General features: G+C 47.4%; 63 protein-coding genes, 2 tRNA genes and 1 pseudogene (2 of these 66 running past the window's edge). 33 read left to right on the top strand and 33 right to left on the bottom strand.

Annotated features, from left to right (window positions below; translation table 11 throughout):
* The 5 genes from NWE96_00930 to NWE96_00910 all read left to right on the top strand — a co-directional run.
* Nucleotides 1-187, top strand: partial view of a hypothetical protein gene (locus tag NWE96_00930; GenBank protein MCW3982540.1) — the final stretch only. It extends 617 nt beyond the left edge of the window; the window shows 187 of its 804 coding nt (coding positions 618-804); the start codon falls outside the window, past its left edge; its stop codon occupies nt 185-187.
* Nucleotides 184-1,266 carry an ATP-grasp domain-containing protein gene (locus NWE96_00925; GenBank protein MCW3982539.1) on the top strand — a complete coding sequence of 361 codons (1,083 nt, stop codon included), beginning with the start codon at nt 184-186 and terminating at the stop codon, nt 1,264-1,266. The genes NWE96_00930 and NWE96_00925 overlap by 4 nt, the downstream gene beginning before the upstream one ends.
* Nucleotides 1,251-1,820: an HAD hydrolase-like protein gene (locus NWE96_00920; GenBank protein ID MCW3982538.1), complete on the top strand. Its 570-nt coding sequence runs from the start codon at nt 1,251-1,253 to the stop codon at nt 1,818-1,820. The genes NWE96_00925 and NWE96_00920 overlap by 16 nt, the downstream gene beginning before the upstream one ends.
* Nucleotides 1,821-1,943: 123 nt before the next feature.
* Entirely contained in the window at nt 1,944-4,709 is a 2,766-nt protein-coding gene (locus NWE96_00915; protein ID MCW3982537.1) for a DNA-directed DNA polymerase I, read from the top strand.
* 502 nt (nt 4,710-5,211) lie between these two features.
* Entirely contained in the window at nt 5,212-5,901 is a 690-nt protein-coding gene (locus NWE96_00910) for a hypothetical protein (GenBank protein MCW3982536.1), read from the top strand.
* Between the two features lie 390 nt (nt 5,902-6,291).
* On the opposite strand, the gene NWE96_00905 is transcribed toward NWE96_00910, so the two are convergent.
* The 4 genes from NWE96_00905 to NWE96_00890 form a co-directional block, all read right to left on the bottom strand.
* Nucleotides 6,292-7,188, bottom strand: coding sequence for a hypothetical protein (locus NWE96_00905; GenBank protein MCW3982535.1), 897 nt, complete (start codon nt 7,186-7,188; stop codon nt 6,292-6,294).
* Nucleotides 7,189-7,235: 47 nt separating this feature from the next.
* Nucleotides 7,236-8,504, bottom strand: coding sequence for a peptide chain release factor aRF-1 (gene prf1 / locus NWE96_00900; protein ID MCW3982534.1), 1,269 nt, complete (start codon nt 8,502-8,504; stop codon nt 7,236-7,238).
* 76 nt (nt 8,505-8,580) lie between these two features.
* The gene (gene fhcD, locus NWE96_00895; protein MCW3982533.1) at nt 8,581-9,534 is read right to left on the bottom strand and encodes a formylmethanofuran--tetrahydromethanopterin N-formyltransferase; all 954 of its coding nucleotides are present in this window, start codon (nt 9,532-9,534) and stop codon (nt 8,581-8,583) included.
* A 187-nt stretch (nt 9,535-9,721) separates the two neighbouring features.
* On the bottom strand, nt 9,722-10,150 hold the full coding sequence (locus tag NWE96_00890; protein ID MCW3982532.1) for a 4Fe-4S binding protein: 429 nt from the start codon (nt 10,148-10,150) through the stop codon (nt 9,722-9,724).
* Between the two features lie 119 nt (nt 10,151-10,269).
* Between NWE96_00890 and NWE96_00885 the strand changes: the two genes are divergently transcribed.
* Nucleotides 10,270-10,794, top strand: coding sequence for a DUF2096 family protein (locus NWE96_00885; protein MCW3982531.1), 525 nt, complete (start codon nt 10,270-10,272; stop codon nt 10,792-10,794).
* On the opposite strand, the gene NWE96_00880 is transcribed toward NWE96_00885, so the two are convergent.
* A complete protein-coding gene (locus NWE96_00880; GenBank protein MCW3982530.1) occupies nt 10,791-10,949 on the bottom strand; it encodes a hypothetical protein in 159 nt (52 codons plus the stop codon). The two genes, NWE96_00885 and NWE96_00880, sit on opposite strands and share 4 nt — an antisense overlap.
* A 94-nt stretch (nt 10,950-11,043) precedes the next feature.
* Here NWE96_00880 and NWE96_00875 point away from each other — a divergent pair, with 94 nt between their 5' ends.
* Nucleotides 11,044-12,267, top strand: coding sequence for a molybdopterin-binding protein (locus NWE96_00875; protein ID MCW3982529.1), 1,224 nt, complete (start codon nt 11,044-11,046; stop codon nt 12,265-12,267).
* On the opposite strand, the gene NWE96_00870 is transcribed toward NWE96_00875, so the two are convergent.
* The 6 genes from NWE96_00870 to NWE96_00845 all read right to left on the bottom strand — a co-directional run bounded on the left by NWE96_00870 (nt 12,264) and on the right by NWE96_00845 (nt 17,768).
* Nucleotides 12,264-12,611 (bottom strand): hypothetical protein, encoded by a 348-nt coding sequence (locus NWE96_00870; protein ID MCW3982528.1) that lies wholly within the window; start codon nt 12,609-12,611, stop codon nt 12,264-12,266. The two genes, NWE96_00875 and NWE96_00870, sit on opposite strands and share 4 nt — an antisense overlap.
* Before the next feature lie 141 nt (nt 12,612-12,752).
* A complete protein-coding gene (gene purQ / locus NWE96_00865; protein ID MCW3982527.1) occupies nt 12,753-13,571 on the bottom strand; it encodes a phosphoribosylformylglycinamidine synthase subunit PurQ in 819 nt (272 codons plus the stop codon).
* Nucleotides 13,568-15,952 (bottom strand): phosphoribosylformylglycinamidine synthase subunit PurL, encoded by a 2,385-nt coding sequence (gene purL, locus NWE96_00860; GenBank protein ID MCW3982526.1) that lies wholly within the window; start codon nt 15,950-15,952, stop codon nt 13,568-13,570. The genes purQ and purL overlap by 4 nt, the downstream gene beginning before the upstream one ends.
* Nucleotides 15,949-16,200, bottom strand: coding sequence for a phosphoribosylformylglycinamidine synthase subunit PurS (purS, locus tag NWE96_00855; GenBank protein ID MCW3982525.1), 252 nt, complete (start codon nt 16,198-16,200; stop codon nt 15,949-15,951). Before purS ends, purL begins: the two co-directional genes overlap by 4 nt.
* A 58-nt stretch (nt 16,201-16,258) precedes the next feature.
* Complete coding sequence (gene purM, locus NWE96_00850; GenBank protein MCW3982524.1) at nt 16,259-17,341, bottom strand: phosphoribosylformylglycinamidine cyclo-ligase; 1,083 nt, start codon at nt 17,339-17,341, stop codon at nt 16,259-16,261.
* A 55-nt stretch (nt 17,342-17,396) separates the two neighbouring features.
* The gene (locus NWE96_00845) at nt 17,397-17,768 is read right to left on the bottom strand and encodes a response regulator (GenBank protein MCW3982523.1); all 372 of its coding nucleotides are present in this window, start codon (nt 17,766-17,768) and stop codon (nt 17,397-17,399) included.
* 148 nt (nt 17,769-17,916) lie between these two features.
* Here NWE96_00845 and NWE96_00840 point away from each other — a divergent pair.
* Both NWE96_00840 and NWE96_00835 read left to right on the top strand, forming a co-directional pair.
* Nucleotides 17,917-17,992: transfer RNA gene (locus NWE96_00840), tRNA-Gly, on the top strand.
* Between the two features lie 217 nt (nt 17,993-18,209).
* Nucleotides 18,210-21,284: a PAS domain S-box protein gene (locus NWE96_00835; protein ID MCW3982522.1), complete on the top strand. Its 3,075-nt coding sequence runs from the start codon at nt 18,210-18,212 to the stop codon at nt 21,282-21,284.
* Here the strand turns inward: NWE96_00835 and NWE96_00830 are convergent.
* Complete coding sequence (locus NWE96_00830) at nt 21,281-22,291, bottom strand: zinc dependent phospholipase C family protein (protein MCW3982521.1); 1,011 nt, start codon at nt 22,289-22,291, stop codon at nt 21,281-21,283. The genes NWE96_00835 and NWE96_00830 overlap by 4 nt on opposite strands.
* 121 nt (nt 22,292-22,412) lie before the next feature.
* Between NWE96_00830 and NWE96_00825 the strand changes: the two genes are divergently transcribed.
* The 3 genes from NWE96_00825 to NWE96_00815 all read left to right on the top strand — a co-directional run bounded on the left by NWE96_00825 (nt 22,413) and on the right by NWE96_00815 (nt 24,236).
* Nucleotides 22,413-22,739: a hypothetical protein gene (locus NWE96_00825; protein ID MCW3982520.1), complete on the top strand. Its 327-nt coding sequence runs from the start codon at nt 22,413-22,415 to the stop codon at nt 22,737-22,739.
* Between the two features lie 77 nt (nt 22,740-22,816).
* Nucleotides 22,817-23,176 (top strand): hypothetical protein, encoded by a 360-nt coding sequence (locus NWE96_00820; GenBank protein ID MCW3982519.1) that lies wholly within the window; start codon nt 22,817-22,819, stop codon nt 23,174-23,176.
* A gap of 196 nt (nt 23,177-23,372) precedes the next feature.
* The gene (locus NWE96_00815) at nt 23,373-24,236 is read left to right on the top strand and encodes a hypothetical protein (GenBank protein ID MCW3982518.1); all 864 of its coding nucleotides are present in this window, start codon (nt 23,373-23,375) and stop codon (nt 24,234-24,236) included.
* Between the two features lie 2 nt (nt 24,237-24,238).
* On the opposite strand, the gene NWE96_00810 is transcribed toward NWE96_00815, so the two are convergent.
* The 4 genes from NWE96_00810 to NWE96_00795 form a co-directional block, all read right to left on the bottom strand.
* Nucleotides 24,239-24,664, bottom strand: coding sequence for a CoA-binding protein (locus tag NWE96_00810; GenBank protein ID MCW3982517.1), 426 nt, complete (start codon nt 24,662-24,664; stop codon nt 24,239-24,241).
* Nucleotides 24,665-24,785: 121 nt separating this feature from the next.
* Nucleotides 24,786-26,096 (bottom strand): winged helix-turn-helix domain-containing protein, encoded by a 1,311-nt coding sequence (locus tag NWE96_00805; GenBank protein ID MCW3982516.1) that lies wholly within the window; start codon nt 26,094-26,096, stop codon nt 24,786-24,788.
* Between the two features lie 141 nt (nt 26,097-26,237).
* Complete coding sequence (locus tag NWE96_00800; protein ID MCW3982515.1) at nt 26,238-27,584, bottom strand: endonuclease Q family protein; 1,347 nt, start codon at nt 27,582-27,584, stop codon at nt 26,238-26,240.
* 22 nt (nt 27,585-27,606) lie between these two features.
* Entirely contained in the window at nt 27,607-28,173 is a 567-nt protein-coding gene (locus NWE96_00795) for an NAD(P)H-dependent oxidoreductase (GenBank protein MCW3982514.1), read from the bottom strand.
* A 109-nt stretch (nt 28,174-28,282) separates the two neighbouring features.
* Between NWE96_00795 and hypA the strand changes: the two genes are divergently transcribed.
* From hypA to NWE96_00780, 3 genes are read left to right on the top strand one after another with little or no spacing between them, the layout of a single operon-like run.
* Nucleotides 28,283-28,687 carry a hydrogenase nickel incorporation protein HypA gene (gene hypA / locus NWE96_00790; protein MCW3982513.1) on the top strand — a complete coding sequence of 135 codons (405 nt, stop codon included), beginning with the start codon at nt 28,283-28,285 and terminating at the stop codon, nt 28,685-28,687.
* Nucleotides 28,684-29,424, top strand: coding sequence for an Mrp/NBP35 family ATP-binding protein (locus NWE96_00785; protein MCW3982512.1), 741 nt, complete (start codon nt 28,684-28,686; stop codon nt 29,422-29,424). The genes hypA and NWE96_00785 overlap by 4 nt, the downstream gene beginning before the upstream one ends.
* Entirely contained in the window at nt 29,421-30,161 is a 741-nt protein-coding gene (locus NWE96_00780; protein ID MCW3982511.1) for an HAD family hydrolase, read from the top strand. The genes NWE96_00785 and NWE96_00780 overlap by 4 nt, the downstream gene beginning before the upstream one ends.
* 93 nt (nt 30,162-30,254) lie before the next feature.
* Here the strand turns inward: NWE96_00780 and NWE96_00775 are convergent, their stop codons facing one another.
* Nucleotides 30,255-30,983 carry a thymidylate synthase gene (locus NWE96_00775; GenBank protein MCW3982510.1) on the bottom strand — a complete coding sequence of 243 codons (729 nt, stop codon included), beginning with the start codon at nt 30,981-30,983 and terminating at the stop codon, nt 30,255-30,257.
* Nucleotides 30,984-31,130: 147 nt separating this feature from the next.
* Between NWE96_00775 and NWE96_00770 the strand changes: the two genes are divergently transcribed.
* Nucleotides 31,131-31,412, top strand: coding sequence for a hypothetical protein (locus NWE96_00770; protein MCW3982509.1), 282 nt, complete (start codon nt 31,131-31,133; stop codon nt 31,410-31,412).
* A gap of 172 nt (nt 31,413-31,584) precedes the next feature.
* Here the strand turns inward: NWE96_00770 and thsB are convergent, their stop codons facing one another.
* From thsB to NWE96_00750, 4 genes are all read right to left on the bottom strand, one after another.
* Complete coding sequence (gene thsB, locus NWE96_00765) at nt 31,585-33,261, bottom strand: thermosome subunit beta (GenBank protein ID MCW3982508.1); 1,677 nt, start codon at nt 33,259-33,261, stop codon at nt 31,585-31,587.
* Between the two features lie 189 nt (nt 33,262-33,450).
* The gene (locus NWE96_00760) at nt 33,451-33,951 is read right to left on the bottom strand and encodes a DUF1616 domain-containing protein (GenBank protein MCW3982507.1); all 501 of its coding nucleotides are present in this window, start codon (nt 33,949-33,951) and stop codon (nt 33,451-33,453) included.
* Nucleotides 33,917-34,651, bottom strand: coding sequence for a glycosyltransferase family 2 protein (locus NWE96_00755; GenBank protein ID MCW3982506.1), 735 nt, complete (start codon nt 34,649-34,651; stop codon nt 33,917-33,919). The genes NWE96_00760 and NWE96_00755 overlap by 35 nt, the downstream gene beginning before the upstream one ends.
* A gap of 45 nt (nt 34,652-34,696) precedes the next feature.
* Nucleotides 34,697-35,851: a glycosyltransferase family 4 protein gene (locus NWE96_00750; protein ID MCW3982505.1), complete on the bottom strand. Its 1,155-nt coding sequence runs from the start codon at nt 35,849-35,851 to the stop codon at nt 34,697-34,699.
* Nucleotides 35,852-35,935: 84 nt separating this feature from the next.
* On the opposite strand from NWE96_00750, the gene NWE96_00745 reads away from it, so the two are divergent.
* Nucleotides 35,936-36,583 (top strand): hypothetical protein, encoded by a 648-nt coding sequence (locus NWE96_00745; GenBank protein ID MCW3982504.1) that lies wholly within the window; start codon nt 35,936-35,938, stop codon nt 36,581-36,583.
* An 8-nt stretch (nt 36,584-36,591) separates the two neighbouring features.
* On the opposite strand, the gene NWE96_00740 is transcribed toward NWE96_00745, so the two are convergent.
* Entirely contained in the window at nt 36,592-37,062 is a 471-nt protein-coding gene (locus tag NWE96_00740) for an alpha-ribazole phosphatase CobZ (GenBank protein ID MCW3982503.1), read from the bottom strand.
* 248 nt (nt 37,063-37,310) lie between these two features.
* Here NWE96_00740 and NWE96_00735 point away from each other — a divergent pair, with 248 nt between their 5' ends.
* From NWE96_00735 to NWE96_00700, 8 genes are all read left to right on the top strand, one after another.
* The gene (locus tag NWE96_00735; GenBank protein MCW3982502.1) at nt 37,311-37,979 is read left to right on the top strand and encodes a diphthine--ammonia ligase; all 669 of its coding nucleotides are present in this window, start codon (nt 37,311-37,313) and stop codon (nt 37,977-37,979) included.
* 12 nt (nt 37,980-37,991) lie between these two features.
* On the top strand, nt 37,992-39,080 hold the full coding sequence (locus NWE96_00730; GenBank protein MCW3982501.1) for a TIGR00303 family protein: 1,089 nt from the start codon (nt 37,992-37,994) through the stop codon (nt 39,078-39,080).
* A 7-nt stretch (nt 39,081-39,087) separates the two neighbouring features.
* A complete protein-coding gene (cobS, locus tag NWE96_00725; GenBank protein MCW3982500.1) occupies nt 39,088-39,870 on the top strand; it encodes an adenosylcobinamide-GDP ribazoletransferase in 783 nt (260 codons plus the stop codon).
* Nucleotides 39,861-40,475 (top strand): NTP transferase domain-containing protein, encoded by a 615-nt coding sequence (locus tag NWE96_00720; protein ID MCW3982499.1) that lies wholly within the window; start codon nt 39,861-39,863, stop codon nt 40,473-40,475. Before cobS ends, NWE96_00720 begins: the two co-directional genes overlap by 10 nt.
* A 136-nt stretch (nt 40,476-40,611) precedes the next feature.
* Nucleotides 40,612-40,689: transfer RNA gene (locus tag NWE96_00715), tRNA-Val, on the top strand.
* Nucleotides 40,690-40,813: 124 nt separating this feature from the next.
* On the top strand, nt 40,814-41,173 hold the full coding sequence (locus tag NWE96_00710) for a hypothetical protein (protein ID MCW3982498.1): 360 nt from the start codon (nt 40,814-40,816) through the stop codon (nt 41,171-41,173).
* 125 nt (nt 41,174-41,298) lie between these two features.
* Nucleotides 41,299-41,742 (top strand): hypothetical protein, encoded by a 444-nt coding sequence (locus tag NWE96_00705; GenBank protein MCW3982497.1) that lies wholly within the window; start codon nt 41,299-41,301, stop codon nt 41,740-41,742.
* Between the two features lie 115 nt (nt 41,743-41,857).
* Nucleotides 41,858-42,025 (top strand): hypothetical protein, encoded by a 168-nt coding sequence (locus NWE96_00700; protein MCW3982496.1) that lies wholly within the window; start codon nt 41,858-41,860, stop codon nt 42,023-42,025.
* A 291-nt stretch (nt 42,026-42,316) separates the two neighbouring features.
* Here NWE96_00700 and NWE96_00695 read toward each other — a convergent pair whose 3' ends face one another.
* The 6 genes from NWE96_00695 to NWE96_00670 form a co-directional block, all read right to left on the bottom strand.
* Nucleotides 42,317-43,090, bottom strand: coding sequence for a DUF2110 family protein (locus NWE96_00695; GenBank protein ID MCW3982495.1), 774 nt, complete (start codon nt 43,088-43,090; stop codon nt 42,317-42,319).
* Nucleotides 43,087-43,617: an HDIG domain-containing protein gene (locus NWE96_00690; GenBank protein ID MCW3982494.1), complete on the bottom strand. Its 531-nt coding sequence runs from the start codon at nt 43,615-43,617 to the stop codon at nt 43,087-43,089. The genes NWE96_00695 and NWE96_00690 overlap by 4 nt, the downstream gene beginning before the upstream one ends.
* Before the next feature lies 1 nt (nt 43,618).
* Nucleotides 43,619-44,131: a transcription factor gene (locus NWE96_00685; GenBank protein ID MCW3982493.1), complete on the bottom strand. Its 513-nt coding sequence runs from the start codon at nt 44,129-44,131 to the stop codon at nt 43,619-43,621.
* A 63-nt stretch (nt 44,132-44,194) separates the two neighbouring features.
* Nucleotides 44,195-44,782: a tRNA (cytidine(56)-2'-O)-methyltransferase gene (locus NWE96_00680; protein ID MCW3982492.1), complete on the bottom strand. Its 588-nt coding sequence runs from the start codon at nt 44,780-44,782 to the stop codon at nt 44,195-44,197.
* Nucleotides 44,751-45,992: a GTPase HflX gene (gene hflX / locus NWE96_00675; protein ID MCW3982491.1), complete on the bottom strand. Its 1,242-nt coding sequence runs from the start codon at nt 45,990-45,992 to the stop codon at nt 44,751-44,753. The genes NWE96_00680 and hflX overlap by 32 nt, the downstream gene beginning before the upstream one ends.
* A gap of 11 nt (nt 45,993-46,003) precedes the next feature.
* On the bottom strand, nt 46,004-46,534 hold the full coding sequence (locus tag NWE96_00670; GenBank protein MCW3982490.1) for a multiprotein bridging factor aMBF1: 531 nt from the start codon (nt 46,532-46,534) through the stop codon (nt 46,004-46,006).
* Between the two features lie 507 nt (nt 46,535-47,041).
* Here NWE96_00670 and NWE96_00665 point away from each other — a divergent pair.
* From NWE96_00665 to NWE96_00650, 4 genes are all read left to right on the top strand, one after another.
* Entirely contained in the window at nt 47,042-47,908 is an 867-nt protein-coding gene (locus NWE96_00665; protein MCW3982489.1) for a cytochrome c biogenesis protein, read from the top strand.
* Between the two features lie 133 nt (nt 47,909-48,041).
* Nucleotides 48,042-48,509: a pseudouridine synthase gene (locus tag NWE96_00660; protein ID MCW3982488.1), complete on the top strand. Its 468-nt coding sequence runs from the start codon at nt 48,042-48,044 to the stop codon at nt 48,507-48,509.
* A 43-nt stretch (nt 48,510-48,552) separates the two neighbouring features.
* Complete coding sequence (locus tag NWE96_00655) at nt 48,553-48,918, top strand: nascent polypeptide-associated complex protein (protein MCW3982487.1); 366 nt, start codon at nt 48,553-48,555, stop codon at nt 48,916-48,918.
* Nucleotides 48,919-49,040: 122 nt separating this feature from the next.
* The gene (locus NWE96_00650; protein MCW3982486.1) at nt 49,041-49,874 is read left to right on the top strand and encodes a hypothetical protein; all 834 of its coding nucleotides are present in this window, start codon (nt 49,041-49,043) and stop codon (nt 49,872-49,874) included.
* Between the two features lie 266 nt (nt 49,875-50,140).
* Here the strand turns inward: NWE96_00650 and NWE96_00645 are convergent, their stop codons facing one another.
* From NWE96_00645 to NWE96_00635, 3 genes and pseudogenes are all read right to left on the bottom strand, one after another.
* Nucleotides 50,141-50,419, bottom strand: coding sequence for a DUF190 domain-containing protein (locus tag NWE96_00645; protein ID MCW3982485.1), 279 nt, complete (start codon nt 50,417-50,419; stop codon nt 50,141-50,143).
* A gap of 57 nt (nt 50,420-50,476) precedes the next feature.
* A pseudogene (locus NWE96_00640) lies at nt 50,477-50,575 on the bottom strand (CrcB family protein).
* A 69-nt stretch (nt 50,576-50,644) separates the two neighbouring features.
* Nucleotides 50,645-50,932, bottom strand: a complete 288-nt coding sequence (locus NWE96_00635) for a hypothetical protein (protein ID MCW3982484.1) — start codon at nt 50,930-50,932, stop codon at nt 50,645-50,647.
* A 285-nt stretch (nt 50,933-51,217) separates the two neighbouring features.
* On the opposite strand from NWE96_00635, the gene NWE96_00630 reads away from it, so the two are divergent.
* Nucleotides 51,218-51,466: a hypothetical protein gene (locus NWE96_00630; protein ID MCW3982483.1), complete on the top strand. Its 249-nt coding sequence runs from the start codon at nt 51,218-51,220 to the stop codon at nt 51,464-51,466.
* Nucleotides 51,467-51,791: 325 nt separating this feature from the next.
* Here NWE96_00630 and NWE96_00625 read toward each other — a convergent pair whose 3' ends face one another.
* Both NWE96_00625 and NWE96_00620 read right to left on the bottom strand, forming a co-directional pair.
* Nucleotides 51,792-52,415 carry an NTP transferase domain-containing protein gene (locus NWE96_00625; GenBank protein ID MCW3982482.1) on the bottom strand — a complete coding sequence of 208 codons (624 nt, stop codon included), beginning with the start codon at nt 52,413-52,415 and terminating at the stop codon, nt 51,792-51,794.
* Nucleotides 52,412-53,242 carry an adenosylcobinamide-GDP ribazoletransferase gene (locus NWE96_00620; protein MCW3982481.1) on the bottom strand — a complete coding sequence of 277 codons (831 nt, stop codon included), beginning with the start codon at nt 53,240-53,242 and terminating at the stop codon, nt 52,412-52,414. Before NWE96_00620 ends, NWE96_00625 begins: the two co-directional genes overlap by 4 nt.
* A 68-nt stretch (nt 53,243-53,310) precedes the next feature.
* Between NWE96_00620 and NWE96_00615 the strand changes: the two genes are divergently transcribed.
* The 3 genes in view from NWE96_00615 to NWE96_00605 are tightly spaced (each overlapping or abutting the next) and all read left to right on the top strand, a layout consistent with a single transcriptional unit that may run on beyond the window.
* Nucleotides 53,311-54,237: a GDP-mannose 4,6-dehydratase gene (locus NWE96_00615; protein MCW3982480.1), complete on the top strand. Its 927-nt coding sequence runs from the start codon at nt 53,311-53,313 to the stop codon at nt 54,235-54,237.
* Complete coding sequence (locus NWE96_00610) at nt 54,234-55,136, top strand: UbiA family prenyltransferase (GenBank protein ID MCW3982479.1); 903 nt, start codon at nt 54,234-54,236, stop codon at nt 55,134-55,136. The genes NWE96_00615 and NWE96_00610 overlap by 4 nt, the downstream gene beginning before the upstream one ends.
* A protein-coding gene (locus NWE96_00605; protein ID MCW3982478.1) for a radical SAM protein crosses the window boundary here: on the top strand, nt 55,136-55,839 show its 5' end (the start). 841 nt of this gene lie beyond the right edge of the window; only the first 704 of its 1,545 coding nucleotides appear in the window; it begins with the start codon at nt 55,136-55,138; its stop codon lies off the right edge, out of view. The genes NWE96_00610 and NWE96_00605 overlap by 1 nt, the downstream gene beginning before the upstream one ends.

Below are 55,839 nucleotides of genomic sequence, written 5' to 3'. Positions count from 1 at the left end.
AACTGTAGACCAGCTTTATGCGGCAGGTGCAGAAATCCTCACGCTGCTTTGGCATGACAACGCCGTCATGATGCGGGGCGGCAGAGTTTACCCCCAACTCATCAAGCAACTCGTTGACAGAGGGGATATAACGTTTTTAACTGGAAAAGAAGCCTTTAATCAGGTACAAGAGGCAACACAGCCATGACTAACATTTTGGTGACTGGGGCAGGCGGTTCAGGTGGCATCAGCTTCATCCGTGCCTTGCGGTTGGCGGAGCAGCAGAAAAAGCTGAAACCCTTCGTGGCATGCACCGACCACAACCCGCATTTCCTAAACTTCCCCGACGCTGACACCCGCTACCACTCGCCCCGACACGACGACCCCACCTTCATACCGCTCCTACAAAAAATCATCCAAACCCACAACATCGAATTCCTCCACCCCCACCCAAGCAGCGAAGCCCAAATCGTCGCCGAAAACCTCGCACAATTCAAAAACGTCAAAACCTACCTGCCCAAACCCGTCGCCATCATGCCTGACAAACTCTTCATCCACAACGCCCTGCACAAAAAACGGGTTCGGGTGCCCAAAACCGTAGAAGTCAAAACCTTCGCCGATGTCGAGAGGGCTTTTGCGGAGATTGGGTGTCCGCTGTGGATTAGGGCGCGGCGGGGCGCAGGCGGCAGGTTGGGCTTGAAGGTAGAGAACGTTGAACAGGCGCGGCACTGGGTGCAGCTTAACACGCTACAGGGGAGATGTAAGGTTTCGGATTTTGTCGCGCAAGAATTCCTGTCTGGAAGAGATTTGGCGTTTGATTCGCTCTGGTACAAGGGAAAACTCGTGACGTCTTACTGTAGGGAGCGATTGGAGTATTTCCTTAAGCACATCTCGCTCTCAGGCATCACAGGCACCCCAACAATCGCCCGCACCGTGATAGACGAGAAAATTGACCGCGTCGGCGTGGACTCAGTCAAAGCCCTTGACCCAGAGCCGCACGGCTTCTACTCGACTGACATAAAAGAAGACGCCAAAGGCAACTGCGTCGTCACCGAGGTAGACGGCAAATGGCACACCACCGCCCCCCTCTGGGGTTACGCCTTCGCAAAAGCTTTCAACAAACCCGAACTCAACTTAGCTTACCAGTACCTTAAACTGACTTTGGAAGGCGAAACTGACGGAGCCTTACCCACCCACAACCTTTTCCCAGAAAACTACCTGCTGGTGCGGCAGCTAGATGCAGGCGTTATGCTTGAACATGAGGCGCAGACATGGCGAGTAGCGTAAAAATCGTTGCGGTTGCGTTGGACTTCGACGGCGTCATAGCTAACCTCGAAGTAGACTGGAACGAAGTGATACGGAAAATCTCAAAAACCGCAGGCCAAGACATCAAAAGCCTCCTAACATTCTACGAAGCCAACTTTGGAGTGCCAATCTACCAGAAAGTCAGCGCCGAAATCGAAAACATCGAGTTAGAAGCCCTCAAAAACACGCAACTGGTGCCGTTTATCGGTGAATTTCTAAAAAGTCTCCAAGAAAAACAGATGCCCGTTTACGTTGTTTCGATGCAGACAGCCAAAGTAATCCAAGTCTACCTCAACCAACAGGGGCTCAGTAGCTACATCAAAGAAGTTGTTACCCGCGACAGGTTTCCCAGCAAACGCGCACAGGTCGATTACGTCACAAAAACCGCAGGCGGTAGAGTACTGTTTGTAGATGACTTAAAGCGGAACCTGATAAGTTGCCAAGGCTTGAACGTCGAGTGCTTCCATTTTCAGCGCACCAAGAAACCCAAAGACGCCCAAAAATCTTGGGACAAAATTCTTGAACTCATAAAATAAGCTGTTCAACGTTAAAAAGGGCGTTCAGGCAGGTTCGGTTGGCAACAAAGATTTGGGAGACGGCGCTGCGGTAAAGATTTTAGTTTGGTTACATCATAGTGGGAGCGAAGGTTCAGAGAGAGGATGCCGCAACAAAGCTTAGACAGTTTCTGGGGAACCCCTAAACCAGCCAAAACTCCACCCCAAAAGGCGGCGACGCCACAAACCCGAGCGCCTCCCACACCCCAAACCCCAGTTGCGGCAGAAGCGGCTGAACCCAAAAAGCGGGAACGCACACCCCGAGTTTTACCGCCGATTGCGCCGTTGAATCTTCCTCCTTCGTATTTTGTTTCAGCCTCGTATGATGGGCGACAGAAGAAGGCGGTTGTGAAGCTCTATGAGCCAGTGTCGGGGCAACTCTATTTCTGGTACGATAATACTGGGCATTTACCGTATTGCATTACTAATTTGTCGCCACAGGAACTGGAAAAGTTCGGGCGCATCACAACCCATGAGGGCTTTGACAGTTTCCAAGCAGAAGAAAGATGGGACCCCTTAAATGACAAACCAATTCAAGTAACCAAAATCGTAGCCAAAGACCCCTTAGCAATCGGCGGCAGAGCCACAGGCACCATTCGAGACATCATCCCCGAAGACCACGCAAAAGTCCTCGGAACCCGAATCAACGACAGTGACACCAAAATTTGGGAATCCAAAATCAAATACTATCAATCCTACATCTTCGACCGCGGACTCTTGCCAGGCATGATTTACGAGGTAAAAAACGGCAACCTGCAACCCGTGGTAGATAACACGGCAGCTGAGAACCTTGCCAAAATCCGAGAAATCTTTAAGGACTGCACTAAAGAGGAGCAGGAGTACGCTGAGATGTGGGCTGAACTGCTGGAGTACCCTGCGCCTCAGTTTCGAAGGGCAGCCATAGACATCGAAGTCTACTCGCCGCTGGCTAACCGTGTGCCCGACGCGCGTGAAGGGGCCTGCCCCGTTATGGCTTGCTCAGTCTACAGCAGCGACGGCGACAGAAAAGTACTCGTCCTAAAACGCGACGGCATGATCGAAGGTGACCCTAAACTAACAGCAGGCATCGAGGTTGTGTTCTGCGAAACCGAAGAAGAACTCCTCCACAAAATCTTCGATGTCCTAAACGATTTCCCCTTTATCTTGACGTTTAACGGCGACGACTTCGACCTCCGATACCTCGCGCACCGCGCCGCCAACCTTGGCTTCACCAAAAAAGACATCCCCATAGAAATCGGCAAACGCGTCTGCCTATTGCGTTATGGCATCCACATTGACCTCTACAAGTTCTTCTTCAACCGCTCTGTGCAGATTTACGCTTACGGCGGCAAATACAAAGACGTCAGCCTCGACGACGTCGGCTGCGCCTTGATTGGCACGCAAAAGATTCATCTGGAAAAGGATTTCGGTGACCTTGACCAGAGCGAACTCATCGCTTACTGCTTCCGAGACTCAGAAATCACCTACAAGCTAACCAGCCACGACAACGATTCAGCCATGAAGCTCATGCTAGTGTTGGCACGTATAGCCAGTATGCCCATGGAAGACGTCAGCCGACAAGGCGTCAGCCGCTGGATACGCAACTTTATGCAGCGGGAACACCGCAAAAAGCACCTGCTTATCCCCAACGCCGAAGACATCCTAACCAAAAAAGGCAAAACCAGCACAACCGCCGTCATCAAGGGCAAAAAATACAAAGGCGCAATCGTCGTCGAACCCACCCCCGGCGTCCACTTCAACGTCGCGGTCATGGACTTTCCAAGCCTATACCCCAGCATCATCAAAGTCTGGAATTTAGGCTACCAATCCATCTGCTGCAACCACCCCGGCTGCAAAGGACACACCATCCCCGACACACAGCACTGGGTTTGCACTGAAAAACGCGCCCTCGAAAGCCTCCTTATCGGTTCGCTTCGGGATTTGCGTGTGCGATGGTACAAGAGCCGCGCCAAAGACAAAACCCTCCCGCCTGAGCTACGTAGCTGGTATGGCATCGCACAGGGCGCACTCAAAGTCATTTTAAACGCGAGTTACGGCGTGTTCGGCGCGGACAGCTTTGACCTCTACTGCCCACCTGTCGCGGAAGCCACTGCAGCCATCGGACGCTACAGCATCACCCAAATCCTTAGCCACGCCAAATCCGTCGGCGTACAGGTACTCTACGGCGACACTGACAGCGTTTTCCTCAAAAACCCCAGCAAAGAACAGATCGAAGACGTAATCCACTACACCGAACACGAACTAGGCATGGGTATAGACATGGAAAAAACCTACCGCTACGCCGTTTTCAGCAGTCGCAAAAAGAACTATCTCGGAGTGCTCGAAGACGGCACAGTGGACGTGAAGGGGTTAACGGGCAAAAAGAAACATATCCCCCTATTCATCAAAGACGCGTTCAACCAGATGAAGGCACGGCTTGCCCAAGTTAAAAACCCTGAAGACTTCGAGAAAGCCAAAAAAGACATCGCCAACATCGTACGCGACCGCTACAACACGCTCAAACGCCGAGAATGGAAAGACAACAGCGAACTCGCCTTCCACGTCGTCTTAGGCGACGAATTGGCAAGCTACACCAAAACCACACCTCAACACGTCAAGGCGGCGAGGATTTTGCAGAAAAGCGGCAAGGAACTCCGAGCAGGTGACCTCATCAGCTTCGTTAAAGTGATCAAACCCACGTCGTCTCGCAGTGCTTCAGGTGAAGATAACTCTGGCGTTAAACCCGTAGAGTTAGCCAGCCGCAACGAGATTGATGTGGACAAGTATGTAGCTTATCTGCAGGCGACCTTTGACCAAGTGCTGGATGCGTTGGGTTTGAACTTTGAGGAAATCATTGGGTTAACGAGGCTTGCCAGTTTCTTAGGCGATTAAAGACGCCACCGATTTGTTATATATTGATGTTACCTTTAAATCGTAGAACTTTTTCACAGGTGATTTGAGATTTAATCGCAAATGTTATGAGGGAAAACCAACACCTTAGAGGTGAGACTGAATGAATTATGGAAGTATAATGGCTTCATTGCTAAATCATTCGAATGTCAGCATATGGATTGAATTTCAATGGTTATTATCGTAACGGAAAAATGTCCCACACCATTCCCAAGTCACCCGAAAATCAAGCGAAGATTGATAAATATCTACTATAATTGTGAAGCGACCAACCAAGAAATCGCCAACAGGCTCAATTTGGAAAAAGAAGTCGATAAGATTGTTAGCAAACAGAGAAATTCTCAGTAATCGACAATACCAAATTCAAACGGTGAAAGAAATCAACGCTATACGAACGTTTCCAATCCACACAGAAAAACAGTAACTATTCACCAATTACTTAAACCAATGTTAAGTAGATTGAGGAAAAGAAGGAATATACTCTTTGAATGAAATAGAAAGTTGGAGCAAATCTCGCGAAAAATATGATTGGACTGTAGACCTCAGTAACTATCCATTAAGAGACGCTTACAAGGACTTCTTTAACCAATTGATAACCAACAAGAACACATCTGAATTCGAAGAAAAGTTCAGATCATCACTCAACACAAACACATTTGCCGTAACTGGTGAAGTCTGCTACTGGAAGAATTATGGAAGCCACACTTCAAGAGATAAACTTACCAACAGTCTACTTAAGCTGTTAGAAGATAAGAATAATTGGAATGAATTCAAAAGTAGACTAATTCAATTGTCATCAAATCCAACCTACAAAAACATTGAACACTTTAGAATAGCATGTGGTCAACCAAACGGTTTTGCGACCCCTGTAACCTTTCTATCATTCTACAATCCGACCTTATTCCCGATGGTTGATAAAATAATTGGTAAATGGTGGAACAGAAATAAATCAAACTACTGGAAAACAAGTGCATCAAGCTTTTTACAGAGAAGTGATGGTTGGCTTGGACTGAACGAACAAAATTGGAATACATATCTGGAATGGACAAACTTCTGTAGAAAATACTCAAGCTTACTTAGTTTAAAGTCTGGTATGCAATGGAGAGCAAGAGATGTCGAGATAGCAGTATGGGAAGCAGAAAAAAGAGATTTCAAACTCGACAGACTAACCTAATAAGATACAAGCAATAGTGTATTATAAAAAAGCACAAGAAAAAAGCGTGTAGTTCACGAGATTTTCTTGTGCAGGATTTCTTCGACTCATCTAAGGAATTGCTTAACAACTTTTACGGCTTGTTCCCTTGTATGCATAAATCCAGTAAAGTAAGCCTTGAAAGTTTCAAGTCTCATATGCTCCAAATTCTCATCCAAGACCTTTTCGATGCTTCAGGGAGACTGTAGTAAAATGTCTAACTCTTTTTCTACTTTTGTCTCGTTTTATCTTTTACACATTTGATACCTCAAAGGTCTGAAAAGAATGTGTTCCTTAAGAGTTTTGGAGATGATTTGCTAGATACTTATTGTGGTTTGCGTGAATTCAAGTAAATGCCCCAAACAATAACGATTATAGCCAGAAATCTACATGAATCCACTCGATTTTAATAGCATCTCCATATCCAAGCTTGAGACTATTTCCATAATTAACATTGATAGGGTCATTAAAACTGAAAGAAACTTGGAAGACTGCACTATTATAATTATAACCCGAGAAATCATATTTGCCACCCCACGGTAACGCAACACCGCTTGACGTATTGTTAACAACATTACTGTCTAATTGTTGACCATTGTATACTAAATAGAACTTTTCCAATTGAATTTTTGGATTAGGGCTATCGGAACTTAAATGAACTTTAAAGTAAACTTTCCTTGTTGTATCAGAATTAGAATTTAGGAATTCGTAGTAAGGGTATCCATAAGTAATTTGAACATCATATGGGTATGGTGTTGGATTTGGTGACACCGAGTTTTTAAAGAAAATATTAGGTTCCAAAGGTACCCAAACCCACGAATTGCCGTTTGGTACTGCATATGTAGCTGTGCTATTTAGGGTTACTCGATAGTTGGGGTCAATTCGTCCTTCTATACACAAACTATAATTGTATAGCTCACCCCTTTTGATTTGGTCAGAAAATGAATTAATAACCTTAAAGGGGTTGCCCATAATATCTGTAAATTGAAAATCTTTAGTACTGAGTTGGTCAACCCCATCAGCGTAGAACCATATTGTTAGTTTAATCACAGTATTACCTATGTTGCTATTATCAACAGAAGTCGGGTCACCGTATGAAATGTACTTAAAAGAAGTTTGATTGATGTAAATATCAATTTTTTTGCTTTCAGGCGGTTCAGTAATCACAGAATTAGAATTCATGTTTGTCTGCGATAGGTATATTGTTGTTCCACCAATGACTGAAATTATTATAAAAATTATTACAATAGCTGCAATTGTCTTCTTCATTGTTTAGCGTCAACTACTTTTTATCTAATAAAGTATCCTCTGGTAGATTAGTTTTGTAGCTTAAAACGGAGGAACGCTGCGATGCCGCCGAAGGCGTTTTTGAGCATCTGTCCTTCTTCGGTTTCCCCTGAGATTACTTCGATTTCTGTGTTGGTTAGTTGCGCGAGGTCAGCGAAGTCATCTACGATGTCCTTTTTATCTACAATCACCATCGAGGGCGCTTTGCAGCCGCCGCATGGTTTTCCAACTAAGCCCTGCTCGAATGCTGCAAGGTCTTTGCCTTTTACCGTGTGTTCTTCTTGGTAGTTGCATGCGCTGCATTTTACGGTGACACGTTTCATGTCGATTTCTTCTGACATAAGCACAGTTCGCACCGCGCCAGAGTTCATTAATCTTCGAACTTCGGCTTCACCGTAAGTGATTAATCCACTGTCGTGGCCGACTTCGTAGAGGAACTTTTGCATGAGCTCTTTTTCTTCGATGTAGCGGACTTTTTTCATGATTTCAGGCGCTTTGTCGACCACTTCTTTAACGCCTTGCTCCTCCACATAAGCGGTGTCCACGACGTCGAGAATTTTGCTCTGCAGTTGGTAGTTTAGGTAGTTACCTTTTTGGAAATCATACTTAGTTGGGCCTGGACCGCCGAGGATGATGCCTTTGAGGTTTTCCATGGGTAAGAAAACTTCGTTAGCGTGGTTACCGACACGTGTGTAGTACTCGTTTAGCTGCATGTCTCGTAAACGTTCATATCGTCTGGCTGATTGCCCACCTGCACGGGTTTTTCCGGTTACACCACTGTACATTTGCATGACAATTTGGAGGTGTTTTCCCTGCAACGTGGCTATGGTAGCATTGTTTGCGTCAACAAGTAAAATGCCATATGCCTCTTTCTCCCGCAGCATCTCCTGCAGATGCTCGGTGTGGAATCGGCTGTCGCAGCGGTAGAGGAAAATCCTAATCGGTTCAGGCGGAACGATCACGTAGCTTTCCATGCGTTCCGTTCCGGGGCCACCGCCTTCCTGTGGCAATGCACCTGTGAAGATGACTATGCCTTTTTCGCCTGGGTTCTTGAAGAGTTTGAGTTTCTGTTGGGCTTTGACGATGGCGTCCAGTACGTTTTTGCGGGTGACGTTGGATTTGATGTTGCTGGCTGTGCCGTACTCGTTACGTAGCAGGTTGAGTGCGTCGCTGATTTGTTTGTCTGGTGGCACGTAGATGGTGATGAGTTCGGTGTGGCTACCTTCTTTTTTAGCTAACTCGTTGATTGTTTTTCTTAGTCTGAATAGTTCCAGAGAGCTTCTTTTTGGGGTACTCAAACAACTTCACTAAACCAATTATCTGATACTTTTGTTATGTGGGGGAAAATAAAAGTTCCGACTAAAAAACATCGGGTCAAGCTTTAGCTGCTTTCGGCGCCGCGGCAGGTGCTGGTTCTGGGATTCCGATGGCCTCTTTTAGGTAAGCCTTGAACGGACCAAGCTTGCCACCGTAGTTCCCTGCAGAAATCTTCATCACACCTGGACAAGCAATAGCCGCTTGTACACCAACTGCCATGGCCTTCTTAACGGCATCCAACGTTAAACCGTTGATGACTATTTCTAGGACGCTTTCGCAACCCTCTGGAACCACAGTGTCGGGAACTATGGAGCGCAGAGTTGGGCAATAGGTGTGGTTGGTTGAGGCTTTAAGCTTGTATTTTAGTGAACCTGCTTTGCTTCCAGAGCGGCATAATCCGCCAGGGAACGGCATGATTACGTCGGGAACTTGAGCGCGGATGGCGTCGGCTGCTGCTTCTGAAGCTGCAAGGCATTCCGCGGCTGTTTTAGCGAAGATCATAAAGTTGCCACCTGCAACTGCCTCCATGGCTCCAAAACCGTCTTCAACTATAAAGTTGCCTTCCATTACGGGGATTTTCCAGCATTTGCGTCCCCCAACCATGGTTTTCTTTTGGAAGCCATCGCCAAAATAACGCAGACTGCTACCGATAAGCAACACACGTTTGCCTGTGAGTCCGTTGAAAGCCGCGGTGGTTGGGCAGGTCATGGTGCATTGTCCGATGCGTCCCATGAGTTGATGTTTAAGTTCAAAGCGGTCTTTGTTATAAATCTGAATAAGTATACCTGGTCTTTTGTCAGGTGTCTCGCTTGCGGGAACCATGCGTTCTATGGCTGCTTCCGCTGATGCAGCGATGACGCTGGTTGCAAATCCAGTGGTAACAGACGCTGCGATCTGCGCCCATTTCTCGTTAGCAGCTGTTATGAGGACTCTGCCAGCCCAAAGCGGAAACATTTCTGCAAAGGTATCGTGTACCTTCACGACGCCGTTGGCTGTTTTGACAAGATACATCTTTTCGCTTTCGTCGAAACCTTGGATTTCAAACGGCTTATTATTCGCTGACATTGACAAGACCTTGCATCTTCTTGGGGTCTTGTATAATTTAAGAGTTTTCATGCTTTTATTGATTTCAACTTGGCTGATTAGGCTAAACAAACGTCCAGTTGATTAAATGTAAAAGCGCGGTTAAGCTGCAAATCTATGGCTTACAGGATGCTTTGGGTTTGATAACTAAACTGGATTTATCAGTGGTTGCCAACTCGTAGACGCATGAAGTGCTAACCGCTTTCTTTGGACAAGTTTCGGCGCATTGATAACAAAACACACATTTAGACAGGTTGATCTGTGGGCGACGTTTCCCCTCAACAGCAACCATTTCAAGAGCTTTGGCAGGACAATCCCTTGCGCATAACCCGCAGCCGATGCAAGCGTTAAAATCAAAGCAGGGTTCGCCACGGTATTTTTCAGGCAGCTTGGGCTTCTCTTGGGGGTACCTCTCTGTGGCAGGCTTAGAAAAGGTTTGTTTTATGGCTCTTTTGAATACGGCAGGTACATGAAGCTTCTTGACCAACACAGTCACCCAAACATCGACAACAATGAACAGCGGAAGAATTTTTATGTTACTCACACTGAATCCATTTTTATCGGTGTTTATTTCGCTTTAGAGAACCTAATCCCCCTTTAAAAGCGGTTTCACAATTAATCCTTAAATTCGCAGACCGCCTAAACTATACAGAGGAACCTACAATGGGTAGTAACTTGGCGTCATGGAAACTGCTTGAAGACATGATGCTGGAGCTGAAAAAATCAGGCATAGACATCCCCACAAAAGTGGTTGAAGACCTGCGAACAGCCAAATCCCTAATAGAGTTAGCCTGCACCGAGGGCAGCCACGGAGACTCATTGCACAAAGCCGAAGAATACCTCGCCAACGTCGAAGCCTACATAGTTAACGAAGGGGAAAAAGTGTTTGGCACAGAAAAAGTTGATGATTGGTTAAGGAAGCTTGAGGCAGTCAATGCATCCTGTTGTCCTAAACCCAGTAAAGTGAAGGCTGAGGAGAAGTTTGTGACGGGTGTGCCCAGAGACCAAAAGTGGGTGCGTGTGGAACCGATGGGCGAGTGGTCGAAGGAGAAAATTCATCAAATCGCCAAAGCTCAGAACCTGCAAATCATGCCACAGAAGGATGGCAAACTGGTGGTTCACGGGCAGGCAGAGGACCTCAAAACTTTCGTCAAGAAAATGGCGGCTGAAAAAACCAAACCAGCTTAATCACTGTTGGGCTTTGGAATCTGCAGTTTCTTGAAGCAGTAGTTTGCTATGCTGACTTTGTAGTCTGGGCTAAAATTGAGAAGGGATTCACTATAGTTGGGGCTGTGCATGTATTGTATGCTTCTGTGTGTATTTATGAAGTCAACGTCATCCAACTCTGGTCTTGATTTGGATTTTTCTGTTTAAAAACAATGGGGAATTCTCGATACGTTTTTACGTCTAGAGCAGTGTCTGCTACAGTGAGTCGCCATGACAAAACTGTTAACCTACGAGGAAGCCAAACACACCATCGAAATCAACTTTAAACCTGCCTTTTTAGGTGAAGAGGAAGCGGTGCTCTTAGAAGCCAACAACCGAGTGCTAAGCGAAAACATAGTTTCACCGCTTGACCTGCCAAGTTTCAACACCTCAGCAGTTAACGGGTACGCTCTAAACTCCCAAGAATCCACAGAGGCAAACGAAGAAGCCCCAACTGTCCTGAAAGTTGCAGGTGCCATCGCCGTTGGCGAGCAACCCAAAGTCGCTTTAACTAAAGGCGAAGCGGTTGAAGTTTCTGTTGGCGCAGTTCTCCCAATGGGCGCAGATGCAGTTGTCGCGGCGCAGGATGTTGAACGCGAAGATGATGTGTTGCACCTTTTTAGTCCTGTTTGTGCTTGGGAGAATGTTCGCAAGCAGGGTTCAGACATCCAGAAAGGCGCTTTGGTACTAAAAAAAGGGCAAGTTTTAGGCGCCGCAGAAATAGGGGTTTTGGCTGCGTTAGGCTTCAAACAGGTTAAAGTTCTAAAATATCCAATGGTTGCAGTCCTCTCAATCGGGGACGAAGTCAACGAACTCAGCAAACCCCTCCAAACTGGAAAACGCTTTGACGTCAACGCATACAGCATATGTACGGCTGTTATGGAGTGCGGCGCGAAAGCCATCTACTTCGGAGCGTTTCCCAACAACAAAGCTGCTATTGAGCGGGCTCTGCGGGCAGCCTCTGCGTCGTCTGATATGGTTGTAGCCACTTCAACCGTGGACGCATCAGAAATTGTTGATTTGCTGGGCAAACCTGGAGTCGTAGTCAACGGAGTTGCAGTTAAACCAGGCAAAACTACGGTGATTGGTTTTGTTGGCGAGAAGCCTGTTTTTCTGTTTCCCAGTAATCCATCAGCGGCACTTATAATGTTTCAACTGTTTACCCGCTCGATTCTGCAACGTTTATGCGGCAGACCCGTTTCGGATTTGAAGACTGTTAGGGCGTTTGCGGGTTCAAAGTTGTTTAGCGCTAAAGGCAGCCGAACCTTCTCATTGGTCAAGTTGGCGTTTGATGAACAATGCCGGTTAATTGCCGATCCAGTTGAGACATGCGGCGAGGTTTCAGCTTTGGTGGAAGCCGACGGGTTTGTGGAAATCGCAGAGAACGAACATTTTTTGGATGTAGACCAAGAAGTGTTGGTTCGTCTTTTGAGGGGCACAGCTGGAAAGGCTTAGAATTTCCGTTTAATCAGCAAAGAAGCTGTCGTAACCCAAGTTAGCGACGCAAAAGTCACCATCGCCAAAGCAACTAGAAGGTTACTGAAGCCTATGGCGTAAAGCGTGTAGAGGGCAAAACCAGAATTTGTAACAAACACGACGAAAACCAACCAGTTTCCCCAGAACCGACGCATAAACTGGCTGTAGGCGGTGATTAGGCTTAAAACTCCGAGGAAAGCAAGATGAGGTGGAAAGCCACTCAGCGGCAGAAAAACCAAAAGCAGCAAACCTGTGAAGGCGTAGAAGCCGATGGCGCCGAGTTGTGCACTGCTGAAGGTTTTTAGTTTCGCTGATAGAGACATGCATCTAAGCCTCAACATATGCAGTATGGGCTCAATTAATAAGTTTAGTGCATTCGATGGATAAATTAAAACTCGCTATTTTTTCTATATACACAAACGGAGAAGATGAAACAAAAGAAACCGGCGGCAACAACTAAAAGCTTAGCAGGTTTTAGTTAATTTGTCTATGATGCTTTGAAAGATTAGTTTTCCGTCGCCGTACTGCAGGTTGCTCTGTTGGCTTGTCCAGTCAGGTTGCTGCCACCAATACATCGCCCTCTCAGGATGCGGCATCAAGCCAAAGATGTTGCCTTCGCTGTTGCAGATGCCTGCGATGTCGTGGAAGCTGCCGTTGGGGTTAGCGGGGTATTTGCCGTCTGCGGCTTCGCCGTCTTTGGTGCAGTAACGCAACACCAGCATATCCTCGTCGATAAGCCTCTGGAGAAGCGCGTCTTCTTTTTCTTTGGGAAATAGCCATCTGCCTTCGCCGTGGGCGATTGGGAGCCGTATGATTTTGCCTTGGGGTATAGCGGATGTGAAGGCGCAACTGCCGCGGTTCTCATGTTTTAGGTAGACCCATTTGCATTTGAATCCTGCAGGTTCATTCGTTGTTAGGGTGGCTTCGGGGTATGAGCTTATGCCTTCAAACCCAGGCAGTAAACCGTATTCAACCATGATTTGGAAACCGTTGCATATGCCCAGGATCGGTCTGCCTTCTGCGACGAACATCTCGATTTCTTTGCCCAAATGCGCTGAGAGATGCCTTGCAAATATGACGCCGCTGCGTACGTAGTCGCCAAACGAGAAGCCCCCTGGAAAGACGAGCACGTCGTAGTCGAGTAGGTTGTGGCGTTTGATTAGTTCGCTGACTTGGAGGGTTTCTGCTTGGGCGCCGAGTTCTTGGAATGCGCGCTGGGTTTCTGCGTCGCAGTTGGTTCCGCCGACGCGTAAGACGCAGACTTTGATGTCTTCGGTTTTCATTGAGATGCCTCCTGTGGGTTGAGGGTTTTCTTCCAGCTGTACCGCAACTTGTCCAATGTGGCTTCGATGACGGTTGTGCCGCTTAAGCCTTTAATCACTAATTTCGGTTGCTTGGTGACTTTGCCGATTTGGGCGCTGTATTTGCCCATTAGTTTCTCGAAGAGTTCTTGGTCTTCTGGTGCGATTTCGATTAGGAAGCGACTGTTAGACTCCGAGAACAACACAAAATCGTCGCGTTCCACGTCTTTGCATGGCACCTTCTTTAGGTCGATTTCTAAGCCTAATCCACTTGCAAACGCCATCTCTGCCGCGGCCACCGCTAAACCGCCCTCCGAGAGGTCGTGGCAGGATTTGACGATGCCTTCGCCCATGGCTTTGGTGAGGTTGTAGTAGGTTTTTCTGGCTTTGGAGGCGTGAAGTTTGGGGACAGATTTGCCGAGGTAGCCTTTGAGTTTGTAGTATTCGCTGCCGCCGAGTTCGGGGTATGTGTCGCCGACTATGTAGAGCAAGTTGCCCGCAGCTTTGAGGTCTGCTGAGATGGTTTTGTTTATGTCGGGGACGACGCCGACGGCTGTGATGAGTAGGGTGGGGGTAACGGGTCCCAGTGGGGATTCGTTGTAGAGGCTGTCCTTGCCTGAAATGAACGGTGTGCGGAAGTTGGTGGCGACGTCATAGCAGGCTTCGCAGGCTCTTACTAGCGCGCCGAGGCGTTCTGGCTTCTCAGGGTTGCCCCAGACAAAATTGTCTAACAGAGCTATTCTTCTGCCGCCGACCGCGATGTTGTTTCGGATTGCTTCATCTATCGCGGATGCCGCCATCCAGTATGGGTCGATTTTGCCGTAGTTGGGGTTCATGCCGCAGCTAATCGCTAAACCCTTTATTGAGTTATCAATGGGTTTAAGCACTGCTGCATCGTTTGGACCAGCGTAGTCACCTTGTAGGGGCTTTAGCACTGTGTTGCCTTTGACTTCGTGGTCGTAGGTTCGGATGATTGCTTCTTTGCTGGCGATGTTTGGTGCCGCAAGTAGCTGCATGAGGGTTTCCGTTAGGTTTTTTGGCTCGGAAAATTCAGGTTCAGTGAGTTTAGGCGGTTCGATGGATGCGGTTTTGGTTATCGTGCAAGGGCTAAACATGAACTCCATGTCTATGTTAGCAACCAATTCTTCTTTGTAGCTGAGTTGCAGACGCCTCTCGGGTATGAGTTTGCCGATTGCTGTGGCTATGACGTCTTCTTTCTCGAAAACCTCCATCGCCTTCTCCAAGTTCTCGGGTGGAATAACTAGCAGCATGCGTTCTTGTGATTCGGAGAGGTAAATTTCCCAAGGCGCCAGTCCCTGATACTTCAGCGGTACTTTGGCGAGGTCGACTGAGACGCCGCAGCCAAACCGTTCTGCTGTTTCGCCGACTGCTGAAGATAAGCCTCCTCCGCCGATGTCGGTAATCGCCGCACCTAACTGTAAGTCGCGTATTCCTATGACGGCGCGTTTGACTTTTTCTTCTTCTATTGGGTCGGCGATTTGAACGGCTGGGCGGCTGATTTCTTCGGATTTTTCGGTTAGTTCGGCTGAGGCGAAGGTGACGCCGTGGATGCCGTCGCGGCCTGTTTTGCCGCCTATTAAAACTATATAGTCGCCGACTTTAGCGTTTTTAATGTACTTGTTTAATGGGAGTAGCCCGATGCAGCCGCAGTAGACGACGACGTTGCCTGTGTAGCTGTCGTCGAAGTATATGGCGCCGTTGACGGTTGGGATACCCATGTTGTTTCCGTAGGCGCTGATTCCTGCAGTGACGCCCATGTAAACGTATTTTGGGTGCTTTACACCTGCAGGAAGTTTGGCGTAATCGTAATCTAGTGGACCAAAACCCAACACGTCGGTGCACGCGATAGGGTCAGCCCAGACGCCTAAAATATCTCGGATAACGCCGCCAGTTCCTGTGGCTGCGCCGCCGAACGGCTCCACCGCAGAAGGATGATTGTGTGTTTCTACCTTTGCCGCGATGCCATAGCCTTTTTCGAATTTGACTATGCCCGCGTTGTCTTCAAAAACGCTGAAGCACCATGGGGCGTTTATTTCTTTGGTGGCTTTGGCGAGGTAGGTTTTGAAGAGGCTGCTGATGGTTTTGTTGCCGATTTTTATTTTGCCTTTGAAGGTTTTGTGGCAGCAGTGTTCGCTCCAGGTTTGGCTTATGGTTTGGAGTTCAACGTCGGTGGGGTTGCGTTTTTCTTTTTTAAAGTAAGCTTGAATTAAGTCAAGTTCTTCGGCGCTAAAGCCCAATGCAAGTTCACTGTTGATTTCTGATAGCTGTGTTTTGGTTGCTTTAGCTATGGCGAACTCGAGAACTGGACTGTTTTTTCTTTGGATAACTAGTTTGCTGCTCATTTCTGTTCGACGACGCTGATTGTATAGTTGTCTTTTGTGGGGTTAGCTAAGAGGCGTTTGCTCATTTCTTCTGCTTTTGCTTTTGCCTCGGCAGAGGATTTTGCTTCTAAGAAGACGGTGTAGACTTTGCTGACGTCTACTGCTTGGACTTTGTAGCCGAGTTCGATTAGGAGTCGCGCGGTGGTTTCGCCTTCCGGGTTGCTGTGTCCGGGTTTGAGGCTGACTTCTATTTTGGCAGCGTATTTCATGAGTCAGTAAATTATGCTGTGAGGATTTAAACGCTTTCGTCACAAACAATGCAAAACTTTACGTCAAAATTAGACGTTTCTCGCCGTGTTTTATCTCGACGACGCGTTCTTTGTCTGTGACTTTGCCGATGCGTTGCGGTTTTACGCTGTCCTGTTCAAGAGTGTTCATGGCTTTGTCGATGTCGGTTTTGTCCACGATGATGCCAAAACCCCAACCCATGTTAAAAGTCTTAAACATCTCTTCGTCGGTGATTGTGTAGCCTAACTCTGCTGCGGTCTTTTGAATTAACCCAAAAATCGGGTGCGGATTGAAATTGTCAAAACGGAAGCCGATTCCAGGCGAGTAGTTTGCGAGGTTGTTGAATTTGGTGTAGGAGTCGCCGGTTATGTGAACTGCGCCTTTGATTTTTACTTCGCGGGCTAGTTTGAGGAGGGGTTGGACGTAAATTTTTGTGGGTTCCAAAACTTCCAACGCCACTTCACGTTCCAAACCTTGGGGGATGTCGGTGGCTTCGTATTTGCCTCCCCACTGTTTGAATAGGATTTTGCGTACCAACGTGATGCCGTTGCTGTGGACGCCGCTGCTGGGTAAGCCGATGATGGGGTCTCCGGGTTTGATGCCTTCGCCCGTGATTACGTTTTGCTTTTCAACTTTGCCAACACATGAAACCACCATGTCAAACCCTGAATTGGGCTTGATGCCTCTTATGATTTCTGCAACGTCACCTGTTTCGCCGTTTACAACTGGGCACAGGGATTCCTCTGCGCCTGCTATGATGCCTTTTAACCATGCGTTGACGAGTTTGGGTTCGCTGGCGACTGCGTGAATGTTGTCTGCAAGTGCAAGCGGTTTAGCGCCCGATCGAATTACGTCATTGACAACCATAGCCACTGCGTCCACGCCGATGGTGTCGTGTTTGTCGGCGAGTTCAGCGATTAGGACTTTGGTGCCGACGCCTTCGATTTCAAGATCAAGAAAAGTGTTGTCGTCTATGGGGAAGAGGTTGCCGTAGGGTAGCCGCATGATGCCGCCGAATCCTATGTGTTTGTAGGTTTCTTTGAGGGATGCGAGTGCTTTTTTGGATTCGTGGCGCTGTGCTCGGTTGACGCCTGCATCAGTGTACGTGTAATTTTTGGGCATCTCTGTTGGCTCCTTGCACGCTAAAGTTGTGGTTGCTGTCTGATAACGATTTTGTTTAGACTCCTAAGGTTGCTTGTTTTTGGGCGATTTTTTGTTCGATTAATCTAATGAGGTCCTCGGGGTTTACTGGTTTTAGGAGGTATTCGTCTGCCTTTATGTCTTCTTTGGATTCTATGTGATTACCCGTTATAACAATTATAACCATGTTGCGATGTGCCCTCTGCATTTGATCAAGAAGCTCTAACCCGTTCAGGTCAGGAAGGCAAATGTCAACTAAGGCAGCATCGTATTTTTTGGCGGTTACTTTTTGCAGTGCTTCTTTTCCGTTTGAAGCTACATCAGCGGTGTAACCGTTCCTCTGGAGTATACGGGCGAACGCTTTTCTTATGCCTGAATCGTCGTCAACGATGAGTACTGTTTTTCGCAATCCCTTCCCCTCCAGAGTACCGTACTTTAACTATACACAAGGCACTCAGTAAAAACGGCGAGATATAAACTATATCATCAAAGCAGAACTGCTTAGGAACCAATATATTACCCAACACCAACAACAAAATATCGCCAACTGTGACGTTGCGGTTGTAGTCTAGCTCGGTAGGACTCCAGCTTCCCAAGCTGGCCACCCGGGTTCAAATCCCGGCAACCGCACCACAAATTCTACGATTTCCAATAGTATGCATTGGTAATGCACAGATGTATGTTTTAGTAATGCACACCTGAAAAAATTTAAACCATACAATGGCTACTGTGAACGCTAAATCCGTAAGGTTTTTTATACATTAAACAAACGTAATCTTGCCAGAGGGACAGCGGGGTAATGGGCGATTCGAATCAGTTAGGGAACAGTGCTGTTATCAGAGTTCTACATGTGGATGATGATTCGTCGTTTTTAGACCTTTCCAAACTGATGCTGCTTGACATAAACGATCATTTACTCATAGAACCCGCCTCAAGCGTGGACCAAGCCATCTCATTGCTTGCAAAACAAAATTTTGATGTTATAGTTTCTGACTATGAGATGCCCATCAAAAACGGGTTAGATTTCCTTAAAATTTTGCGGCAAGATCAAAAAAACAGTATCCCCTTCATACTTTTCACAGGTAAAGGCAGAGAGGAAGTGGCTATTCAAGCGCTCAACTTGGGCGCAGATGGCTACATCAACAAGCAAGGCAACCCTGAAACCGTCTTTGGCGAACTTGCCCACGGAATACGTTTGTCACATGCACGGAGAACCGCTCAAATTAGGACAAAAGAGGAAGAATTACTCCGCAACATCCTCTTAGACAATTTTCCTTGCACTGCTTTAATTTTAGAAAAGAACACACGAAAAATAGTTTTCTCAAACAAAATCGCCCAAGACCAAGGCGCCCTTCCCGGCCGCACCTGCTATAACACTTGTGCCCAACGAGATACGCCTTGTCCGTTTTGCTTGGCGCCAAAGGTTTGGGAAACTAATACGCCTCAGATGCTTGAAGTGGAATATGACGGCAAATTTTACCGTGGCGTTTGGGTGCCCTACAGTGAAACCCTCTATGCGCATTATATTTTTGATATAACTGAGCTTAAAAAAACGCAGGACCTGCTTAAAGATAGTTTAAACACGTATCAGAGCCTCATTAACGGTATGACTGAGACAGCTTGGGTTCTTGATTTTCAGGGGAACGTTTTGGAAGTTAATGATGCTGCTGTTGAAGTTTTGGGGTACTCAAAAGACGAGTTGCTCAAGATAGGCATTGGCGGTATAGATAAAAGATTAACCAAAAAACAGGTGGCTGACTTAATTCATAGTTTGCCTGCTAAGAAGCGGCGTGTTTTCGAAACCGTACACACCTCCAAATCTGGAGTTGAAATTCCTGTTGAAATAAGCTCCAGCCTCATTACGTATAACGGTAAAGAGGCAATCTTGAGTATAGCCCGCAATGTCTCCGAACGCAAGAAAACCGAAGAGTTAATGCGCTCCAAAGAGCAACAGTGGGCAACCACAGTAAAAAGCATAGGCGACGCTGTCATCACCACCGACGCCAAAGGCAGAATCGAGTTCATGAATAAGGTGGCTGAAGAACTCACTGGCTGGTCAAACAAGGCTGCTTTAGGTAAACCTTTGGCTGAAGTGTTTAGGATACTCAACGAAGAGAGCCGTCTGCCAGTCGAAGACCCTGTTGCTAAAGTAATTAAAACAGGGCACATCGTCGGTTTAGCTAACCACACTCTTCTGGTAAGGAAAGATGGCAGTGAAATCCCCATAGATGACAGCGGAGCACCCATCTTCGACGACAAACGCCGCATAATGGGTGTGGTGCTGATTTTCCGTGACATAACTGAGCGGAGAGCTTTAGAAAAAGAGTTAGCGCTCAGTCAAAAGAAGTACAAATCTCTGTTTTCGGAGATGTCCGAGGGTGTTTGCCTCCATGAAGTAATGTACGATGACAAAGGAGACGCGGTTGATTACAAAATTTTAGACGTAAACACTGCGTATGAAAAAATCACAGGCTTAAAGCGTAATCAAGCCGTTGGACAGAGAGCTTCCATCCTCTACGGCACAAACCCCGCCCCATACCTAGACATTTACGCTAAAGTCGCTAAATCAGGCGAAAGCTACGCGTTTGAAACCTATTTCCCGCCGATGCAGAAATATTTCTTAATTTCGGTTTTCTCCCCCCAAAAAGACCAATTTGCCACAGTATTCATCGACATAACGGAAAGCAAAAAAGAACACGAAGAACTCCAAAAAACAGCCACTGAACGGGAACTACTTCTAGAAGGCGCGCGTTCTTTGTTGAGGAATCAAAGCTTTGAAGCGGCCGCACGAAAACTTTTTGACACCTGCAAAAAACTCACAGGCGCCACCGCGGGTTATGTGGCTCTTTTGTCGGATGATGGCTCTGAAAACAAAGTTCTCTTCCTCGACGCAGGAGGTTTAAAGTGCACTGTAGACGAAAGCCTCCCCATGCCAATCCGTGGTCTAAGGGAAACAGCTTACCGCACAGGCAAAGCAGTTTATGAAAATAACTTTTCGGCAAGTGACTGGACAAAATATCTCCCCGATGGGCATGTGCATCTGTCTAATGTTATGTTTGCGCCTCTGATAATCAAAGGCGTAGCAGTGGGCTTAATTGGTTTGGCAAATAAGCCGACGGATTTCACTGATCGCGACGCCAAGATGGCGGCTTCCTTTGGAGATTACGCTGCCATTGCCCTTAACAATAGTTGGAGCCTAAAAACTCTCCAAGAACGAGAGCAAGAAGTCTCAAAAACCTTGGCTCAACTGAACGCAGCTAACACCAAGTTGAGGGCTTTAAACGAAAAACTACAGGTCGTCGGCAGTTTAACGCGGCATGATGTAAAGAACAAGCTTGCAGTTGCGCAAGGTAACGCTTACCTGTTAAAGAAGCATCTGAAAGATAACACGGAATTAATCAAGTATGTGGAAGCAATAGAGTCAGCTATTCAGCAATCCGATAAACTCTTTGAGTTCAGTCGCTTATACGAAAAAATAGGGGTTGAAGAACAAACCCCCATTAACGCAGCTGACAGCTTCAACAAAGCGGTGGCGTTGTTCCCCAACCTTCCTTTAAGAGTAATTAACCACTGCGCAGGATTAACGGTAACTGCAGATACGATGCTAAGTCAACTCTTCTATAACCTCATCGACAACACACTCAAACACGGCAAAAACGCTACCCAAATAAAACTCTACAACATCTCCAATGGTTCACAAATAAAACTCATCTACGAAGACAACGGAGTAGGGATAGCTCCAGAAAACAAAGCGAAAATTTTCTCAGGCAGCTTCACCACGGGCGGTTCAGGGTTAGGCTTGAAGTTGGTTAAGAAGATGATTGAAGCTTACGGCTGGTCTATCCAAGAAACAGGCATACCAGGGCAGGGCACAAGATTCGAAATAACACTCCCCAAACAAGTCCCTACCACATTTAGCCACTAATTTTTTGTTTTCTTTTTATGAACCACCGCTAACACCAAAATAGCCGCCAACGCCACCATCAGGCTTTGCGTAACTGGGAACTCTGGTGTTATGGGTGTTTCTTGCGGGGAAGGCGAGACAGGTTGGACTGTAGCGGTAGGTGTAGTTGTCGTCGTGGGCGTGGGTGCCTGTGTTGCAGTAGCTGTCGGAGTTGGAGTTGGGGTTGGAGTAGCAGTCGGGGAAGTTGATGGGTTTGCTTCAAGGTAGAGTGTATGCAAAACATCTGCCACTGCATTCACCGCCAAATTCAACGACTCACCACATCTACCACTAAACGTCGTGTTGCTCCAATCGTAGTGAGTATCCATCCAGACACAGCCCAAATTGTTTGAGCCGCCAAAAACCGTGTTATAAGCCAAATTAACCGTTGCATCATACGCGGACAGAACAGTCAGGCTGCCGTCGTAGTGCAAATAGGTGTTAAAGGTGTCTTGGTAGCTGTCGGTTCGGGTGTTGACGTAGGTTTCGTAGTCGCTGTGATGCGTTTCGGTACCCCAAGCCGTCGAGGAACCCATAACGTGACCGAAGACAGCTAAATCAGCGATGTAGTGGGTCATGGCTCCAGCTGATTTGGCGGCGTTGGCTGGGTCGTTGGTTTTTAGGTAGTTTAGGGCTTGGTTGTACATTGCAGTTGCTCTCTGCGCGGAGGCGTCGTCTGTTAATGTGCCTGTCGCTGAGTAGTAGACGTGGTGTTTGGTGGTGTCGCCGATCCCGCCTTGGCTAGCGGGCAGGTCAGGTAGTTCTGTGCCGAAAAGGTAAGTGTTGAGGTTGCTGGTTAGGTACTGTTTCTCCGCTGCGGGCAAAAAGTCCAGTGCGTGTTGAGCTATCCAGTCGTGGGTGCCATAGTCGGGTTGGGTGGGGTCTGCGGAGTAGCCGCCGTTGCTCCAGCCCAAAACGGGTTCTGCACCCATCAGTAATGAGAATGTGCATAGAAGTAGCAGGATTCGTTTAGTTAGTTTCCGATTCAACGCTTAATGCTTCCTCAACGTTTTTTGTTTAGCGCTTACCCCTTAAAAGGGTTATTAAAAATTACTTATTACAAAAATTAATAAACCTAAACTGTCTAAATGCCTGGCAGGAGAGAGGGCTATGGCGTCAACAGATGCTGCATACGGATTGATTGTTATAATTGTTCCAATAGTGATCCTTGTTGTCGGATTAGGGCTTTCCCGTTTTCTACCGACAAAGAAACGATTGATTGGAATCATACTGATTTTGATTGGCGCTTTAGGTTCGGTTATTTTTGGAGCAGGATTTATTTCCACACTATCGAATAGAAAGATGGCTGGTATTGTTGGTGTCGGTTCTTTGTTCGCTGTTGAACTCGTCACCTTAGCCGTTGGAGTATTCATGAGCCGAAAAAAGTCCTCTCAGCCCTTGCCAATTCAAAACAAAGAATCCAATAATCCAAGTTAGCAAGAAAAACTGCCTACGTTAGAATTGAAAAAGCAACCGATTTTAAGAACAAAACCCATTAGGATTGGGGAACAAAATTGACTGTTTTTATCGTGAGAACATACGTAGTTAAACCCGACAAACTCAAAGAGCACAACGAATGGGGCAAGAAGCTGGTGGCGTTGATGAAAAAGCAGCCTCGCCTTTTCCGCGGAGCGAAGTCGATGAGGGTTTTAAGTCACAAATATGGCGGCAAAGTGGGCGGTTTTACTGCGATGTGGAAGTTTGACAGTTTAGCGGACGCTGAGCAATGGGAGCGAGGCTTTGTGGAAGTTAAAGAGTCGGCTGAGTTGCGTGCCGCGTTTCTGTCTTTGATTGTGCCCGGCTCATACTCTGAGTGCATCTGGGAACCAGTCAGAACAGTAAACCGTAAACCCAAAAAACCCTATACCCGCTAAAGCAGCGTTTTTCATTTTCGGCTTTATATAAGGGAGGGGAGGTCAGCTTTGAGACGTCGCGTGGTTTGCTTCTCTGTAGACGTTTCGGTATGACCGGAGCTATAGTTTGTAATATCAGATTTTTTGGGTTAGGTGAAAAAAGTTATTAATTGCTTTCGGTGTATTTTTCGTTGACATTTGTAACGGTGCCAACTGAGTGTCGTTTGAAATTCAAGAGTTACCTGATGTTATTCGGGTTATTGTATTACTTAACCTTACTAAAGGCGCTAAACTAAAAAAAAGCACCCTCAAAAACCGCCTTGACCGCGTCTGCGTGGGTTACGCCTGCATAGACATGGGTGAACTCGACAAGGCGCTCAAAGAAATGTCCAGCGAGCATCTTATAGAAGAACGCGGGGAATACGTCCGGCTTACACCTCAGGGTCAAAAACTCGGCAAAGAATGGGAAAGCCTCCTGCTAAAAAAGGAACCCATCATGGAGGTCGTTGCGGGTCTCGTAGACGGCTCTATAACAAGCCTCGTCGTCATTCTGTCAGCGTTCATAGCAACCTTAACTGGAACCTCAACTTTTCTGTCTAATCAACCCGCCATAATCTTCGCCGCATTCCTCACCCTGAGCGCAGTAGCCATAACCAACTTCTCCAGCTTCCTCCTCGGCGGCATAACGGAAGACCTAAACGACATCATGACCCTGCAGAACCTCATGAACTACAGCCTAAGCGACATACCTGACAAGAAAGAACGCGACAAATCCCTTCTACTGGTACAGAAACTGTTCACGTTGCTAAGCAAACAAATTCACCGCTCCAACCTCTACGCTGCCATCGTCTGCGGAGTAACCACCTTCATAGCAGGTATTATCCCCATCGCCACGTACCTGCTGCTGCCGCCCTACTACAATATAGGTTTCTCGCTTGTGATGGTTAGCGCCATCGTCGGCATCTTCCTTGTTCGGTACCGCTCAAAGAAGACACGTGTAAACTGGAAAATCACCTTAGCTGAGACTTTAACGATAGTTATAATCGCAACCATAGCTTCGCTTCTACTGGGCGCCGCCTAAACTTATCTAAGATGTAGATGCTCCTCCATAAGGCACTTATCCATAACCACCACTAAACCCGCCTGTTGAGCCACCTGCGCAGCCGCCTCGTTTACGATGCCGCGTTGCATCCAAACAACAAACGGCCGCCCCACTGCTTCCTTCATCTTTATGGTTTGCTGAACTATCGGGGGGACGTCTTCGCTTTTCCTAAAAATATCCACGATGTCTATGGTGCGTTGTATGTGTTCAGGAATGTCTGCGAGGCTGTTGTAACTTTTTTCTCCGAATAACCCGTTTATGTTGGGGTTTATGGGGATGATGCGGTATCCATGTTTTTTTAGGTATGCTGCTACTCGGTGGCTGGGTTTGCCGATTTGGTCCGATACACCTACTATTGCGACTACGCGGTATTTGCCTAAAATTTCCTCAACTATGCCTTCACTCATCTATGTTATCTCCGCAAGAGGGGTTTAGCTGTGTACAAGTTGGTTCACCAAAAAATTGAGCAGCCGACGTTATAAAGCTTCAATAAGTAAACGACTTCTCAAAAAGGGAAAGCTGACTGGTTTAGCTGCCAAAAGTTTGAGGACTGTTACGTGGCTCTATCTGCCCAATTTCCCCAGTGTCAGCCCAAACTGGAACAGAAAGCATGTAAATGTTCCCTGCATAAACCTTGTCTAAGTAGAAGGTTACCGTCCACTGCGGGTAAAGTGCAAGGTCGTTTTTAGTTGTTGGATGGAAAACGACTGAAGCTGGTTCAGGGTTGAATTGGTAGCTGGAAACGACGATGCCGTTGTAAGTCCATGTGTAGCCCTTTAGGGCGTTTTTAGCTAACGTTACAGCGCGGTCGCTGGAAATCTTGAGATCAGCATTTCCGATAGTAAACAGCCTCCACCCGTCAGTCAACTGCTTCAACACGTTATTCTCAAAAACCAACTCTAAACCTTTAACAGCAAAATCCACGCCGTTCTCGGTGTATTGCATTAAAACTTCACCTTTACCGCCGCTAACGGTTGCAGTCAGTTTGATGTTGCCCTCTTTGATTTCTATGTTGTCAGCGTTGCTTGCCCGCGATATAAGTTGACTCATGTTAACCAAGTAAGAGCCAGTACTATACTCCTTTAATCGGTCAACTATGTTTTTCGCTGCGTCCATCACGAAAGGCGACTGAGCTTGAGCATAGATGGGTGCCCCTTCTTCAACTATGAGTTGGTATCGGTAAAAGTCACAGTTACGGAAATTAAACGAAACGATTAACCTGCTTGCCGCACCCCCACTGTCAGTACCTGTTAGAGAGTAACGGATTTTCTCCTCACTAATTCCACCCAAATCCTTCCTTGTCTCCACTTCTCGGCTTAACAGCGTAGCTTGATATTTCGAGGTGTCTAACTGGACGACTTTTTGGAGAAAATCAATCGCTTGGTTAGTTGTGCTCGTCCAAGAGAGCAGTTGATCATATTCAGATTTTATTGTATCACGTTCATTGATTGCTTGACTCAAAACTGCGAATTCCGCGGCAGTCAAACTTGCACAGACAATTATCCCAATAAGAAGTGCCACTGCGGTAAGGCGCCATTTACGTGTGGTGTGGTTGCCTTTTTTAGGTTGAACCTCTGGGGCTTCCTCAACAACTTTCATTGTGTTAACAGAGGCTTGCCCAAAAGTGGACAAACGGTAAACCCCGTTTTCATCTTTAGAAACCAGTTCACCCAAGTTTTCAAGGTGATAGGTCAAGTTGGAGCTGGAAATCCCCAGCAACTCAAGCATTTCTGAAAACGTCAGCGGCTTGTCGGCCAGCACTCGGAGAATTTTTCGGCGGGCTGGATGCTTAAGGGACGTGAACATAATAGAGTAGATTTCCTCTTTACCGTCAGGCATTCTGCCTCATCTGCCCGAATAGCATGTTGTCTGCCTCAACCGCTCACATACAATGCGCCACAACAACATTAAAGCTTTTTCAATCCAAAAGCTGTTCCAAAAGATAGACAGACACCCGCACCAAAAGAGCGAACCACGAAGCTACCAGAAGTCGCTCATGCTTCGCTGCTGCACTTTCGGCGCTTGAGGCGGCTTCGGCTTAACCACTGGCACATCTGAACCCAAAACCAGCTGCCCATACACTCCATCGTAGCCCGGCGTCACCTTAGCCGTGCCATCCCGCACCTTAACCACCGCCTGCGCATACGGTGCATCCACAACAGAAGCCATCGCTTCATACGGCGCATCCAACAGCACAGTGTATTCGTCGCCGAACCGCTCTACAAGAGCATTGTAAACTTTCCAGACGGCTTGTATGGCTGGCGAATCAGTTCCTAACACGGCACAGATGACCTCCGACAACGGTAGAAGATGTTTGAACCCGGGGGCGTTTGGCTGTTTGTAGTCTGCGGGTCGGTCAGCGAGTTCCTCTACTCTTTGTTCTACGCCTTTTGTGAGTTTTCGCCTGCATACGGGACAAATGTTGCCGAATTTGATGGCTTCAGTCGGTGAGAGGGCTACTTTGCAGTTGCGGTGTCCTGTCCAGTGGTATTTGCCATAGGCAGGGTCAGTTTCGATGGTGAACTTGAAGCGTTCGGGATCATTGTCGGATATGGCGGAAACTACATGGTCGTAGGTTAAGTCTGGGAGGTCAAAGACGTTAGCTTCTCGGCCGATGCGCCAAGGCCAGAAACTGTGACAGTCACTGTTAGAAACCAAAGCGTAACGGTCGAGTTTGCTTAGCCGCCAATTCATAGGCGGATCGGAAGAGAGCCCAGTTTCGAGCGCGTGGATGTGTTTGGTCATATCTTGGTAGCAGTCCTCGACAGTGTCAAAGCCGCTAAACGCACCAAAGATGCTAAACCACGGAGTCCAAGCATGAGCTGGAAAAACCATGTTGTCACCGCTGACCGCCATGACTTCTTCTACTAGTTGGGGCGCGGAGCAGTCAAGTATTGGTCTGCCGTCGGAAGCTAAGTCACCGAAACGTTTGAGGCGCTCATTGATTTGGTCTACGATTTCCAAGCTGGGCGCTAAAATGACGTGGTGAACCTTTCTGGATTCACCTTGATAATCGAAGATTGTGCAGACTTCGGTTTGAAGCATAAACCGAACAGGCGAATCCCCTTCGGCGAGTTTAAACAGCTCAGTGTCCTGTTCGGGAGTGAGGGTTCCGCGGATTTCTTTGAGCCACATTGGATGGGTGAAGTCGCCTGTGCCGACGAGGTTGAGACCTTTGATTTTGGCGTACTTCGCGATTTCGGGTAAACTCATCTGTTCGCTGGTTGCGCGGCTGTATCGGCCATGTATGTGCAGGTCAGCTATGACTTTCATGTGGGTTCGCCAAGCCTTAACGTGGATGACAGAAGATTTTAAGTCTTTGCACAATAGCTACAGAAGCACTTTGAATCTATTGTGATTTAGTTTTAAGCTGGAAAACCCAAGCCGCTAACGCTTCAAGCAATTGCCTGATTAATTGGCGAGTATACTCGTTAGTTACCTTTCCATTTGTATCCACGTTGGCCGCTGCATCCGAAAGCATCACTTCTGGGCGGTTGATAGGGTGCATGTTTAGGAACACAAAAGTTTGCCGCAGATGATACTGAGCTCTGGCTCCTCCGAACCTGCCTGTGGAGGCACTCATTATAGCCACTGGTTTGCCTTCGAGTGGGTTGCCCTCTTTAGGGCGCGAAGCGCAGTCGAGGGCGTTTTTTAGCACACCTGAAATTGAAAAGTTGTACTCTGGGGTTGCGATGAGGAGAGCGTCGGCTTCTCGGATTTTGTTCTTAAACTCAACGACTCGCTGTGGCGGCGAATTCTCATAGTCAGCGTTGTACAATGGAATACCCTCTAAATCGAAAACCTCCACCGAAACGGTTGGGGGTGCAACTTCGACTGCTGCCTGAACTAGTGCCCTGTTGTAGGATCCCCTGCGGATGCTTCCAGCAAAAGCAAGAACCTTGATTTGTTTTTGCAAAGAAAACACCATAGCCTTACTAGTTAAAAGGTTGCTGTTCGGTTTAAACTTGATTCTAAGGTTTATTCTGCAATATTCTTTTATTTGCCCAAACCGCGTAAGTTAAGTTATGCATGAATGGGCACTCGCTGAAGGCATCCTCGCGTCGGCACGGCAAATCGCTGAGCAAGAGCACCTCTGCGCGGTTTCGGAAGTCACCATCAGAGTCGGGGCGCTTCAGCAGGTTGAACCACCAATTCTGCGTTTCGCCCTCAAACAAATGGGTGATGGCATCTTTAAAAGCACAAAATTCCGCATCCTAAAAGCCAAATCCAACCTGAAGTGCCGTGTCTGCGCTACCACTTGGCAGTACAACCAAAAAAACCTCGACAAAGCCACCGCAGAAGCCATCCACTTCGTGCCCGAAGTGGCACATTCCTACGTTAAGTGCCCCAAATGTGGCAGCCCAGACTTTGAAATCGCAAGCGGCCGCGGAGTCTGGCTTGAGGACATTAAAGGAGTCAAAAATGAGTGATTGACTCACGACCCCCGGTAATTAGCACCCGTTTAGCTGGAGTAAAGCGAATTGTAGCTGTTTCCAGCGGAAAAGGCGGCGTAGGCAAAAGCATGATCGCAACAGCACTGGCGCTCTCGCTGGCAAAAGAAGGCTGCCGAGTCGGCTTGTTCGATGTAGATTTCACTGGTCCTTCAACTCACATCATTTTAGGCGTTCCCAACTCAGTTCAGCCCACAGAAGACAAAGGCATTGTACCAGCAACCGTTGAGGGTTTAGAGTTTATGTCTCTGGTTTACTTTGTGGGCGATAAGGCAACTCCCTTGCGTGGGGCCGACGTTTCCAACGCTTTAATCGAACTCTTATCTGTCACTCAATGGGGACAACTGGACTTTCTAATTATAGATATGCCGCCAGGCATCGGCGACGCCGTCCTAGACCTAGTTCGACTGGTTAAACGAATCGAATTTTTAATAGTTACCACACCCTCACTTTTGGCTTTCGAAGTTGTCAAAAAACAAGTCCAATTACTACATGAACTAAAAATGCCAATAGTCGGCGTCATTGAAAACATGAAGATAGACACTTCAAAAACTATCGAACAGGAAACTGGAAAACTTGGAGCAAAGTATCTAGGTTCAGTTGCCTACGACCCACAAGTGGAGGCTGCAATAGGCAAACCCAGCAAGCTACTCAACACCGCAGTGGGCAAAACAATTGAGCTCCTCAAAAAAGCAGAGAAGGAACCAAGAAAATGAGTTACAAAGCAGTCATATTCGACTACATCGGCACACTCGTCAACTGCCGCGGCTACAGCATGACCGCCTCAGAAAACAAACTCTTCTCAGCCCTCGTCGCCGAAGGCTTCGACATATCCAAAACCAAATTCTTAGACGCCTACCACATCGCCCACCTCAAATACCGCCGAATCCGCTACGAAGAATACAAAGAAGTCACCAACGCCGTGTGGGTTGCGGAGGCACTGTGCAGCTTGGGGTATAGAGTTACACCGGAAGATGAATGCATCAAAACAGCCTTGAACGTATTCTTCCAAGATTTTATTGACACCATTGAGTTGCGCGAAGGCGCCAAACAGTTGCTGGAGCAGACCTCAGCCCAAACCAAAGTTGGCTTAATCAGCAACTTCACCCACGCCCCCGTCATACATGAAAGCCTGCGAAAAGTCGGCATCCACAAATATTTCAACGCCATCGTGGTCTCCGACGAAGTTGGCTGCAGAAAACCCTGCCCCGACATTTTCCACACGCTTTTAGGACGCTTGGAAGTAAATGCGAAGGACGCGGTTTTCGTCGGCGACAGCCCAATCGAAGACATCAAAGGAGCAAAAGACGCAGGTTTGAGGACGGTGTTTGTGCCTTCACAGTTTAACAGCCTAAAAGACCTACAAGACAGCAAACAGAAACCCGACCAAATCGCAACGGACCTCACCACCATCGCTCATAAACTAGAAGCCGTTGCTAAAATCCAAACTTGATTCCCTAACAAAGGAGTCTGCGGGCAGAGCGTCAAAACCTCTTCGTTCTATATATAATGTAAGGCCGGTCATCTCAGAGAGTGTACGTTGATTCTAAAGAGGATGTTGCCCTTTGAGGGTGGTTGCCAATCGAGGGCTTTTTGAGTTGTCTTTGGGTTCTAAAAGCTCCTTTATCAGCGGGTATTGGCGTTGGTAGATGTGGCAATTTTTGGAGTGGAAAACCAGTTTGCCAGTTTTGAGCGCAAGGTTGCCACGTTCGTTGATTTCTGACACAAACGCCTCATTAAAAAGCTGCAATCCAGCTATGTTGGCGGGCAAACCACCGTATGCGTCCCAGCTGCGGAAGTAGCAGGTTAGGTGCATTTGGCCGTTGAGGATTTCGGTGTCGATGAGGCTGAGGCAGGGGGGCTCGCTTTTGTTGCCTTTAGCGTCGAATTTTTGGATGTCTTCGGGGCGTCGGATGACCATGGTGACTTGGCGGTCACGCTGCTCTTCGATGTAGCGTTTTACTGCCTCTTCAACTTGGTTTAGGGGGGTGTTGAGGCGGCTGCCATAGGTGTAGGTTTCATCTTCCTTTTTCTCTCCACACCAAAGGTACTCCAAAGCATAACCCTGGACATACTTGAAGTCGCAGGGGGCTTTGTCACTGACAAGTGGGCGATTTTCTGGGTGAGTGATTTCTATGGTGAGGTTGAGTTTTTTGGTTTCGGTTTCCTCGGAGCCGAAGCCGACTGGGAAGGTGTCGCCTTCTCGCCAGATGGCGTTTAGGGCTTTAAACCATGCGTCTGGGCAGTCGAAGGCGGCGATTTTTAGGTGTTTCATGCTCTCTGTAGAGTGATTGTTTTGGGTGGATTTTATTGTTTTTGGCTGGAAAACAAATTAGTCTATAATATCTTGAGTAACAATATTTATTAGTCTGTCTGATTTTAGAGAAGGCACTGCTCTCAAAGCAGCAAGTGGGGGAACAACATGTTAGAATCTAGGGGAATAATAGCAAGTTCGCGGTTCAAAATAGAAACCGCCCTAAAACAAAGAAACGCATTCGACGAAAAAACGGCAATATCCATAGAAGATGCAAAAATCGGCTATCGCGCAGTTCTAGACGTGATGGAAAGAAGCGGTTTAATCTCCATGACTCCAGAAGGAAAAGTCTTCATGACCAAAAAAGGCCAAGAACAACAAATTCGCGGCTTCACAATAAGTAACGATTTTCCGAACAAAAAATTCGTAAGGTTTTCCAGAAACAAATAGCCGACGCAATTTCCAGCCGCCAAATGGTGGCCCTTTCTTTTTTATTCACCCATTTTGCCAAGAAGATCAATTGGGCAAATATGCAGAAACACTCTCAAATTATCCAAAAATCAGATAATAAACTTGATTCAACATACAAATAACAAAAGTAAAGAAAGAATGTTGTTTGGGTTTAGTAGGGCATTCCACCCATACTGCCCATGCCACCCATACCTCCCATTCCGCCGCCCATTCCTCCTGGAGGCATCGGAGGCGCTTTTCCGCCGCCTTTAATGCTGATGAGGTCGTCGATCTTGAGGATCATGTTGGTGGCTTCGGTTGCGGATTTGATGACTTGCTGCTTGACGCGCAGTGGTTCAACAATCATCTTGGGGCACATGTCGACGATTTTGCCTGTGGTGACGTCTATGCCGAAGGTTTTGCTGTCAGCTTTCTCGTGTTGAGCGCGCAGTGCAACCATTATATCTATGGGGTCTAAGCCTGCGTTTTCTGCCAGTGTGAGTGGAATCTCTTCAACTGCTTCGGCGAAGGCTTCCACGGCCAGTTGTTCTCTGCCACCGACTTTAACTGCGTAAGCGCGGAGTCCTTTGGAGAGTTCTGCTTCGGGTGCACCGCCGCCTGCGACGATTTTGCCGTCTTCGATAACGTTGCGGACAACACAGAGACCATCGTGGAGACTGCGTTCTGCTTCGTCAGTGACGTGGTTGGATGCTCCTCGGATGACGATGGTTACTGCTTTGGGGTTCTTGCAGTCGCGGATGTATATTAGTTTGTCATCGCCGATCTTGACTTCTTCAACACGTTTTGCTTTGCCTAAGACGTCTGCGTTTAATTCTTTGACTGAGGCAACGATCATGGCGCCTGTGGCTTTGGCGAGTTTCTCCATGTCGCCGCTGCTGACGCTTTTCACTGCGATGACGCCTGCTTTTCCGAGGAAGTGCAGGGCCATATCGTCGATGCCTTTCTCGCAGAAAACAACGTTTGCGCCTGACTTGGTGATTGCGGTTACCATGTCTTTTATCATGCGTTCTTCTTCGTCAAGGAACATCTTCATCTGGTCGGGGCTTTCGATGTTGATTTTTGCGTCAAACTCGGTTTTCTCAATTTCAAGTTTAGCGTTGAGGAGTGCTATTTTTGCGCCGTCAACCAGTTTAGGCATGCCCGAGCTAGCGATTTCTTTGTCGAGAACCATGCCTTTGACGAGTTCGGTTTCGTCGAGGCTTTTACCATGTTTCTTTATGACTTTGATTAGGTCGATGTCTGCGACGTATTTGCCGTCAACTTTCTCAGCGACCTGTTTAACTGAGTCCACGATGATTTTTGCAAAGTGGTCCTCTGCAACGTTGATGCTTTTACTTGAAATGGAGGTGATTGCGACTTCTTTTAGAGTTTTGTCGTCTTCGAAGGCGATTGGCATCGCTATGGAATTGAGGATTTCTTGGGCTTTTTCGCTTGCTTTTTTGTAGCCTTCGATTATGACAGTTGGGTGAATGTTCTTGTCCAGAAGTGCCTCTGCTTTTGCGAGCAGTTCACCTGAGAGGATAACTGCGGTTGTGGTTCCGTCGCCGACTTCTTTATCCTGTGCCTTGGCGACTTCGACGAGCATCTTTGCCGCGGGGTGCTGTACATCGAGTTCTTTCATGATGGTTGCGCCGTCGTTGGTTATTGCAACGTCGCCGATACCGCTGACCAGCATCTTATCCATGCCGCACGGTCCAAGCGTTGTTTTCACTGATTCAGCAACGATTTTAGCAGCCATAATGTTGTTTTTCTGAGCTTCACGGCCAGTGCTTCTTCCTGTGCCTTCTTTCAATACGAGGACGGGGATGTTTCCTCCACCTTGTGACATAACATATTCACCAATTTTTTATGTTTTTAAGTATAAGCTGGAATTCAACAATTAAAGCTTGAAATATAAGTTTTTCTCAGCCCAACACTGATTACAAACCAGCATAGCAAGCAAGAAAAAACATCTGCTTTGCAGCTACCTCCCCTCCCCTTATATAAAGCCGATTAACCGGTTCAGATAAGCGTAGAGTTAAGCAATGACCTCTATGTTTAGCAGACAATAGTTCCCCGTAAACACGAAGACGCCTTCACTTTCATACCAAAGTTCAAACACCACCGCGTAACTTCCTACCTCGTTCTGTGTTAGGGTAACAAGTGTCTGGTTGCTTTTTCCTTTCTGTAAGAAGAAGTCGTAGGTGTATGCTGGGGTGACTTGTAGGCCGTTGGGGAAGTTTGCAGGCAGGTTTTTTGTTATTTTGGTTTGAACTCGATAGTTTAGGTTGTCTATTGTGTGATTTGTGGCGTTGACGTAGACGCTGAAAGTGCTGTTTTTGTCTGCGATTAACACGGTGGGGTAGTCGATGGCTTTTTGTTGGGTGTCAAGTATTGCGAGGCTGTTGTAGGATTCAGGCGGTGGAGGAAACAAAACGTAGTAGCCTACCACAACGGAGGCGATGACAGCTAAGGCGACCAGAACCGCTACGGTTACTCCTTTGTCATCGCTTAAACCTATTTTTCTTCCAATGTGCATAACAGACTCTAAACGTCTTTGCATCCAAGAACCCCCTAAATATCGTGCTAAATATCCTAATTCCCGATTGAAACGGCTTAAGCTTTGTTTTGCCATACGTTCGGGGCTTGTAAGTGGTGGGAATCTCAACCATATTGTAGCCCTCTCTGGCGAATTGGATAAGCATCTCTGTCGCAAAGGGCATATCCGTTTCTTTGAAGCGTACGCTGTCGAGTTTTTCGCGAGAGATGGCGCGAAAACCTGATTGGGTGTCGCTTAGGAATTGGCTGTAGAAGAAGTCATAGGTGAAGGTTATGACTTTGTTTCCCAGAAAATTCAGAAAACCCATGGCTTTGTTTGGGTCATACATGCGAGTCGCCAAAACCATATCTGCGTCTTTTTCCAGCAGGCGATCAACGAGGCGGTCGATGTGTCTGAACTCGTAGGTTCCATCCGCGTCCACCATTATTACGATGTTGCCTTTTGCTGCTTTCATGCCTGTCCGGAGTGCTAGGCCATAGCCGCGTCGGGGCTCAATGATTAGTCTGGCGTTTGTGTCTTTTACGATTTCGAGGGTTCCGTCGGTTGAGTTGCCATCTACCACTATGATTTCTTTTGGGTAAGTGACACAGTTGTTTATGGTGTCGATGGCTTGCCGGATTGTTCCTGCTTCGTTGAGCGTGGGTATTACAACCGAGACCAGTTCAACTTTCGATGTCATCAGCTAACATCCGCTTTAGAGGGCTATATTGTTTCCGTTATAATGTTAAATAAGCTCTTCGTATATTTTCATCAACTGTTCAACGTTCGCATCCCAACTGAACCTTTTCTCAACGTTTGCACGCATCTCTTCTTGACGAGAGAAACCTGCCTTTGCGAACTCCAAAACAGCTTCTGCCAGCCTCTGGGGCTGATTAGGCGGCACTAACTTGCCAAATTCGCGCACAGGAATCTCGGCGATTCCACCTACTTCGGTGGCTATCACGGGTACACCGCACGCCATGGCTTCAAGAGCAACCAAAGGCAACCCTTCACCCGACTTTGAGGGCAACACAAACATGTCTGCCAAGTTGTAGTAAGAGGCTAAATCGGTGTCGCTTACAAACCCTGTTAGTTTGAAATTGCCGTTTATTCCCAACGAAGCTACCTGCGCTCGCACGTTCTCCAAGTCTGGGCCTTTGCCAACCGCGACGAAAAAGATTTTTGGGTTCTTCTTTACAGCTATATTCGCGCAGTCTAGGAGGGTGTCGACGCCGTTCTTGTAAACCAGACGCCTAACAGTTAAAACTACAACGGCGTCTTTTGGGATGCCGAGTTTTCTGCGCATCTCTTCCTTTTTGCCCTTGATTGGTCGGAACCTCGCTAAGTCCACTCCGTTGTAGATAACTTGGACTTTGCTTGGTTTTGCCCCTAAGCGTAAAACGTAGTCTTTGGTGGCGCTGCTTATGCAGATTATTTTGTCTGCGTTTCTGAGGTTCTGTTTGCCCACTGAGACATCGTTGAATTTTTCGACTTCGTTGAAGATGTTGTTATAGTCTATGAAAGTGTTATGCTGGGTTAAAACGAAGGGTTTGCCGTAGAGTTTGGCGAATCTGCCTGCTAAAAGTGAGGTGAGGTATGGGTGACCGTGAGCGTGAACTATGTTACTGTTTTTGACGGCTTTGGTGAACGTCGGGAAGCTGCCCACAGTCGGAATCGAATATGGAATGCCTAAGCGGAACCCAGTGTTTAACGACTCGTAGCAGTCTACTGGAACCCCGTCAACCACGTAATGTTTGGGTGTGTTAATTCTGTTAGTTACGATTGTTGGAGCGTAATTTTTGTGAATAAGCCGTTTGCTCTGCTCGTTGGTTACTATCTCTATGCCGCCTACATGGGGCAGAAACGTGTGTGTGACGATGCAGAGGCGAGTTTTAGCCATGGAGAGCCAACGCCTAAACCCTCAAGCGCCAAACTATTATTAAGCTTATGGTAATACGGTAACCAGAGAGGCGCAGTGAAAAAGTTGAATCTAATCGTTGGCGGCGGGAAATACGGGTGCGAAGCAATCAAATTGCTCAGAAGTCAACAGAAAAGCTTCATAGTGGTGGACACAAACTCTGACTGCTCTGCGGTTCAAACCTTTAAACTCAAAACCTGCGGCGTTCCTCATTCTGCTAAAGAAGGTTTTGTCCAAGGAGACTTAGCCACAGCAGTTGATCTCGTTGAGCGGCTTAAGCCTGAATATGTTTTTCCAACTGCCCCGTTGCACATCGCTGCGGATATGGCAAAACTTAAATTCAATCTGGTTCCTTGGCCGGAAGCAGTTGACAGTATTCTTGCTAGGCTGCCGCCGATTGTGGTTTTGGCGGCGGGAAAAGGAAAAATCGTGCTTAGCTTCAACCGAGACCACCACTGCATAGATAACTGCGCTATGCCCGAGATGTGTCCCACTTCAAAGGTGAAGAAGCCGTGCACGATGACTAAACTAATGAAGTTTGCATGTCCAGAGGCATGTATTTTGATAAGTTATTCTATGGCGCCGGGTTTAGGTGCGCTTAAAGGTGAGGAAATTCTGGACTTTTTTAAATGGGCTGAACACCGAAAATGCTTTGTTGTGGGAACTGCTTGTGACTGCCACGGTGTTTTTTCTGCGTTTAAGCAAGTACAGTAATTTTTGGGTTATTGGCTTATAGTTTTAAGGGCTTTGGTGTATACGTTTGATGAGGCGCCTGCAACTAATGCCCCAATCGCGTCGTTAGTGAGTGGCGGCAGTTTTTTGAGTATGCCCGGTTTTGCTTGATCGAAGCGTACAAACTCAAACATGCCTTTTGAGCCTGCGATGTAGGTGGCAATGGCTATGCCGATGAGTTCGTCCGCCACCAGCCCCGGTCTACCCATGAACCTTTCCACTGTTAAACCGGGAATTCGTCCGTTTTCGGCTTCTTGTTGTGCATGAAACGCTGCAACGATGAGTGTTGAGACATTCACGTCGGTTAGTATGTCGAGAAATTCTTCTTTGAGGAGTTCGGTGGCTTTTTGTGGGGTTTCGATGCCGGGGTGTGGTACGTACATTTCCAGTGCGCTGTCGATTAGGTCTTGGAGGGTGATGCCTCTTTGTTCAAGGTAGGTTAGTAGTGGTGGGTTTTTCATGGGGTTGCCTCGGTTTTTAGTTGGCGGTGTGTGTTTTAAGTGTTGTGAGGGTTTTTTCCGTAAGCCTTATATGAAAAGGTTGGATAAACCAACCAAACAGGTTGTGGTGGAAAATTTGCTAAACATAAAGAAAAGCCTGCTTGTTCTAACCAAAGGTTTAATCAACAGTGTCATGGCTAAATGTTTGGCAAGTAAAATCTTATTTCACTGCTTAACTGTTAATAACCAATATACAGGGGAAATTTGAAATGAAAGTTATAGCTTCATGGAGCGGCGGCAAAGACAGCTGCTACGCAAATTACCTCGCAACCCAACAAGGACACCAAGTCCTATCACTGTTAACTATGATGATGAGTGAAGAGAAATCCAACTTCCACATGATACCCACAGGAATAATCGACGCCCAAGCAAAAGCCATAGGCGTTCCACTTCTGAAAAAAACCACCTCTGCAGCAACTTACGAGGCTGACTTCAAAGCCGTCCTCTCAAACTTCAAAGCTCAAGGCGCCGAAGGCTTAGTCACAGGCGACATCTACGAGGTCGCGGGCCACGAGGAAGGTTGGCTTAACCGAATCTGCAAAGAAGTCGGCTTAGTTCCAGTTAAACCGCTCTGGATGGGCGACACCAAACAGATTTACCTTGACTACCTCAAAACAGGCTTCAAAGCCACCGTCGTACGCACAAACAGGGAATTGAGCCTCGACTGGCTGGGCCGCGTCTTAGACCGCCAATTCTACGACGACATTCAAAAGCTGCCCGGCGTTGACCCCTGCGGAGAAGGCGGTGAATACCATACCGTAATCACCGACGGTCCCAACTTCAAGCAGAAAATCGAGTTGTTGGAGACCGAAAAGAAACGCTTAGATAATGGCTTTGGGTACTTAGAAATCAGAAAGTGGAAAGTAACCCCAAAGTAGGCGTGAACAAAGATGGATGTCTTATTTGCGAATAATGAATTGAAAGCTAAAGCCTTCCTTGAAGAAATCGAAGGCAAAAATCCCCTCTTCATAGCCACAATCGCCACCACTGAAACCGGCAAAATCCCAGGTCTCTCAGCGGCAGGCGCAAACCCGGACTTCACCGACTTCACCCCACCCGCAGACGCGGAGTTGCTGCTTTTGGGTAAATGCAAATCCATCCAAGGCGTCCCCATCACTCCCGACGGTATCCCCACACCTGCCCTCATAACTACCTCGGCATTACACTTAGCGGACATACCTGTAATCATCGTGAATGGGGGAGTCAAAGTTAAACCCCAAATCCCCTACATCGACGTTAACGGCAGCCCTGGACGTGACATTCGAAGCGGCGACAGCGTCGACAACGTCGAAGAAGTCATCGAACGCGCCAAAGTCGTCGGTGAACAACTGGCAAAAACTGCAGATTACCTCGTTATCGGCGAAAGCATCCCTGGCGGCACCACAACAGCATTGGGTGTTTTGACGGCGCTGGGTGTAGATGCAATGGGCAAAGTAAGCAGCACCTTACCGAACAACCCGCATGGCTTGAAGGCTGAGGTGGTTTCGGCGGGTTTGAAGGCAGCTGGAGAAAAGTTCGGCAGCCTCAAAGGCGACCCAATAAAAGCGGTTTCCGCGGTGGGCGACCCCATGATGGCGGCTCTGGCAGGCTTAGTCATAGGTGGCACACGCCAAGCCCCCGTGTTAATGGCGGGCGGCACTCAGATGACCGCAGTCCTTGCAGTCATAAACGCACTCGAACCCAAAGCCCTCTGCAACGCCGCAATCGGCACCACACGCTGGGTAGCCAAAGACAAATCCTCTGACATATGCGGCATCGTCAAGCAATTCTCCGAAGTTCCCATCTTAGCCGCAGACTTGGATTTTGGTCCCTCTAAGTATCCTGGGCTTCAAATCTACGAAACAGGCTTAGTTAAAGAGGGCGTCGGCGCAGGAGGAGCCTCAATCGCAGCTATGGCGAAAACCGGCGGCGCAGTTGACAAGCATATTCTTCTTAAGGAGATAGAGCGTAACTATGCCTCACTGATGCAAGCAAAGTGAGACACGGTTGGCCCTTAAGCAACTTAAGAATCTTCTTTCTTTCTTAACCGTTTTCCCAGTGCAGATGGACGAAAACCTCCTCACGGACTGCGCCAAAAACATGTGGGCTTTCCCCCTAATCGGCGCTTTTTTGGGTTTGCTGGCGGGTTTGTTTGGTTGGGTTGCGCTTCAAGTCTTACCCAGCATCGTTGTGGGTGCTTTGGCGTTGGCGCTTTTGTTGTGGATGACGGGGCTGCATCACGCTGATGGGTTGCTGGATTTCGGCGACGGCATCATGGTACATGGTGATGCGGAGAAAAAAATCGCTGTCATGCATGACCAGCTCACGGGCGCAGGTGCCATCGGCTTAACCCTGATGACTTACCTTGTTACAGCATTTGCGTTTACAGAACTGGGCAGAACCGTAACAGTTGCGGGTTTGGCGGTTCCGCTGATTTTCCCTGCCTTAATCGTTGTCGAGTTATGCGCTAAACTAGCTATGGTGGTGGCTGCTTGGGCAGGCAAATCCGTTCACCAAGGTATGAACACTTCATTCCTCGCCCACATGCATGGGACAAGCGGAACCCTGCGTTTAGTTGCGGCTCTTGCGGTTTCTTTTCTTGTTGCTGTGCCGCTGTTATGGCTAAAAGGAGTCTTTGTAGTCTTAGCTGCTGTGATCTGTGGATTAGCCATGGTTGCAGTAGCCCATAAACACTTCAAAGGGGTCACAGGAGACGTATTCGGCGCCACAAACGAGTTAACACGGATGGTCTGCGTGGTTGTACTGTTGGCGGTGGTAGCATGGTTGTAGCTCTCGTAATGGCAGGCGGCAAGGGCACCCGCATGAAACTTGCCCAAGAAAAACCCCTCATCGAAGTCTGCGGCAAACCCGTAATCGAATACGTCCTTGAGGCTTTGAAGCAAGCCAAAAAAGTTGACTGCATCATCGTAGCCACATCCACCTCAACCCCCAAAACGACCACTTTAATGCGGCAACTAGGCGTCCAAGTTATAGAGACCCCGGGTAAAGACTACGTTAGCGACATGGGCTACACCGTGCAAACGTTAAAGCTGGGGGTGTTCTTGGCGATAGCGGCTGATTTACCCCTTGTGAAGGGCGAAATGATCGACGACATTTTGATGAGGTATGAGCGTTGCGGTAAACCTGCCTTGACGGTGGCGGTTCCACTGGAGACTAAAGCACGGCTTGGCATGTGTATAGATTATTCTTTCAAAGAAGGCGAGCAGGATGTTGTTCCAGTCGGTATAAACGTTATAGACGGTAGCAAACGTTACGGCGACGAATGGCTCGACCAAGACATCTACGTTTTAGACCAGCAGGAACTGGCAGTGAACATAAATACTGTTCAGGAACTGCAACTTGCAGAAAAACTGTTGACTAAAACGAAGGTATAGTTTGTTAACTCCTGCAGCCACCCTATTCCGCAGGTTTCCCCCAGTTAGATACATCTAAAACTGGCGCATATAATTGATGAAAGAAACATAATTCTAATATTAACCCTTGCAATCTCTATGAGTTCAGCGTCCATGTGGGCCGGTCGTCTAGCTTGGTTAGGACATTGGCTTTACGAGCCAAAGGTCGCCGGTTCAAGTCCGGCTCGGCCCACCACTGCAATTCTAAAAAACAATTGTGTAGAACTTGGCCCTGCTTAATTAAAATCGAGTTACCGCCTGTTTGGTGAGCGATTATTTTAAAAACCCTTCTCTACAATTACACTATTGGAGAAACAAACATGGATATTATTGGGCTTTTGATACAGATAGTCGTTGCCATCATCGTCATTGCACCCATCTTGTGGATTGTAGGCAGGTCTTTAGCGGGCAAAGATAAAGCAAAATTCACTGACGCCATCTGGATCGTCGTGTTAGGCATCATCATCGGCACAGTCATCGGCTGGTTCATCGGCGGCATAATCGCATCAATAATCATGTTCTTTGTCTGGCTGGGGCTAATCAAACACTTCTTTGACTGCGGCTGGCTCAAAGCCTTCGCGATTGCGGTCGTAGCGGTCATCATCTTCATGGTCATCGTATTCATTCTGGCGCTGATCGGCTTAGGCATCGGCTTAAGCTTACAAATACTGGGCATCTAAGTCCAGTACAACACCTTTTTTCTCTCTTTTTTGTTGGTTCCAGTTTTTGGACGGCTTGTTCGCATGCTTGGTGCTAAATTCGACTTCTCACATCACATGTTCAACCTTAAACGTGAGGAAAAAGCATGCAAAAAACAAACCAACTAGCCCTATCCGTATTAGCCGCCGTCCTGCTAAGTAGCGCCCTTTTTTCAGTGGCGTCAGCACAGGAAACAGGCACCATCGAACCAGCAGCACCCGACCCCTCAGCGTTACCTGAACCCTCAGTTGACGCTGACGCTGCAGCTAAAGCCGCCGACGGCAATGTTTCTTCAGGTGATGGCAACGCAACCGCACCTGACACCCCCGTTGGCTATGGTGACGACGTAATTTACACTATCCAAGGCGACGACGCTAAAGCAATGGTTCCGGGCGCTGAAGACGCAAACCTCCTATCCGCACAAGCCACCCCCGACTACTCAATGGTTTTCGCTGCAATCGGCATCGCCATACCCGTTATCATAGGCGCTGCACTCGGCTTAGTCGTTCACCACCGCAAACAAGCAGTCAAAACCCAAATCGCTGCCTAATTTTCCCTCTTTTCTTTTTGCTGTTGCTGGAAGGGTACAGTCACATATTCTTAAGAGCAGTCTGCCCGCATGGAATGGTAATTATGCAGTCAAGTGTCCAGTTGGAGGTGACTTGATGCCGAAAAATGACCAGAAAAACCTAAAACGCACCGCTCCACGCGTAACCGTGCCTAAACCAGAAATAACGAAAGATAAAAAATTCAAGTGTCCAATCGACCAGGAAGTCTACGACTCGAAAGCTGACTTTGAAGCGCACTGTAAAGAGGAACATGACGTGCTTTAAACCGCAATCTACACTTCTTTGACTGAGGATAGAAGCGGTAGTTTGCAGTTCCCTGATTTTATCTGATGGCTTCGTCTATTCTCGAGTCGCGCCTTGTTCGGGTGACTTCTTTGAAGAGTTCTAGGCATTCTTCTTTGGTGGGTGCTTCGATGCCTATGCTGCCGTAGGCGCCGATGTCGATTCGGTATTTTCTTCTATTGTCTCCTCTGTCTGTTGTTTGTGTAATTTTCCCCTCTCCCTTCTAGTTAACAGATTTTATTATACTAATTCGTCTAACTATTCTGCACCCAATTATAAGCTTAATCCCTGTCCACCCACAAAAATCAGGCTCCGCTCCGCATTAAACACCACAAAAACAGCATTCCGCATATAACGACCCACCCGCGGAACCAAACCTCGCGCATCTGTCCCCAACTTGCACGTCAAAGCAAACTCAAAAAACCCCAACTGCTCCACATCAATCACATCACGGTCAAGACGCGTCCGCTCCAATGTAGAGGTAACTAACTCTTTAGGGGCACGCAAAATGATTAGCCGATCCAGAAGAGATTGCTGCCAACCTTTGAGCTTCTCCACTTGCTCTGAGGAAAGTTCAGCCGTTAAGCTCTCCGCCTCTTTTGAGGTAACTTTGACACTGATTGGCATGCCTTCTGCGATGCCGTATGCTTCACCGATTGCTTTAAGCCCCGCATCTTTGCCTGTAGAGAGTTGAGATCGCAACGTCACCAGCGGTAGAGTTGCCTGAGTAACTTTTGGCTCAAAAACCCCGACATCCACCGTTAGCTGTCCCCTGCTTTCATCAACCTTTGAAACATAACCTCGCAGCACAGAGCCGACTTCGATGTTGTCGAGGCTGACGGGGCAGGTTCCAATCTCTTTTCGGGCGTAAGCAGCCGCGATTACTTCGTCTTCGCCTTCGAGGAAAACCTGAACCCACTTGCTGACGGGATTGGCAACAACTTTGGCTTCTACATCTAAGTCTTTGAATTGTTCTTGCAGAAGCTCATCTACCTGTCTAAGTTGCCCTTCATTGAATGCCTTAACAAATAACGTTAAGTTCGTCATGGGGTTTCGCCTAATAGGTGTGTTATTTCGTTGTGGAGGTTTCTAACTCTTTCTGCAGCTTCCGCCATACCCTGCTTTTGGAGGCGTTCGATTTCGGTTTCAATCGGCGCGACTTTGTCGTGGTCTATGCGTTTGTCTGCGTAGCATACGATTTTTTCTTCTATGGTTTGAGGCATATAGCTGTCTTTAGGCCAGCCGAGCCATTCGGCTTCTTCTTCAGTGATGCCTGCGCCGACATGCCGCTTTATGATGTTAATTATAGATTGAGGTAAACCGATTTGCTGCGCAATTTGGGCACCGACCAATGAGTGGTCAACATGGTGAGTCTTGGAGCGCCCAATGTCATGCAGCAATGCACCTGCTTCCACCAATTCTAAATTGACCTTGACGCCTTTTGCCTGCAGTTTACTTCCGATTTCCAGCGCAAGCTGAGTTACGGCTAAGCAGTGGTTTATGACTTGGGGTGGGCAGTTGTGGTCTTTGAGAAGCTGGATGGCTTGCTCCCTGCTCGGAAGCCGCTTGCTCACCTTACTCGCCTAGTTCCTTGCGTAAAATTTCCACTTTCGCAGAAAGCCGCTCAATCATAACTTCGTTTGCAAAGTGCACCAACGGTTTGCCGCATCCACTACAGTGAAACACTAGTTCGACTGCTTCTTCGAAGGGAATGCGTTTGCATTCTTGGCTGCCGCAGTAGTAGAAGTCATGGTTCTTTTCGTAATCTAGCCGTACGTTAAGCTTTTCGAGTACGCGGCGTTTTTGGCTTAGAATGAAGCCTTCAAGTTGGTCAGGTTGGAGTTTCCAGTGGAATATGAACCAGCCTGTTTTGGGGTCGCGGGTTCTGCGGAGGCTGACTAGTGAGTGGTCGTAGAGTTTGTAGAGGATTTTTCTGACACTGTTTAGTCGTATGCCTGTTTTGTTCGCGATTTCGTCGTCAGTGATTTCGTCTACGCCTTTTAAGTGCTCGATAAGTTTAACGGCGTCTTCTTCACCTAACGCCAAAGCCACCTTAGTTAAGGTTGAATCATCAATAGTCGATAACATGCTCTAAAGTCCTTTTGATACCATAATACTGCATCTTGCTAAAATAAAACTCTTCTTGCGAAGCTAACTCTTTTCTTTTGAGGTTTTAATTAGCTTACCCCGCGCTTTAGGTACGATGGAGATTTTGGCTCTTTCGAAAGGTTGAGCCAGTTCTTTGCCTTCAAAGTAGCGATCCAAAAAAATCGCCAACGCCGAACACTCCGAATGCGGCTGATTTCCCACCGCAACGTTGAAGTCTGATACTTCTTCGGAGTAGAATTCGCCTGGAACCTTCTGGCTGCCAACCAGCAGCATAACATCTTTGCCCTGTGCCTTGATTCGCTGTATGACGTCGCTGGTTTGGATATTTTCGCCGTATGCGGTTAGGTGTACGATGATGCCGCCTTTGTTTTTCCATTCCCTAACCGCCTTTTTCCAAGGTGTGCCCATTTCGAAGTGGAAGTTGCCGCCCCAAGCTTTGCTGATTTTGGCTATGGTCTCTTCGATGTGGGGGTCGGTGGTGTCGGCAAGAATGAACCCAGAAGCACACAACGCCCGAGCAGTCAAAGCCACATGCGTCGTCAACCGCACATCTCGCTGCACACGGTGCCCCCAACGTAGGACCACGATTTTATGGGGGTTACTGTTTGGGGGGGAGTTGGAATTTTCCATTGAGGTCTTGCACTTTCCTTTTCACTTGCTCCATCACCGAGGGGTTAGCTTCAAAGCTTACGTTGACGGAGTCGTTTGTGAATTCTTCTTTGTGGATATCTGCTTTCTGGTGAAGCCACGAAATAAACGGCATCACGTTACCTGAGAGAGGTATGCTGAATTGGGCGGCTTGATAGTTTTCGAGGACGCGCAGGATGTGTTTTTTTAGCTCTTCAAGGTTGATTTGACGTTTCGCGGAGAGCATAATGGGGTTTTTGACGTATCCCTTGAGGGCTTCAAGCTTCTGCAGGCGTTCTTCGGGTTTGATGAGATCGATTTTGTTAAGCGCAGTTACCATGGGAATGCCTGAGGCTCCAAGGCGGTTAATTGTGTCAAGGCACACATTGTTCTTCTTTTTGATGGTGTCAAGAGGCTCACTGAAATCAACCAAGAGCACGATTAAATCAGAGAATATGGTTTCTTCCAGCGTCGAGTGGAACGCCTCAATCAGCGCGATGGGTAAACGGTCGATGAAACCCACAGTGTCGGTGAGAAGGAATTTGCGGTTAGAAAACTCTATCATACGCGTCTGCGTCGATAATGTAGTAAACAGGGACTTGTCAACTAAGGCGTTTTCTGCTGTTAATGCGTTGAAGAGGGTGCTTTTGCCTGAACTCGTATACCCGGCCAAGGAAACGGTGAGGAAACCTAACTCTGTGCGTCTTTCCCGCTGCAGAACCCTCTTTTCTCGGATACGTGCAAGTTTTTTGCGTATGGTTTGAACCTGAAGTTTTATTGCATCTCGGTAAACGTCTGCTTCGTAGGCGCCTAAACCCATGAAGCCGGGTTGTTCGCTGCCTTTGGAGAGGCGGACTTTTTCTCGGGCATGCTTAAGCTCGTTTTGCAAGGTAGCTAGCTGAATTTGTAGTTGCGCCTCTGTTGTGGTGGCGCGTCTTCTGAAGAGTTCCAAGATAAGCTGGAAGCGATCCATGACTTCGACACGGGTGGCTTTGGCTAGGTTGTAGTTTTGGAGTGTCCGCAGAGGGTTGTCGAAAATTATTTTTTCAGCGCCTAACTCTTGCACCATCTTGGCGAGTTCTTCCACTTTGCCTTTACCAATCTGGTAGCGTGCGTCGGGTCGTCTTGTCTGCTCCATTTCACCGACGATAACGTAGCCCGCTGTTTGAGCTAAGCTCTTGAGTTCAGGTAAACTGGATTCTTCACGGTTCAATCGTCGCTGGACTAAGATGGCTTTCGTTTGCTGGAAGCCTCCTCATCTGCTTTACTCATATCGATGAGGTCCCCCAAAGTCAAACCTTCACCAGCCACCTTCTGGGGTACTGCTGCCGTGATTTTTTCATCTGCGATTGGAACCATAAGCTTGATTTTTAGGGCATGCTCCAAACGACCTGCAAGCTGATTATTAGGCGCTACCTTGCCGGTTTCAATGTGCCGTAGCAGTGAGGCTTTTTCGTTGATTTTTTTGCCTAAATCCTCATGTGAGAAACCCAGTTTTTCGCGTGCCACACGGATTTTAGTGGCGTAGTCATCGACAAGTTCGGTAGTGATTTGCACCTGCGCCACTGGAGGCTTCTTCATAATCGTTGGGATTTTGGTGTAGGATTTGGTTGGGCTGGGCTGCGAAGCCGCCGCGTCTGCGTAGACGATTTTGCCGTGTTTGGAGCATTCGACGCAAACGGTCAGGGTTGCACCTTCGATGTTGGCTCGTATGGGGTCGGAGTGGATTTTTCTACCGCAAACTTCGCATCGCATATGAACATAGACACCTTTGAAGTGACTTATTGATGTTATGTTTATCAAAGCTTTCGTTTAAGGTTTAGTTTTCAATATTTAGATGACCTATTAAACCTGATGCATAAAGAGCTACTAACTCATCTATGTTTATTTTTGCTATTTGTGTCCTTCTTTTCAAAAATCAGCTGTTGCAAGAACATATAAAAACGGGGCTTTTAATTTCAATGAAACAGGACAGCCATAGAGACGGGCAAAATGCGTGGTCATCGAACATATTTTCATGATAGATTTTCCTACATTCTATTAGCTGTTATGTTGACGTTATTTGCTTCTCTGTTTCTAGCTCCTGCTTTCTCTATATCATCTAACCCATGTAGCAGCTGCCATGGCAACGCGTATAACCAGCAAATAGATTTCGTTGAAACCGCTGCTCAGAACAATGTTCCTTCATCTATTCAGGTTGGTCAAACATTAACTGTAACCGTTGTGCTTCAAAACATAAACAATTCCCCAAAGTATACCCAGTTGTCAAATGTAGCCGCAACCTTGTCCTCGCAGAATAACCATTTTTCAGTATCCAATCCAACCTACAATATTGGATCACTACCAACTGGAACCGCTACCGCAAGCTGGCAGATTACAGGCACATCTGCAGGCACGGATCAATTGATAATAACAGTTTCTGCCGTCAACACGCATAAAAATGTATACTTCACTGACTCTTATTCGCCTAATCCCTCAATAACCGTAACTCAATCAACATCACCAACTCAGCCAACACCGACAGACAACCCCACAGTTACTCCTACCCCAACGCCGACGGCACCACCTAATAGCAATCCAACTGTTCAACCAACCTCGAATCCAAGCCAAACCGTAACACCTCACCCAACTAACACTGCTACCTCAACCCCTACAGCCACAAGCCAACCAACCGAACCCCCAACTCAGACTCCAGCCCCAACAGCATCCCCCTCAAACGGAAACTCAACAAACCACCTAAGCGAATTAAACTCAAACATGCTCTATATACATCCACCTTTGTCAATCGCAAGTTACGTCTTCATATTTCTATTAACTGGGCTAATTGTCAAACAAGGAAACAAAGTTGGCAAATGGACAAAGATTTTAGGATTAAGTGCGTGGGTTTTGACTGTTTTGGGTTTGGTAACTGGGATGATTTGGGCTCAAATTGCTTGGGGGAGCTACTGGTCATGGGATCTAAAAGAGATTTTGACCCTTGCGCTATTTTTGACTTTAACTGTGGCTCAAATAGCGTACTTCCATGGAAAACAGAACATAAGCAAATGGTTACTCATAACTGCTAGTGCATTAGTCGTAGTCAACATACTTAGCACCTTCATCGTTTCTGGGCTGCACTCCTTTGCATAACCCAAAGGCTTGGCCACCAAAGTTTGTTTATTAGCACGCGGGGTTAGTTTCGTAGAAACATGACAACAAGTCCAATTTTTATTACATTATGTTTATAGCTGTTGAATCAAGGTAAAGTAACGATGAATTAGGCATGGAAAACGCTAAAGAGAAAGTCAGAGCCATCGCGGATTACCAATTCGGCAAAGGCGTCGGAGCCAAACTCTTCCCAGACGACATAGAAATCCAACTTTCCCCTCGAACAGGCAGAATTCGCTACATCAACCAAAACGGAGAACGCCTCGCCACCCTGCGCCCCACCGACGGCTTGCTCTCTTTAAGCATAAAAGCCGCCCAAACCATAGCCCAAAACATACCTGAAGCCAAATGCTTCGTAACCGTCCAAAACGACGTAGCACCCTACATCGCTAAAGGCGGAGATGTGTTCGCCGTTCACGTGGTGGCTGTGGACGAAGAGGTCGGCGCAAAAGACGAAGTCATCACAGTAAACGAAAACCGAGAAGTCCTCGCAGTTGGACGCACCCTGCTCTCAGCACCCGAAATCCGTGCGTTCAAAACAGGCGTCGCCGTCAAGACACGACACGGCAGCAGGGAAAGTTAAGTATATCAAGTTGTAGCGTAAAATATGGTTAAAGGCGAATTGTATGCATAGGCGCATGAATCCCCGCGAACAGAGACGCATGATGCAACGTATGGGCATGAACATGGACAGCGTGGCAGACGTGCAGCAAGTCATCATCCGCACCGCAACCAAAGACATAGTCATCGACGAACCCGAAGTCGCGATTCTGCAGGTTCAAGGACAAAAAATGTATCAAGTCATAGGTGGACAAGTCAGCGAACAAGCCCCCTCAGCCCGAGGAGCCGCGGCGCCTGCGAAGCCGTCTTTCAGCGAGGAAGATGTGCAACTTGTCGCTGATCAAACAGGCAAAAGCCTCGACAAAGCCCGAGAGGCACTGCGAGACGCAGACGGCGACTTAGCCAAAGCGATCCTGCTGCTGCAATCCTAAATTTTTCTTTCAAACCCTGTTTTTCCTATTTAAACCATTTTAGTCCAGATTTCTTGACTAACTTTTTGTCAAGAAACCTATACAAGAACCCTTTAATCACGTAAAAAACTCATCAAATAACCATGACAGCCGCTAAGGAAGGGTTCCTATTTCTCCTTACCTTCTTCTTAGCGGCTACCATTTTCCTCCCACCCCAGATGGCTTCAGCAGAGACTAAAACGTCTGCGCCCCAATTCGCTGTAAGATACATTGACAACTCATACGATGTGCCCTTAATCACCAAGATTGTGACAAATCCCTACACTGGAGAGCCCCAAACCGTTACGGAAGGCGGCAACCACGTTGATAACAGAACCATCGAGATAACAATCGCTAACCCATCAACAATTAGCGACCGAACCTGGTTCCATTATAATTTGCGGGTGAAAGGCCATTATTCAAGCGAGTGGACTACCTTGTTTGGGGCAAACGACAGCTATGCACCTCAAATGTCGGACTCAGAGTATACTACATTGACTTTTTTTGGTTCTGGTGCTGATGGGTTCTTTGGTCCAGAAGGCGCCAAAATACCTGCACCTATGGGTGGTGTGGTTGACTTCCAAGTAGCCGTTTTAGAGCGGTCAGTAGTAACCTACGGGGATGCGCATGTCCAATTCGGCTGGGGATACAAATATATCTATACACAGATAAGCGACTGGAGCAGTACTCAAACCGTGACCATCGGCGACAGCCAACCAACCCAGAATCGGGTGGTTCCATCAGTCCCCGCGCAAACACCATCAACACAAAACCCAACTTCCATCGTACCATCAACTGCGCAACCGAACAATGAAAACGGATTTCTAGTTGGGTTAGGCTGGGAGAGAATCGCCATTATCGTTTTGGCTGTGTTTGTTGGGGTGTTGGTGGTTTTGGTGGGTGTGCTGTTTCGCAAGGTATCGAAAAAGAGCGGATAATGCTCGGTTCTGCTTGCGGATTATGCCACAACCAGTTTGCCGTCGCCAAAGCCAACCAAACCAAAAAAGCAACCCGCAACCCAAGCCGCTGGTTGTTGTTGTGTATAGGGCTTTTTCTGCAACAACAACTAAAGAAAAGCCAGTTTTGGCTTACCTCCTTCACAGTAACCAGCGATTTAGCTGCTTTAAATAAGGGAGGGGAGGTCAGCACTGAGACGTCGCGTGATGGCCAACTATATGATGTAGGTTTCTTGTATGGTTACCAGTCAGTTGTCGCCGACGATGTGCTTCAAATCGGGCAGCAGCGGCTCAAGCTTCTCCTGGCTATCCACAACCTCGATGATTAGGGGCATGTTAACTGTGAGGCCTTCCCAATGCAGCGTGGATTTTCCCCGTTTCCCGAAGCCGTTCACGCCTGTCCAGACTGTGGCGCCTTCAACGTGGGCTTTCATGAGGTAATCCATGATAAGCTTCTCGAGGCGTTTACCGCTCACTTCATCGTTCCGCTTTATGCGAATAAGTAGTTGCCACATTTTTTGTCGCATTAAACTATACTCTCCATTACCAAGTTGCCTACTGCTCTGCCTCCTCGATAAGCCCACGTTCGCTAGGATGTTTAGTATTAAGAGGATAAATTGGTTGTTTTCCAGCAGGTTCGTGGTTTCCAAAGCGAAGGAGGACATGGTGGTGAATGAGCCGCAGAAGCCGACGGTGACTTAGCTAAAGCGATTTTGCTGCTTCAATCTTAACTTTATATTTTTTAGAAATCGCTATGGGAACTGAAAGAGGAGTTTATCTCCCTCATAGAGCTTTGAGGAGCCATTACATACAAACTGTTGCCCCGTCACCACAGGCAGCGTGGTCATGTTGCCGTCTCGAAAAACCAGCGTGAGCGTAGTGTTCTGTCCGTTCCACTGCATCGTATAGAGGCGCTGAATGTGGTCGACTTCCATGACTTTGGGGTTGGGATTAGGGTTTGCTTGATAGGCGGTTGCGACTGTGCCTACGATGATGCCCGCCAAAAACGCTACCGCGATCCAGATGTATGCTTCTCTCATGTTCTCCACTGCCAAATACGGTTTTGATTACGTATCTTGCTTAATGACTGTTTCGATAAAGTCTCTTTTTTGTTGCAGCATGCAGTCACAAGGGTTTAACACTACAGGTTCAGTCAACCCCTCCTGAAAATGGACGTGTATATAGAGATGCGCGCTCAAAAAACCGAGTTACCTAAAACCATGGAAACCGACGAATTAACCACCTACGAAGCCACATGGGGCGAGATGCATGTGTAATACGATGTTTTCAAGAAACGCTTCGACGTAACGCCTTACCTCAAAGGTTTGCCCAACGACCGCGACCCCTGCCCACATTGGGGAATAATAGTCAAGGGCAAGGGAAAAATCAGCTACGACGGAAAAGAGGAAACCTTCCAAGCAGGAGACGTTTACTATGCTCCGCCGGGGCACACGGGCGTTTTTGAGGAGGGCACGGAGCTCTGGGAATTTAGCCCACAGGATAAACTGCAGAAAACCATGGAAGTCATCAGTATGAATATGGCGGCGGTGCGGAAAGCGACTCAGATGGTTTAGTCAAGGAATTTGGACTAAGTTTAGTCAAGAAACCTGTACAAGAACGCATTAATTGACCTCAAAACCCAGCTTTAAGTATGAAGGCGGCTACTAAGAAGAGTTCCTGTTTTCTCCTTATCTTCTTAGTAGCGACTGCCTTACCCCTCATCGGGGGCGCTTTTCAGGAAGGTATCAGAAAAGCCCTGCAAGGTTGCGGAATGAGGATACAACCCGTTGCTATAGAAAAGAAGCGTCTCTGGTAAGAGTGTTTAGAAGAAGAATTTGTTCTTTATATAAGGGAGGGAGAGAGGAGGCAAAGCAAAATAAGGGTCTATAAAAATCGCGCCTACTCCTTTTTGGTTTTGCTCATTAGGTTTTGGGCTACCTCAAGGTCTTTGGTTGTGTTGACGTTTAGGACGACTTCGGTTTCCTCGGTTATTATGGCTGCTGTTTCGATTTTGCCTTCACCCAAAGTTTGTCTACCGTTTATGATGTTGACGCCTGAAACCGCATACCACACGCCCTGGTACTCGTCAGTGCTGGAAATCGACAATCCCAAAGCTTGCCGCTTCTCGATGGGCACAAACACCGCCAAATAGTCTTTTCCGCAAACCTCAAACTCGCTGACCACTCTATCCAGAACTTTGCCCGTTATGGCCGGCACATCAGACGGCATCGTCAAAACCGCCCCCATCCAACCCAACTTCGAAACTGCTTGCTTCAAATCGTCATGGTAGCCTTTTGCGTCTGTGCGCAGCACTTTCCAGCCCTTGCTTTTGCAGTGTTCCTCCGTTTTAGGCGTATTGGCGCTTGTGATAACGTAGAATTCGGAAATTTTTTTGGCGTTTAGGACTGCTTCGGCGACCCAATCAATCAGTGGTTTCCCCAGGAAAGGGAGCATCGGTTTCTCTGTTGGTAACCCCATTCTGCTGCCTCTGCCGCCTGCCATAATCAGTGCTGGAACCTTCAAGCCGCCACCCCCAACATCAAAACCACTGCAAACAGAAGCAAAGTAACCGCTCGTGCCACTTCGTTGGTTGCTCCAATCATGTCGCCGCTGACTCCGCCAAAGACGCTGTTTGAAACTTTATTCATGACCAACGCCACTGGAACACTGACAAACACTAAGGCCACTGCTGCCAAACCGAGCAGCGGGTGACCTGTAAAGTAGAAAACTGGGTAAACAATCAAGACGGAAAGCAGGTATGCGACTGTGTTTAGGTTTTTTTTGGCTTTTGCAAGAAAAATCGAGCCCAACCCTTTATGTGAAGGTTTTCCAATCCATACAATCGTCACCATCGCAAGCTTAGCTGAAACTTCCGCCAAAACAATGGCTGCAAAGGCGAAAGCGGGGTTTATCAAGAACAAGCCTAAAAACGCCGAAGCCTCCACAGCCAACGCCAAAACTGCGCCTGCACCTGTTACCGTCCAAGCATGCGCTTTCATTTTTCGCTCGTGCAGGTTGCGTAAGCCGACTGCGTTGCCGAGGTCGATTAAGCCGTCGAAGTGTTGCAGTCCTGTAAGTACGAGCAGGAACGCGATGGTCATGGCTGCTGGAATTGCCGTTGACAAGAGCGCAATGTGTAAGGCGATGTAGGAGTTTGCTAAACCCAGCAGAAACGCCACGATGGCGCTGGAAGCTAAATAGTATAAGCCGCCCAGTATCCCGATTAAGCCGCCGACGACGGGGAAAAGCCACATGTTTTGGGCTGTGGTGAAGATGAAGTCTTCTTTTCCGCCCACTGGGATTATGGTTAGGAAAGAAAGTAAATCCCTAAAAACTTTTATAGCTTTCATCGGCGACATATACCTACAACTCGCCTGTAAATAATATATAGGCTTTATCGTGACTTTGAGGGGCAAAAATGGAAGGGCAAAATGTGCTGGTTACTGGCGGAGCAGGCTTCATAGGTTATCATCTCTGCAGTAAACTTTCAGGCTTAACGGATAAATTAACGATTTATGATAACCTGTCAAGCGGCACCATGCAGAACGTAAAAGATGTTCCAAGGGCGAAATTCGTTAACGGGGACATCTTGGATCTAAAAACCCTCTGTGACCTGCCTAAACAAGATGTAATCTACCATTTAGCCGCTCAAGTCGTCGTCGGCTACTCTATGGAGAATCCGCTGGTGGATTTCGAAACCAACGCCAAAGGTACCCTCCACGTGCTGGAAAAGGCACGCAAAGACGACGCCAAAGTAGTTTTCGCTTCGTCTGCAGCAGTTTATGGAAACCCAACTGTTTTCCCCACACCTGAATCATACGGTTTTCATCCCTTCTCTTGTTACGGGTTAAGTAAAGTCGTCGGCGAACAATACTGCCAAATGTACAAAGAGCAATACGGTTTAGAAGTCGTCATAACACGGTTCGCTAATGTCTATGGGTTGCGTTGCCACGGCGTCATCCATGATTTCCTCGAAAAACTCGCTAAAGATCCAGACAAACTTGTAATTCTGGGCACAGGTAAACAGTGCCGTGACTTTGTTCATGTCTCTGATGTTGTAGCGGCGTTGATTCTTCTGGGCGAAAAGGAAGGAATCAATGGTGAAGTTTACAACTTGGGCTTAGGAAAAACTACTTCTATACTTGAACTCGCTGACCTTATCTTGTCAATCCTTAACCTTCAGAACCGAACGAAAGTATCCACAACAGGCGTCTCATGGCAAGGTGACGTAAGTAAAATATGGTTCGACATAACCAAATCCCAAAAAGAACTTGGCTGGACACCCAAAGTCACTCTCGAAGAAAGCATAAAAGAAGTCATCGCTGACAGGAAAATAACGATATGACCGCCCCCTCGCGAGCTCGAGGATTAATCGCGTTACTGCGTTTGCCTTATTGGATGATGACTGGCGGCTTAGCAGTTTTAACCGCTTTTGCCATACTCAAAGGTAACTTTGCAGATATCTCAACTACATTGGGCAACGTCAACGTTGGGGTTGTTGCATTGTTGGCTTTCTTTTCCATGTCTTTTATCGCTTCAGGCGGATTTGCCATAAATGACTACTATGACCGCAGAAGCGACGCAATCATCAAACCTAAGCGCCCCATTCCATCTGGTGCTCTCTCCTACAAGACGGCTGTCCTCATTTCAGGGATATTCTTCGCCTTAGGGTTAATTTTGTCTTCATTGATTAACTGGCTTAGTTTCGCCATCATCGCAGTTGATTCACTTCTGCTTCTGTTTTACTCTTATCTAATTAAACGCAAATCAGGGTTCGCCGCTAACCTGCTAATGGGTGTCCTAACTGGCACAGCTTTCCTCTTCGGCGAAGCAACATTCACAGGCAAAGTAAGTTTTATCTCGCTAAGTCTCTACCCCATCGCTTTCGGCACCATAGGCGGCAACATCCTGCGTGACATTTTCAGCGTGGAAGGCGACGCTAAAGTTGGTTACCCAACTTTACCTCAAAAAATCGGCAACATCAGCGCTGCAAAAGTGGGCGGAGTATTCTTCCTCTTAACTGGATTACTTGCACCGTTACCTTACTTCCTAGGAGAATTCACTGTTTACTATTTGCCTCTAATTCTGATTTGGAGTGCTCTGCTAATCTATTCAGCACTTCGCCTGTTTACTTCCGCCAAGACCCTTAAGAGCATCAGAAAGTACGAACGCATCGTAACCATGTCAATGATGTTGCTAATTTTGGCGCTGATAGTTGAAGCAATCCTTGGAGTGCTACTATAGTGAGTGAAACAAAAAGCATTTGTCCTGAGTGCCAAAAGAAAATCGACGCCCAACTCCACAACAACAGTGGTAAAATCCAAATAACCAAACAATGCCCCGAACACGGCGAATTCAAAGCCACCCACTGGCAAAGCCAACCCATCTTTGACCACATGCAAAAATACGACCAATTCCAGTACCTCGGTGACCTTAACGCACCCAAAAACCCTGAAGGTTGCCCCTATGTTTGCGAAACCTGCAAAAACCACGCGTCAGGCACAGTTATCGGAGTAATCGACGTAACCAAACGCTGCAACTTCCATTGTGCAGTTTGTTTCTCCACTTTTCCCGGGCAAGGTGACGATTACGAACCCACCAAAGAAGCACTCATCGACATGCTGGAATTCGCGGCTAAAGCCAACCCGAAACCGCCAGCGATTTTGTTCAGTGGTGGAGAACCGCTTGAACGGGAAGATATGCCTGAAATAATCGCCGCTGCACACCGCCTAAAATTTATGACCATTTTGGCGACCAACGGCACCCACTTGGTCAGCGACGAAGGTTTAGCTAAGCGGCTAAAAGATAATGGGTTAAACATCGTTTACCTTTCTTTCGATAGTTTTCATGAGGAATTTAACAAGAAAGTCCGCGGGTTACCCTTGGTGGACATTAAGCTAAAAGCTATCGAGGTTTGCCGAAAACACGACATGGAAGTGATCTTAGT

This window comes from Candidatus Bathyarchaeota archaeon (assembly GCA_026014685.1).
Lineage (GTDB): Archaea > Thermoproteota > Bathyarchaeia > Bathyarchaeales > Bathycorpusculaceae > Bathycorpusculum.
The sequence above is the reverse complement of the archived record's forward strand: the minus strand, read 5'-3'. Positions and strand labels throughout refer to the sequence as shown.

What these genes read in the sequence shown, in the direction of transcription:
- NWE96_00620 (MCW3982481.1), bottom strand. Translation starts at nt 53,242, where the DNA reads ATGAAAGCTATAAAAGTTTTTAGGGATTTACTTTCTTTCCTAACCATA.
- NWE96_00750 (MCW3982505.1), bottom strand. Translation starts at nt 35,851, where the DNA reads ATGGCTAAAACTCGCCTCTGCATCGTCACACACACGTTTCTGCCCCAT.
- NWE96_00700 (MCW3982496.1), top strand. Translation starts at nt 41,858, where the DNA reads ATGCCGAAAAATGACCAGAAAAACCTAAAACGCACCGCTCCACGCGTA.
- NWE96_00660 (MCW3982488.1), top strand. Translation starts at nt 48,042, where the DNA reads ATGGAAAACGCTAAAGAGAAAGTCAGAGCCATCGCGGATTACCAATTC.
- NWE96_00655 (MCW3982487.1), top strand. Translation starts at nt 48,553, where the DNA reads ATGCATAGGCGCATGAATCCCCGCGAACAGAGACGCATGATGCAACGT.
- fhcD (MCW3982533.1), bottom strand. Translation starts at nt 9,534, where the DNA reads ATGTATCTTGTCAAAACAGCCAACGGCGTCGTGAAGGTACACGATACC.
- purL (MCW3982526.1), bottom strand. Translation starts at nt 15,952, where the DNA reads ATGAGCAGCAAACTAGTTATCCAAAGAAAAAACAGTCCAGTTCTCGAG.
- NWE96_00915 (MCW3982537.1), top strand. Translation starts at nt 1,944, where the DNA reads ATGCCGCAACAAAGCTTAGACAGTTTCTGGGGAACCCCTAAACCAGCC.
- NWE96_00775 (MCW3982510.1), bottom strand. Translation starts at nt 30,983, where the DNA reads ATGAAACACCTAAAAATCGCCGCCTTCGACTGCCCAGACGCATGGTTT.
- NWE96_00710 (MCW3982498.1), top strand. Translation starts at nt 40,814, where the DNA reads ATGGATATTATTGGGCTTTTGATACAGATAGTCGTTGCCATCATCGTC.
- NWE96_00695 (MCW3982495.1), bottom strand. Translation starts at nt 43,090, where the DNA reads ATGACGAACTTAACGTTATTTGTTAAGGCATTCAATGAAGGGCAACTT.
- NWE96_00735 (MCW3982502.1), top strand. Translation starts at nt 37,311, where the DNA reads ATGAAAGTTATAGCTTCATGGAGCGGCGGCAAAGACAGCTGCTACGCA.
- purQ (MCW3982527.1), bottom strand. Translation starts at nt 13,571, where the DNA reads ATGAAAACCGAAGACATCAAAGTCTGCGTCTTACGCGTCGGCGGAACC.
- NWE96_00760 (MCW3982507.1), bottom strand. Translation starts at nt 33,951, where the DNA reads ATGCACATTGGAAGAAAAATAGGTTTAAGCGATGACAAAGGAGTAACC.
- NWE96_00885 (MCW3982531.1), top strand. Translation starts at nt 10,270, where the DNA reads ATGGGTAGTAACTTGGCGTCATGGAAACTGCTTGAAGACATGATGCTG.
- NWE96_00805 (MCW3982516.1), bottom strand. Translation starts at nt 26,096, where the DNA reads ATGCCTGACGGTAAAGAGGAAATCTACTCTATTATGTTCACGTCCCTT.
- NWE96_00925 (MCW3982539.1), top strand. Translation starts at nt 184, where the DNA reads ATGACTAACATTTTGGTGACTGGGGCAGGCGGTTCAGGTGGCATCAGC.
- NWE96_00770 (MCW3982509.1), top strand. Translation starts at nt 31,131, where the DNA reads ATGTTAGAATCTAGGGGAATAATAGCAAGTTCGCGGTTCAAAATAGAA.
- NWE96_00810 (MCW3982517.1), bottom strand. Translation starts at nt 24,664, where the DNA reads ATGAGTGAAGGCATAGTTGAGGAAATTTTAGGCAAATACCGCGTAGTC.
- NWE96_00780 (MCW3982511.1), top strand. Translation starts at nt 29,421, where the DNA reads ATGAGTTACAAAGCAGTCATATTCGACTACATCGGCACACTCGTCAAC.
- NWE96_00825 (MCW3982520.1), top strand. Translation starts at nt 22,413, where the DNA reads ATGGCGTCAACAGATGCTGCATACGGATTGATTGTTATAATTGTTCCA.
- NWE96_00650 (MCW3982486.1), top strand. Translation starts at nt 49,041, where the DNA reads ATGACAGCCGCTAAGGAAGGGTTCCTATTTCTCCTTACCTTCTTCTTA.
- NWE96_00730 (MCW3982501.1), top strand. Translation starts at nt 37,992, where the DNA reads ATGGATGTCTTATTTGCGAATAATGAATTGAAAGCTAAAGCCTTCCTT.
- NWE96_00920 (MCW3982538.1), top strand. Translation starts at nt 1,251, where the DNA reads ATGGCGAGTAGCGTAAAAATCGTTGCGGTTGCGTTGGACTTCGACGGC.
- NWE96_00870 (MCW3982528.1), bottom strand. Translation starts at nt 12,611, where the DNA reads ATGTCTCTATCAGCGAAACTAAAAACCTTCAGCAGTGCACAACTCGGC.
- NWE96_00740 (MCW3982503.1), bottom strand. Translation starts at nt 37,062, where the DNA reads ATGAAAAACCCACCACTACTAACCTACCTTGAACAAAGAGGCATCACC.
- NWE96_00635 (MCW3982484.1), bottom strand. Translation starts at nt 50,932, where the DNA reads ATGAGAGAAGCATACATCTGGATCGCGGTAGCGTTTTTGGCGGGCATC.
- purS (MCW3982525.1), bottom strand. Translation starts at nt 16,200, where the DNA reads ATGAAATACGCTGCCAAAATAGAAGTCAGCCTCAAACCCGGACACAGC.
- hypA (MCW3982513.1), top strand. Translation starts at nt 28,283, where the DNA reads ATGCATGAATGGGCACTCGCTGAAGGCATCCTCGCGTCGGCACGGCAA.
- NWE96_00680 (MCW3982492.1), bottom strand. Translation starts at nt 44,782, where the DNA reads ATGGAAAATTCCAACTCCCCCCCAAACAGTAACCCCCATAAAATCGTG.
- NWE96_00875 (MCW3982529.1), top strand. Translation starts at nt 11,044, where the DNA reads ATGACAAAACTGTTAACCTACGAGGAAGCCAAACACACCATCGAAATC.
- purM (MCW3982524.1), bottom strand. Translation starts at nt 17,341, where the DNA reads ATGCCCAAAAATTACACGTACACTGATGCAGGCGTCAACCGAGCACAG.
- NWE96_00670 (MCW3982490.1), bottom strand. Translation starts at nt 46,534, where the DNA reads ATGCGATGCGAAGTTTGCGGTAGAAAAATCCACTCCGACCCCATACGA.
- NWE96_00615 (MCW3982480.1), top strand. Translation starts at nt 53,311, where the DNA reads ATGGAAGGGCAAAATGTGCTGGTTACTGGCGGAGCAGGCTTCATAGGT.
- NWE96_00705 (MCW3982497.1), top strand. Translation starts at nt 41,299, where the DNA reads ATGCAAAAAACAAACCAACTAGCCCTATCCGTATTAGCCGCCGTCCTG.
- NWE96_00685 (MCW3982493.1), bottom strand. Translation starts at nt 44,131, where the DNA reads ATGTTATCGACTATTGATGATTCAACCTTAACTAAGGTGGCTTTGGCG.
- NWE96_00610 (MCW3982479.1), top strand. Translation starts at nt 54,234, where the DNA reads ATGACCGCCCCCTCGCGAGCTCGAGGATTAATCGCGTTACTGCGTTTG.
- NWE96_00755 (MCW3982506.1), bottom strand. Translation starts at nt 34,651, where the DNA reads ATGACATCGAAAGTTGAACTGGTCTCGGTTGTAATACCCACGCTCAAC.
- NWE96_00720 (MCW3982499.1), top strand. Translation starts at nt 39,861, where the DNA reads ATGGTTGTAGCTCTCGTAATGGCAGGCGGCAAGGGCACCCGCATGAAA.
- NWE96_00645 (MCW3982485.1), bottom strand. Translation starts at nt 50,419, where the DNA reads ATGCGACAAAAAATGTGGCAACTACTTATTCGCATAAAGCGGAACGAT.
- NWE96_00905 (MCW3982535.1), bottom strand. Translation starts at nt 7,188, where the DNA reads ATGAAGAAGACAATTGCAGCTATTGTAATAATTTTTATAATAATTTCA.
- thsB (MCW3982508.1), bottom strand. Translation starts at nt 33,261, where the DNA reads ATGTCACAAGGTGGAGGAAACATCCCCGTCCTCGTATTGAAAGAAGGC.